Raw genomic sequence first — 55,029 nt, forward strand, 5'->3', positions numbered from 1 at the left:
GATGTGTATAAGAGACAGGTACGCAAGCCCGCCGACATCGTCGACCGCATCCTCGAGGTGAGTTCGACCCGTGGTGCGGTCCTGCTCGGCGATGGCCGGCTCACGGCCGGCGCCGCGGACCTGATCAGTGCCCAAAGCTCAGAGGGCCCAACGGTCGTGATCACCGCCGGTGACTGTGCGGCGCAGGACTCGGCGTCCGGCGCCTCGGCCACCGCCGACGTCACCCCGCGGCGAGTGTCCCCACAGTTGGTGTCGGTGCCGTACGACCCCGCCGTCGGCGCCGCGCTGGCGGCGATGGGCACCGATCCGGTCGCACCCAGCTACCAGGACACCTCGCTGGCGGTCCGGCTTCGCCACGACTCCGCGCTGGCCCGTCGCCAGGACGCCCTGGGCTCGATGCTGTGGCGCGGACTGGAATTCCCGGAGAGCCCCCGCGCGCCACGCGACGAGATCCTGATGCCGCCGGCGTACTGGAAGCCCCGCGCCGACGACGCGCAGGCCGTGTTGACCACCTTGGCCACCGCGCTGCGCTCCGGGCTGGCCGTGCCCCGGCCGCTGACCGCGGTGCTCGCCGAAGCGCGCGACGTGACAGTCCCGCCCGAGCATCCGCTGCCGACCCAACAACTGGCGGGCGGCTTCAGCCCGGATGTCATCGGCGCGGTGGCCAACGACATCGGCCGGCTGACGGGCCTGACCGCGGCGTTGACCACCGACGTCCGCACCGGCCTGACCGGTGACCAGTACACCGCGCCGCTCGCCGAGGGCATGCTGCGCGCACTGACCCAGTCCGAGCCGGTCGATGTCCGCAACGGCCTGGCGACGCAGCGCCTGGCGATCATCGGCGACACCGTCAACGACCTGATTGGCGCGGTCACCATCGTCAACCCCGCCGACTCCTACACGCTGGCCACCGAGCACAGCCCGCTGCCGCTGGCGCTGCGCAACGACCTGGCGGTCCCGATCCGGGTGCGGCTACACGTCGACGCCCCACCGGGGATGACGGTGACCGATGTCGGGGAATTGGAGCTGCCGCCGGGGTTCCTACCGCTGCGGGTCCCGGTCGAGGTGCGGGTCAACCAGCACTTCGTCGTCGACGCCGCGCTGCAGACGCCGGACGGTCTGCCGCTGGGTGAGTCCGTCCGCTTGTCGGTGCACTCCAACGCCTACGGCATGGTGCTGTTCTTGATCACCATGACCGCGGCGGCGGCACTGACGGTGCTGACCGGGCGCCGGCTCTGGCACCGCTTCCGCGGCCAGCCCGACCGCGCCGACCTGCCCGCTCCCCCATCCAGTCCGGGCGGAGAGCGGTGAGCACGCCGGCCCGGCAACCCGCACGCCCCGAGCTGACCGACGCCGCAGTGGTGTCGCGCTCCTGGGGGATGGCGTTGGCGACCCTGGTAAGCCGCATCACCGGGTTCATCCGGGTGGTGCTCTTGGCGGCGATCCTGGGGGCCGCCCTGTCGAGCGCCTTCTCGGTGGCCAACCAGCTGCCGAACCAGATCGCCGCCCTGGTGCTGGAGGCGACGTTCACCGCGATCTTCGTGCCGGTGCTGGCCCGCGCCGAACGCGACGACGCCGACGGCGGTGCCGCGTTCGTACGTCGGCTGGTCACGCTGGCCACCGCCCTGCTGCTGGCCACCACCGTCATCTCGGTGGCGGCGGCACCGATGCTGGTGCGGTTGATGTTGGGCGGCGACCCGCAGGTCAACGAACCGCTGACCATCGCGTTCGCCTATCTGCTGCTGCCCCAGGTGATCTGCTACGGGCTGTCCTCGGTGTTCATGGCAATCCTGAACACCCGCAACATCTTCGGGGCCCCGGCCTGGGCGCCGGTGGTCAACAACGTCGTCGCGATCACCACGCTGGTGGCCTACCTGCTGGTGCCGGGGGAACTGTCGGTTGACCCGGTGCGGATGGGCAACGCCAAGCTGCTGGTACTGGGCCTGGGCACCACGGCCGGCGTGGTCGCCCAGACCGCCGTCCTGCTGGTGGCGATCCGGCGGGAACGGATCAGCCTGCGCCCGCTGTGGGGAATCGATGACCGGCTCAAGCGTTTCGGCACGATGGCCTCGGCGATGGTGCTCTACGTCTTGATCAGCCAGGTGGGCCTGGTGGTGACCAATCAGATCGCCAGCACCGCTGCCGCGTCCGGCCCGGCGATCTACTACTACACCTGGCTGCTACTGCAGCTGCCGTTCGGCATGATCGGCGTAACGGTGCTGACCGTGGTGATGCCCCGGCTCAGCCGCAACGCCGCCGCCGGCGACGACCCCGCGGTGCTGGCCGATCTGTCCCTGGCCACCCGGCTGATGATGATCACCCTCATTCCGATCGTCGCACTGATGACCCTCGGCGGCCCGGCGATCGGCAGCGCGCTGTTCGCCTACGGCAACTTCGGCAACGTCGACGCGGGATTCCTCGGCGCTGCGGTCGCGATGTCGGCTTTCACGTTGATTCCCTACGCCCTGGTGCTGCTGCAGCTGCGGGTGTTCTACGCCCGGGAACAACCTTGGACGCCCATCGCCATCATCGTGGTGATCACGGCGGTCAAGATCGTCGCCTCGCTGGCAGCCCCGCACCTGACCGACAACCCCGATCTGGTGGCGGCCTACCTCGGTCTGGCCAACGGCTTGGGCTTTCTCGCTGGCGCGATCGTCGGGCACGTGCTGCTGCGGCGCTCACTGCGCCCGGTAGGCGGGCTGGTGGGGCCGGACGTGATCCGCACCGTGCTGGTGACGTTGACGGCGTCGCTGCTGGCCGGGCTGGTCGCCGAGGTGCTGGATCGAGTGCTGGGCCTGGGCATGCTGACCGACCGCGGTGCGGCGGGATCGATGCTGCGCCTGCTAGTGATGACGCTGGTGATGCTGCCGATCATCGGGGCGGTCATGGTGCGCGCCGAGGTGCCCGAGGCGGTTGCCGCGCTGGCCGCGGTGCGTCGAAGAATCGGTGCCGGAGAAGCCCCGATCGGCGTGGCGAACCCGCCTTCTCCCGATACGAGCGTCCCGTACGCTGAGCACAACCGTTTGCCCACAGACGGCGGGGACGTCCCGAACGATCCCGCCGCGCACACGCCGCCGGAGCACATCACCGGTGGCTGGACACCGAAAGGCGCGGAGGTGGCCAACATTCCTTCCGAAGGCACCGGGCCTCGCGCCGCGTCGCGGACCGTTGCTCCGCAGCCGTCTCCGCGGGCGACCGACGCCCCCGAGTCGGCCGGCAACCAGAGCTTGCTGACGCCCGGCCTGAGCATCGCCGGCGGCCGCTACCGGCTGCTGGTACGCCACGGCGGCACCCCGGTGCTGCAGTTCTGGCAGGCGCTGGACACCGCACTGGACCGCCAAGTCGCGTTGACGTTCGTCGATCCGAACCAGACCCTGGCCGATGACCAGCTCACCGGCGTGCTGTCGCGCACCCAGCGGCTCAGCCAGATCAGCCTGCCCGGAATCGCCCGGGTGCTCGACGTGGTGCGTGTCGGTGCGGGCGGCCTGGTGGTCTCTGAATGGGTGCGTGGCGCCTCGCTGCAGGAGGTGGCCGGCACCGCGCCCTCGCCGATCGGTGCCGCCCGCGCGATCCGGTCGTTGGCCACCGCGGCCGAGTCCGCCCACCAAAGTGGCGTGGCGCTATCGATCGACCATCCGGCCCGGGTCCGGGTCAGCATCGACGGCGACGTCACCCTGGCCTTCCCCGCCACGCTGCCGGATACCAAGCCCGAGGACGACATCCGCGGGATCGGCGCCACCTTGTATGCGCTGCTGGTCAACCGGTGGCCGTTGGCCGATGCCGGGGCCGACGTGGGGCTGGAGCCCGCGGACCGCGACGAGGCCGGCAACCCGGTCAAACCCGACGCGATCAACCCGGACATCCCGTTCCAGATCGCCGCGGCGGCCAGCCACGCGATCCAGCCAGACGGCGGGATCCGCGGCGCGTCGACGCTGTCGAACCTGCTGCAGCAGGCCACGGCCCTGCACGAGCAGACCGAGCTGTTGGGGACGGTCGGCGCCGAGGCGCCCGCGCCCCGTCCGGCCCCGGCACCACCGGACGACGAGACGCGGGCCGAGCGGCGCCGCCGGGTGCTGATCGGCCTGGGCATCGGCGGGGCCGTCATCTTGGTCGCGCTGCTGGTGCTGGCTTCGGTGCTGAACCGGATCTTCGGGGACGTCAACGGGCTCGACAAGACCGAGCTGGGGTTGAGCAGTCCTTCGGCGTCGTCGCAGCCGGGCACCACCGGACCCAGCGGCATCGTGAAGCCGGTCCAGGCGACGGTCTTCTCGCCCGGGGGCGAGGCGGACCGGCCGCAGGACGCCGGCCTGGCTATCGACGGCAATCCGGCCACCGCCTGGTCGACGGACACCTACTCCGATCCGGTGCCGTTCCCGAACTTCAAGAACGGCGTCGGGCTGATGCTGCAACTGCCCAAGCCCACGGTGATCGGCACCGTCACCCTCAACGTGTCCAGCACCGGCACCCGGGTGGAGCTGCGCTCTTCTTCGACGCCGAAGCCGTCGCGGCTCGAAGACACCACCTTGCTGGCCCCGGCGAAGTCGCTTCAGCCCGGTTCGAACAAGATCAGCGCCGACTCGGCGGCTCCGACTTCGAACCTGCTGGTGTGGATCTCCACGATGGGCAACACCGCGGGCGAGAGCCGCACCCAGATCTCCGAGATCACCGTGCAGGCGGCTTCCTAGGCGGGTCGCCGTGCCGGCGCAGCGGGCCTGTGCACAGCTCGGTCGGGTGAAGTGCCCACGGGGCCGCCGCTGGTTACTGTCCGCCCATGGGGCACCCGGACCGCAGCGACGCCGAGCTGTTGGCCGCGCACGTCGCCGGTGACCGCTTCGCCTTCGGCGAGCTCTACGGCCGCCACCACCGCCGGCTACACCGGTTGGCCCGGCTCACCACCGGGTGTCCGGAAGACGCCGAGGACGCGCTGCAGGAGGCGATGTTGTCGGCGCATCGGGCGGCGGGATCGTTTCGTTACAACGCCGCGGTCGGCAGCTGGCTGCACCGGATCGTACTCAATGCCTGCTTGGATCGCCTGCGCCGCAACAAGATCTCCTACACCGAACTGCACGTCACGCACGCCGTTGTCGATGATCACACCGCCGCGGTAGAGACGGCGCTGGAAGTGCGCGCCGCGTTGTCCCGGTTGCCCGCCGACCAACGGGCTGCGGTGGTCGCCGTCGACATGCAGGGCTATTCGGTCGCTGATGCCGCCCACGCCTTCGGCGTGGCACCGGGCACCGTCAAGAGTCGCTGCGCCCGCGGTCGCGCTCGGCTGGCCGTCCTGCTCAGACCAGCCGACCACCGGACGCCCGGCGCCGCGGGTGCGCCGGCCGGCGGCCGGATAGCCTTGGCGCCGAAGGGCGGGTTTCCAGGTCGGATCGACGACTGCGCGTGACGACACCAGAGCGAGCGGAAGCGGCAGCATGCCAAGCGATGAAGGCGGCGCACAGTCCCGGGCCCGCACCAGGCCACCGGCGCACTCGAGCCGTCCCCTGCCCCCGTTGCGCCGGATCGCCGCCTGGGCCGGAGGCGCCGCCGCGTTGATCGCTATCGGGGTCGGTACCGCCGCGCTGATCCGGTTCCCCGGCGACACCCCCAGCGGCCCGCGCTCCCTGGACGCCATAACGGTGGCTTCCGCTCCCACCGCGGTGCTGCCGCTGACCGAGCCGGAGATCCTCGAGCTCTTGGACCGTCGCCCCGATTACGGCCCGCTGACCGATCCGGCCCGCCGGACCGGCTGCCTGGCCGGACTGGGCTACCCCGCCTCGACACAGGTGCTCGGCGCCCGCGAGGTCACCATCAACGGTCACCGCGGCGTGGTGCTGCTGCTGCCGGGCACGCCAGAGGGCACGATCATCGCGTTGGCGGTGGCTCCGCACTGCAGTTCCGCCGACACCGGGCTGCTGGCCGACACCACTGTGCGGCGCCCCTAGCCGCCGGCCGGACCCGGCAGTAGCGAACCGGGGAACATCGCCGCCTACGCTGACGTTGCTAGCCCAGTAACCAGATCTCCCGCGCGGAAAGGCCCTCGATGTCTGAGACACCATCCACCCACGATGTGATCATCATCGGTTCCGGCCCGGCCGGGTACACCGCCGCGATCTACGCCGCCCGGGCACAACTGGCCCCGCTGGTCTTCGAGGGGACCGCCTTCGGCGGCGCGCTGATGACCACCACCGAGGTGGAGAACTTCCCCGGCTTCCGCAACGGCATCATGGGCCCTGAGCTGATGGACGAGATGCGCGAGCAGGCGCTGCGCTTCGGCGCTGACCTGCGCATGGAGGACATCGAATCGGTGGAGCTGGACGGGCCGGTCAAGACCGTCGTCACCGCCGACGGCGAGACGCACCGGGCCCGTGCGGTCATCTTGGCCATGGGTGCTGCCGCCCGCTACCTGAACATCCCCGGTGAGCAGGAACTGCTCGGCCGCGGGGTGAGCTCGTGTGCCACCTGCGACGGATTCTTCTTCCGCGACCAGGACATCGCGGTGATCGGCGGCGGCGACTCCGCGATGGAAGAGGCCACCTTCTTGACCCGCTTCGCCCGCAGCGTGACCCTGGTACACCGCCGCGAAGAGTTCCGCGCCTCGAAGATCATGCTCAACCGGGCCCGCGAGAACGACAAGATCCGGTTCCTCACCAACAGCGTGCCGGTGGCCGTGGAGGGTGAGACGACCGTGACCGGGCTGCGGGTGCGCGACACCGAGACCGGCACGGAAACCACCCTGCCGGTGACCGGCGTGTTCGTCGCGATCGGCCACGACCCCCGCTCGGCGCTGGTGCGTGGCGCCGTCGACCTGGACCCGGACGGCTACGTGCTGGTCCAGCAACCGGGGTCACGCACTTCCTTGGAGGGGGTGTTCGCCGCCGGCGACCTGGTGGACCGCACCTACCGGCAGGCGATCACCGCGGCCGGAACCGGCTGCGCGGCCGCCATCGACGCCGAACGCTGGCTGGCAGAATCCGAAGAAGCGGCCGATACCGCCGAAGCCCACGACACCGGTACCCAAACCCTGATGGGAGCACCCCGATGACCGAGCACGCCACCGTGAACGTCTCCGATGCCACCTTCGCCGCCGACGTATTGGCCAGCAGCAAGCCCGTGCTGGTGGACTTCTGGGCGACCTGGTGCGGCCCCTGCAAGATGGTGGCCCCGGTCCTCGAGGAGATCGCCGCCGAGCAGGCTGACCAGCTCACCGTCGCCAAGCTCGACGTGGATGCCAACCCGGACACCGCCCGGGACTTCAACGTGGTGTCGATCCCCACCTTGATCCTGTTCAAGGACGGCCAGCCGGTGAAGCGGATCGTCGGCGCCAAGGGCAAAGCGGCGCTGTTGCGGGAGCTCGCAGACGCGACCTAGCGATTCCGGGCACTGTCCGACGCGCTTGTGAGCCTCGGCTCTCAGGTGCCTTTTATTGCCTCGCCGTTTTCGAAAATTGGCCGGGGATCTGAGACAATTCTGGCTAATCTGCTGGCAACCACCAGCACGGTTCCACTGCCAACAGCGACAACCGGAGGGGCTCAGTAATGTCGGGTCGGCATCGCGGCACCGAGCAGGGCCTGCGTCGTGGCGACCGCAGTGGTGCCGTGGTGGAGATCCGGGCAGCGCTGGCTGCGCTGGGGCTGGTGGACAGCCCAGACGCGGATCTGAGCACTGGCAAACACGTCGCCCTGGACGTCTTCGACGAGGACTTGGACCAGGCGGTGCGGGCCTTTCAGCAGCAGCGGGGCCTACTCGTCGACGGCGTGATCGGCGAGGCCACCTACCGTGCGCTCAAGGAGGCCTCCTACCGACTGGGCGCCCGTATTCTCAACCACCAGTTCGGGGCGCCGATGTACGGCGACGACGTCGCCACCCTGCAGGCGCGCCTGCAGGATCTGGGTTTCTACACCGGTCTGGTCGACGGCTACTTCGGCATCCAGACGCACAACGCGTTGGCGTCCTATCAGCGTGAGTACGGTTTGTACGCCGATGGTATCTGCGGGCCGGAAACGTTGCGCTCCTTGAACTTCCTGGCCTCACGGGTGACCGGCGGTTCGCCGCACGCGATCCGCGAGGAGGAACTGGTACGGCGCTCGGGACCCCGCCTCTCCGGCAAGCGGATCGTCATCGACCCGGGCCGCGGGGGCCGCGACCACGGCCTGATCCTCCAGACTCCGTCGGGACCGATCAGCGAAGCAGACATCTTGTGGGACTTGGCAAGTCGTTTGGAAGGCCGGATGACGGCCATCGGGATGGACACTTTCCTGTCCCGTCCCAGCGGTCGCAGCCCGTCGGACGCCGAGCGCGCCGCGACCGCAAACGCCGTGGGCGCCGACCTGATGATCAGTCTGCGCTGTGCCACCCACGTCAGCCCGGCAGCCAACGGCGTGGCGTCCTTCCACTTCGGCAACTCGCATGGCTCGGTGTCCACCATCGGCCGCAACCTTGCCGACTTTATTCAGCGAGAGATAGTGGCGCGCACCGGATTACAGGACTGTCGGGCGCACGGCCGAACCTGGGATCTGCTGCGGCTGACCCGCATGCCCACCGTCGAGGTCGACGTCGGCTACATCACCAGCCCGCGTGATCGCGGGATGCTGGCCTCTCCCGCCAATCGCGACGCCATCGCCGAAGGAATGCTCGCCGCGGTCAAACGGCTCTATCTGCTCGGCAAGAACGACCGGCCCACCGGGACCTTCACGTTCGCCGAACTGCTGGCCCACGAGCTTTCGGTCGAGCGAACCGGCCATCTCGGCGGCTCCTGACCGCCGGCGGTTCAGCAAGACTCGACGCAGGAGAGACGCCGCTGGGACCGCCGCAAAGACCCGGCGGTTCAGCAAGACTCGACGCAGGAGAGACGCCGCTGGGACGCGGTCGCAGCGCCGGACACCGCGGGGGCGCCCACCCCTATCGGTTGCTCCAACCGCGAGCTCTCCAGCAGGCGCTCTAGTGCGGCCTCCACCTCTGCCTTCCACCCCAGGCCCTTGTCGAGTTCCAGGCGCAGCCGCGGGAAATACTGGTGCGGCGCCACCACGGTGAACCCGACGTCGGTCAGGAAATCTGCGGCGATGATGCAATGCTCGACCGAGCAGTCGCCGACCGCCTCCAACACCGGTGCGACGTCAGGCGGGACGGTGCCGAGATCGAGTAGTTCGGAGACCGCAGTCGTGCGGCCGAAGGCCTCGAGCGCGCGTACGCCGCGCCGCATCAGTTCTTCGACTACCCGCGAGATCAGTTCCCGTGGCAGACCGTCGGCCATCGGAGCCGGATCGACCCCGATCGAAGTCAGCAGCACAGCGTCGGCCGAGACCGGCCCGGTGGGAAACCGGTGGGCCCGCGGCACGGCTCGCGGGGGTGCGTAGAGCACATAGCCGAGGCACTGTGGATCCCCGACTCCTCGCGCGGCGGCCGACGGGGTGGCGACCTGGCCGCAGGTCCCCCACTCCAGCATCACCATCGACAGCCAAGCTTCCTTTTCGAACTCCGGGTCCGAGAGGTGATCGTCGCCGCCGAGGGTGGCTGGATCGACCTCCCAGAAGACACAGCGGCGCGCGTGCTTGGGAAGCTGCTCGAAGCCCTCGAGCTTCAGGGGTGCGATTCGGACAGACACTGGACTCCCGGTCTCAACCCGTGCTGCCGCCGACGACGGCCCCTTAAGAATAGGAGGGTCGAGGCGCCGGATGCCACCCTCGGTCCCATTCGGTGGGTCGGTTCCTCCGAAAAATGAAAGCTGCTGTTAATCAACATGTTTCAGCACTCCCGCCGGGGCCGGGTCACCGTACCGTCACAGTGACGTAACGGCCGTGTGGCCCTGGACCTGGGCGAACAACGCCTCAGGAGGTTGTCGAGTCCATCATCGCGACGATGCGCTGCAAATCGTCGACAGAGCCGAACTCGACCACGATCTTGCCTTTGCGCTTGCCGAGACTGACCGTCACGCGGGTGTCGAAGGTGGTCGACAACCGCTCTGCGACGTCCTGCAGACCGGGCATCTGGATCGGCTTACGCCGCGGCGCGACCGGTGTCGGGGTGCCCCCTCGGTTGGCCAGGGTGACCGCTTCCTCGGTGGCTCGCACCGACAGTCCCTCGGCCACGATCCGCGCCGCCAGCTCCTCCTGGGCCTCCGATCCGGCCTCCAGCGACAGCAGGGCACGGGCATGGCCGGCCGATAACACGCCGGCGGCGACCCTGCGCTGCACGGCAATCGGCAGGCGCAGCAACCGGATCATGTTGGTCACCAATGGACGAGAGCGACCGATGCGGGTGGCCAGTTCGTCGTGGGTCACCCCGAACTCGTCCAGCAGTTGCTGGTAGGCGGCCGCCTCTTCCAACGGGTTCAGCTGTACCCGGTGGATGTTCTCCAGCAGCGCATCGCGCAACAGGTTGTCGTCCTCGGTCTCCCGCACGATCGCCGGGATGGTCTCCAGGCCGGCCTGCTGGGAAGCCCGCCAACGCCGCTCCCCCATGACCAACTGGTATCGCGACGAACCGGGTACGGCACGCACCACGATGGGCTGCATGAGCCCGAACTCCCGGATCGAGTGCACCAGCTCGGCCAGCGCCTCGTCGTCGAAAACCTGCCGGGGCTGGCGCGGGTTGGGATCGATGTCGGCCGGCCTGATCTCCCGGTACACCGCGCCCACGTCGGCGGTGGGCGCAGGGGCGGCCGCGCTGCTACCGCCACCGAGAACGACATCCGCAGCGGCATCCCCCATGCGCGGGCCCAAGCCGGCACGACGGTCACCCGGGCCCTCGTTCCCCTCGCCGGGTCCCGTCGGGATCAGCGAGGCCAGGCCGCGGCCCAAGCCGCCCTTCTTACGCGACGGTCCGGTCATCTGGGGCGCTCCTGTTCTTCTCCGGGTCGTCGTACATCGGCGGTCACTGCTGTCCCCCACCGTCGGCCAGGTCTCGCTCGACGAGCTCCCGGCTGGCATCGAGGTAGCTCATCGCCCCGCGTGAACCTGGGTCGTAGTCGATGATCGTCATGCTGTAGCCAGGCGCCTCCGACACCTTGACGCTGCGCGGGATCACCGTCCGCAGTACCCGGTCACCGAAGTAGCGCCGGACCTCGTCGGCGACTTGATCGGCCAGCTTGGTGCGCCCGTCATACATCGTCAGCAGCACCGTGGTGACCTCCAGCCGCGGGTTGAGGTGCGCCTTGACCATCTCGATGTTGCGCATCAACTGGGACACGCCCTCCAGGGCGTAGTACTCGCACTGGATCGGAATCAGCACCTCCGGTGCGGCAACCAACGCGTTGACCGTCAGCAGTCCGAGTGAGGGCGGGCAGTCGATGAAGACGTAGTCGAAGTCGAAGTCGTCCAAGTCTGCCAGCGCATTACGCAGCCGGTTCTCCCGCGCCACCATGCTCACCAATTCGATCTCGGCGCCGGCCAGATCGATGGTGGCGGGAATGCAGTACAGCCGTTCGTTGTGCGGGCTCTGCTGTAGCGCTTCGGTCACCGGGATCGCCCCGATCAACACTTCGTACGACGACGGGGTGCCCGATTTGCGGTCGGCGATACCTAAGGCGGTGCTCGCGTTGCCCTGCGGATCGAGATCGATCACCAGGGTCTTGATGCCCTGCACCGCGAGGGCGGCGGCGAGGTTGACCGCGGTGGTGGTCTTGCCGACGCCGCCCTTCTGATTGGCCACGGTGAAGACGCGGCGGCGGGTGGGGCGGGGCAACCGGTTGTTGGTGTGCAGCACTTGCATTGCGCGCTCGGCCGCCGCTCCGATCGGGGTGTCGACAAAGTCCGACGATGTTTCACGTGAAACCGAGCCCGACGATGTTTCACGTGAAACAGCCGCAGCGGACGCTGCGGACTTCGCGGCCGACGACCGTGACGTAACGCCCGGGGGGACTGCTCTACTCATGCCTGCCTCCTGCTCGACCGTCGTGCCGTGCTGCTCGCCGCCCGAGCGCGTACGCGCTTCACCGCGGGGTCTCCCCGCAGCGCCAGCACCACGGTCGCGGGCGGGGTCAAATAGTCCACGCCACATCTCACCACCCTTACCTCGTTGGCGCCTAGTCTGGCCATCACAGCGCGATGCTCATCAACCTCGGCCTGCGCCCGCTCCCCCTTCATCGCCAGCATCCGGCCGCCCGTTCGTAGCAGCGGCAGGCTCCACCGGCCGATCTTGTCCAGGCTTGCCACGGCACGCGACGTGACGGCATCGCAGCCGCCGGCCGTGTCCCGCACGACAGCATCTTCGGCACGGCCACGCACCACCTCCACCCCCGCGAGGCCCAGTTCCGCGACCGCCTCATGCAGGAACTCGCTGCGGCGCAGCAGTGGCTCGACGAGGATCATCGATACATCCGGGCGGACGATCGCCACGGGTATTCCCGGCAGGCCGGCCCCACTACCGATGTCCGCCACCCGCTCCCCGGGCTCCAGCAGTTCCGCGACTGCAGCACAGTTGAGCAGGTGCCGCTCCCAGAGCCGTTCGACTTCTCGGGGGCCGATCAGGCCACGCTCTACACCGGGTCCGGCCAACAAGGCCGCGTAGCAGCGAGCCATGGGAAGGCGGTCGCCGAATACTTCCGTCGCCTCCGGGGGTGGCTCGGGTGCCGGTGCTCCCTCGACATGTTTCACGTGAAACATTCCTCCGGCTTCCCGGGAACGGACCGTGGCGAGGAATCACACTGTTGTGATTCCCCCCGCTGAGTCTTGGTCAGTCCCGCCGTACCACTACGCGGCGTGACGGCTCGACGCCCTGGCTCTCACTGTGCACACCGGCGACGGCGGCCACCGCATCGTGGACGATCTTACGTTCGAACGGGCTCATCGGGGCCAGTTCCTCGTCGGCACCGCTTTCCAGCACCCGCCGGGCCACCTCGTCGCCCAGCGCGGTCAAGTCGTCGCGCCGCCGACGGCGCCACCCGGCGATGTCGAGCATCAACCGGCTGCGTTCGCCTGTCTTCTGGTGCACCGCCAAACGGGTCAGCTCCTGCAGCGCATCGAGCACCTCGCCCTTGCGGCCGACCAGCTTGGACAGGTCCGTGCCGCCGTCGATGCTCACCACCGCGCGGCGGCCCTCGACATCGAGGTCGATGTCGCCGTCGAAGTCCAGCAGGTCGAGCAACTCCTCCAAGTAGTCGCCGGCGATCTCGCCTTCGGCAACCAGTCGGTCTTCCAGGTCCACCGTGGGGGCGGCTTGGCCCTCCTGGGCCTCGCCCTCGGAGGCCACGGACTCGCGCTCCGTGGTCCCGGCGTCGTTCATGTCAGTCGTGTCGGTCATGTCGTCTCCCTCCGTGCCCGGCGGCTCGCGCGCCGGTTGGCTTGTCGCGGTTTACGTCACCGCTTACGTTTCTTCGGCTTCGCCCCGGCCCCCGGCCGGCCGCCGCGGGCAGCCGGCCGATTCGGGCTCCGCTTGGCGGCCTCAGGGTTCCCGGCCTCACCGGCCTCCGCCTCGATCGCGCCCGGCTCCTCGGCGGGGTCATCGGAATCCCCGGCTGCATCGGTTGCGACCGCTCGGCTACCCCGCTTGGGCTTAACCCCGGGGGCTGGCGCATTGGCCGCGCGGCGCCGCAGCGCCTCTTCCTTCTTGTCCTCTTCCTCCTTGGCGATCAGCCCAAACACGTAGTGCTGCTGGCCGAAGGTCCAGATGTTGTTGGAGAACCAGTACAAGATGATCGCCAGCGGCAGGAACGGCCCACCGACCACCACGCCCAGCGGGAAGACATAGAGCGCCAGCTTGTTCATCATCGCGGTCTGCGGGTTGGCGGCGGCCTCAGGGCTCTGCCGCGCGACCGACGCCCGGCTGTTGAAGTACGTCGCGATACCGGCCGCGATCATGATCGGCACGCCGACCACGATCACCGACAGCCGGTTGAACTCGGTGAAGGCGTCCAGCCCGGTGCGTTGGATCATGGTCGCGCCCAGCGGGGCACCGAACAGATTCGCGTCCAGGAAGTTTCCGACGTCGGCCGCGCTGAAGAAGTAGTTGCCCAGCTGCCGGTTCAGATCGGGCGACAGGCCAAGCTGACCGATCCCGGTACTGGTCCGGTTGAACGACCGAAGCACGTGGAACAGCCCCAGGAAGACGGGAACCTGCGCGAGCATCGGCAAACACCCCAGGATCGGGTTGAAGCCGTGTTCCCGCTGGAGCTTCTGCATCTCCAGCGCCATCTTCTGGCGGTCCTTGCCGTACTTCTTCTGCAGCGCCTTGATCTGCGGCTGCAGCTCCTGCATCTGCCGGGTGGTCCGGATCTGCTTAACGAACGGCTTGTACAGCAGCGCCCGCAGGGTGAACACCAGGAACACCACCGACAGCGCCCAGGTGAAGAAGCTCGCGGGTCCCAGGAGGAGGCCAAAAGCCTTGTACCACAACCACATAATGCCCGACACCGGGTAGTACACGTAGTCCAGGCTGCCCGGATCAAAGGACACGGTATTCACCCTCCGCTCGATTGCCCGAGTTGTTCTCGGACGGGCAGCCGCAGTCAGCAGCCCCCTGGGACCGTTCGGGAATCGGGTCCCATCCGCCTTGATGCCACGGTCCGCACTTGGCCAGCCGTAGCGCCGCCAACCAGCTGCCGCGAATCAACCCGTACTCGGTCAATGCCTCGACCGCGTACTGACTACAGGTCGGCATGAAGCGGCAGCTGGGCAGACGCAGTGGCGAGATCATGTTCCGATAGAGCTCGATGACGAAGATCAACCCGCGTACCGGTGCTACCGCGACCGCGTGCATCAGCGCACCGCCCCCGCACCCCGGCGGATCGACCGCAGTCCTGTCCGCAACTGAGCGCTGAGCTTGTCCGAGCTCGCGCCGTTGCTGCCGGGCAGCGCCCGAATCACGAGTTGCTCTCGCGGTTCCAGGTCGGCCAACACTCCACGGGCCACATGGCGCAGTCGCCGAGCCACCCGATGTCGGTCGACAGCCGTACCGACCGACTTGGCAATGATCAGACCTATCGTCGGCGGAGTTCCCGCCGCGCCGTCCGACGCCGACTCCTCAGACGAGTCCGTCCATTGGTCGACTACGACCCGGCTGTACACGATGACGTCCGGCTGCACCGCCCTTCGGCCATGCTTGACCGTTGCACCGAAGTCGGCCGATCGTCTCATCCGGTATTGAGCCGGGAGCACCGCCGAGCTGCCTGTGCTCAGGCGGTCAGCGAGCGTCGGCCCTTGCTGCGCCGGGCGGTGACGATGGCACGGCCGGCACGGGTACGCATCCGCAGCCGGAACCCGTGCACGCGGGCCCGACGACGGTTGTTGGGCTGGAAGGTCCGCTTGCCCTTGGCCACGGCACACTCTCCTTATTGCATCTTGCGTCGCATAAGCCCGACACACCGGAAGCCCGTTGTGCCTGTCGCACGCGACGCACTCGGTAAGCTCGGTGAACTTCTGCGTCTTGCTGTCTTGCTCGTAACCGGCGCGGGCTCCGGCCTTTAGGCCGGTCGCAGCCGTATCGCCAACGTTCGGGCGACTGTTCGAGGGTACTGATGCACGTTCGCCGGGTCAAACCCCGGTGTAGTCGCCGCACTGCACGCTGCCCATCGGCCTACGAAATCGACCCACTATTCACACTGTTCACACCCGTATCGGTCCCGCTAACGACCTTCGTTTTCATTCGCTTCATCTCGCTGAAATGAGTAGTCGTCTAGGCAGAAACCTGTTAGCTTCCTTGCCAGCGCCGTTTCGGAACCGGAGCGGTTTCTCGACCACGAACCGAAGATCACGAAGCGGCTGGCGCTTCAGATATGGCGTCTTTTGTCTGGAGTATCCGTTGCTGAGCACCCGGCCCGGAGGGCCTCATCGCGGAATGCGCACCTCATCCACATCTGTGGATAAGTGTGTGGATAGCATGTCCCCTGACGGCACGCGTGCGCTGCGGTGCCAGGCCGGACGGCGTCGAACCAGGGGGATGGGGCTGTGAATGAGGACCCCGGCACTCCGTTCCTCGGTCTCTGGGACGAGGTAGTCGCCGAACTCAACGGCGAATCCGCGGGAGCCAACGGCGACGCGCCAGCCCTGACTCCCCAGCAGAAGGCCTGGCTCAAGCTAGTCCACCCGCTGGCCATCGTCGAGGGCTTCGCGCTCTTGGCGGTCCCGAGCAGTTTCGTCCAGAACGAGATCGAACGGCATCTGCGGACCCAGATCACCGATGCACTCAGCCGGCGCCTCGGCCACGCCATCGAACTCGGTGTTCGCATCTCACCGCAGGTCGCTGAAGACCCGCCCACCACTTCCAGCACCGACCCCGGTGTAGAGGTGCGCGTCGAGGACGAAGACGACGAGACCACCGACGTCGAATACGACTGGCCCAACTACTTCACCGAGCGGCCCAGTGAGGACTCGCCGACCGCCGACGGTGCAAGCCTCAACCGGCGCTACACCTTTGACACCTTCGTCATCGGCACCTCCAACCGGTTCGCCCACGCCGCCGCACTGGCCATCGCCGAAGCACCGGCTCGCGCTTACAACCCGCTCTTTATATGGGGTGAGTCCGGTCTGGGTAAGACCCACCTGCTGCATGCGGCCGGCAACTACACCCAGCGGCTCTTCCCCGGGATGCGCGTCAAGTACGTCTCCACTGAAGAGTTCACCAACGACTTCATCAACTCTCTTCGCGACGACCGCAAGGTGGCGTTCAAGCGGAGCTATCGCGACATCGATGTGCTACTGGTCGATGACATCCAGTTCATCGAGGGTAAGGAAGGTATCCAGGAAGAGTTCTTCCATACCTTCAACACGCTGCACAACGCCAACAAGCAGATCGTGATCACTTCCGATCGGTCGCCGAAACAGCTTGCCACCCTTGAGGATCGGCTTCGAACTCGTTTCGAGTGGGGCTTGATCACCGATGTTCAGCCGCCGGATCTAGAGACCAGGATCGCCATTCTGCGCAAGAAGGCGCAGATGGAACGCCTCGATGTGCCGGCCGATGTGCTGGAGCTCATCGCCACCAGCATCGAACGCAACATCCGCGAACTCGAGGGCGCGCTCATCCGCGTAACCGCATTCGCCTCACTCAACAAGACCCCGATCGACCGGGCGTTGGCCGAGATCGTGCTGCGTGACCTGATCGCCGACGCCAGCACTATGCAGATCAGCGCCGCGATCATCATGGCGGTCATCGCCGAATACTTCGACACCTCCGTCGAGGAACTACGCGGGCCCGGCAAGACACGGCCGCTGGCGCAGTCCCGCCAGATCGCCATGTATCTGTGCCGGGAGCTGACCGACCTGTCGCTGCCCAAGATCGGCCAGGCATTCGGTCGCGACCACACCACGGTGATGTATGCCGAGCGCAAGATCCGCGGCGAGATGGCCGAACGTCGCGAGGTCTTCGATCAAGTCAAAGAGCTCACCACCCGGATCCGGCAGCGCGCCAAGCGCTGATTCCCGGCTCGGAAGTCCGTCCTTCTTGCAAAAAACTTTGGACCCACTCGTACCACCCGTCACGGCTGGACCCTGTGGATACCGCTGCGGACAACCTGTCCACGATCCGGTGGCGAATCGTCAGTCGATCCACACCACCTGCTTCATACACAGCCGCGCCGGCCGGTCCGGGCGTGTCATGCACTGTTCTTCCCCAGCCCCGTGCCCCCGCTCAGCAGCGACGATGCCACGTTGTGCCCAGCATCCACAGGACTTACTACTAATACTGGGAGTTATCCCTCGATTCTTTTTAAAAGCAGGTCGTTGGGGATTCGGGTCAACCGAGCCTGTTCACAACCGGCCTGCCTGGTCCCCGTCCAAGGCCATGTGGGGCCGCTCGGTGTTGAGGTTTAACTTTCAAGAAGGCCGTCCAGGCTCTACGGTTGGTGACCGACCGCTCCTACACTTCGGCGTGGGGCGTTACACGGCCGCGGGTGGGGAGGTTCACCAGTCGCCGCAGGGTAGAGCTCGATATCGGGGTGACGAGAGGACGTTATGGACGCGGCGACCACGAACGCGGGTCTGACCGACTTGAAGTTCCGCCTGGACCGGGACGACTTCGCTGACGCGGTGGCGTGGGTGGCCAAGTCGCTGCCGGCCCGGCCCACGGTGCCCCTGTTGGCCGGAGTGCTGCTGACGGGTTCCGACAACGGTCTGACCGTGTCCGGATTCGATTACGAAGTCTCCGCCGAGGTTCAGCTTGCTGCTGAGATCGCTTCTCCGGGAAGCGTTTTGGTATCCGGTCGACTGCTCTCGGATATTACCCGGGCATTGCCGGCCAAGCCGGTCGAAGTCCAGGTCGAATCCACTCGGGTCTCGTTGACCTGTGGGAATTCACGATTCTCGCTGCCGACCATGACGGTCGAGGATTACCCCACTCTGCCGACTCTGCCCGACGAAACTGGCGTGCTGTCCTCGGATGTGTTCGCCGAGGCCATCAGCCAGGTGGCGGTGGCCGCCGGCCGTGACGACACGCTGCCCATGTTGACCGGCATACGTGTCGAAATCTCGGGTAACACAGTGGTTTTGGCTGCCACAGATCGTTTCCGCCTGGCTGTCCGAGAGCTGAGTTGGTCTGCCGCACCAGGTACCGAAGCTGCGGTATTGGTCCCGGCGAAGACCCTCGCTGAAGCGGCCAAGGCCAGCAGCGACGGCAACGAGGTGCATCTGGCTCTGGGCGCTGGGGCTTCAGTCGGCAATGAGGGCCTGCTGGGCATCACCAGCGCTGGAAAGCGCAGCACCACTCGACTGTTGGATGCCGAATTCCCGAAATTCCGGCAACTGCTGCCCAGCGAGCATCTTGCCGTCGCCACGATCGGTGTCGCTGAGCTCACCGAGGCGATCAAACGTGTGGCATTGGTGGCCGACCGGGGCGCCCAGGTGCGCATGGAGTTGTCCGAGGGCACTCTGCGACTGTCGGCCGGTGCCGAAGACGTCGGTCGTGCCGAGGAGGATCTGCCGATCGACTTCGTCGGGGAGCCGTTGACCATCGCGTTCAACCCGACCTACCTCACGGATGGGTTGGGATCGCTGCACAGCGAGAAGGTGTCGATGGGTTTCACCGATCCGAAGAAGCCGGCGGTGCTGCGCCCCGCCAGCGCAGAAGACCCGGCGCTGATCGGTGATGGTCCGTTCCCGGCGGTGCCGTCGGATTACGTCTACCTGTTGATGCCGGTTCGCCTGCCCGGCTAAATCGGCGCAGCAGCGACGACGGGAGGGGTTGGTTTCTCGGTGTATGTCCGCCACGTGGGCCTGCGGGATTTCCGGTCCTGGGCGCACGTCGATCTGGAACTGGAGCCCGGCGCGACGGTGCTGGTCGGACCGAACGGCTTCGGTAAAACCAATCTTGTTGAGGCACTGTGGTATTCGTCCACTTTGGGATCACACCGGGTGGCCACGGACGCGCCACTTATTCGCTCGGGTGCCACCCGCGCCGTGGTTTCGACAATCGTGGTCAATGAGGGCCGCGAACTCGCCGTCGATCTGGAGATCGCCGCAGGCCGGGCCAACAAGGTGCGCCTGAACCGCGCACCGGTGCGGCACGCCCGCGAAGTCGTAGGGGTACTGCGTGCGGTGTTGTTCGCCCCCGAAGACCTGGCGCTGGTGCGCGGTGATCCCGGCGAGCGCCGCCGTTACCTCGACGAATTGGCCAGTGTGCGCCGTCCGCGGATCGCGGGCGTGCGCGCCGACTACGCTCACGTGCTGCGACAGCGCACAGCGCTGCTCAAAAGTGCCCCGGGCGCACTGCACCGCGGTGACCGTTCGGTGCTCGACACCCTCGATGTGTGGGATTCCCAATTGGCGTTGCACGGCGCCGAGCTGATGGCCGCCCGTATCGACCTGGTCAATCAGTTGGCGCCGGAAGTCGAGAAGGCTTATCAACTGCTGGCGCCGGGCACCAGAACCGCCGCCGTGGCCTATCGACCGAAACTCGAGATCCCCGCCGGTATCGAGAACCAGGGCGCGGCCGAACTTCAAGAAGCCCTGATTGCGGAGTTGACCCGCCGCCGCGGTGCGGAATTGGACCGCGGGATATGCCTGGTCGGCCCGCACCGCGACGAGTTGGAGTTGCAGCTCGGCGACCGGCCGGTGAAAGGGTTTGCCAGCCACGGCGAGTCATGGTCGATGGCGCTGGCGCTGCGACTGGCTTCCTATGAACTGCTCCGCAGCGAAGGCGCCGAGCCTGTGCTGTTGCTCGACGACGTCTTCGCTGAACTGGACGCCGCCCGGCGCCGGGCGCTGGCCGGCGTCGCGGCGTCCGCCGAGCAGGTCTTGATCACCGCCGCCGTGCCCGACGACATCCCCGCCGACTGGCAGGCCCGCCACATTCGTATCGCGGTCACCGAAGGTGACGAGGGCAGGGTGTCGGAATTGATGGACGATGCCTCGTGACCGACTTCGAGGACTCGCACGACGAACCGGTGCTGCAGCCACCGGCGCACCTGGCCGGCCTGGCCGGCATGGACCTCGTCCGCCGCACCCTGGCCGAAGCGCGCGAAGCCGCTCGCAGCCAGGGCAAGGACGTCGGGCAAGGCCGCCGGGCGCCGTTGCGCCGCCGTACCCCGGGCACCGGCGGCGGTCGCCGCAGCTGGTCGGGGCCGGGACCGGATCGTCGCGATCCCCAGAGCCTGGGCGCGGCAACCCGCGACCTGGCGCAGTCTCGGGGCTGGTCTGCCCAGGTGGCCGAGGGCACGGTGCTGGGTCAATGGCGCTCGGTGGTCGGTGACGACATCGCCTCGCACGCAACACCGACCCGGCTCTCCGACGGGGTGCTCAGCGTGGCGGCTGAATCGACCGCCTGGGCCACCCAGTTACGCCTGGTCCAAGCCCAATTGCTGGCCAAGATCGCCGCCGCCGTCGGTGACGGCGTGGTCAAGACGCTGAAGATCACCGGCCCGACGGCCCCGTCCTGGCGCAAAGGGCCGTTACACGTCTCCGGTCGGGGCCCGCGCGATACCTACGGTTGAGTCGCCGCCGGAATCCGGCGCCTGTGTGGCGCTACGAGCAGGAAAATCGTTCCGGCCAGCGGCCGGACACGAGGCAAACCGCGATATCGACGCCACGGCGCAATCAGGTAGGCAGAAACACCACAAGAAAATGCTCGCCGTCGGGGCCTCAAGGTAGACTGGCTCAGTATCCCGCGCATGCACCCGAGTGCTGCGTCGAATGCTGACTTGCGAACCTGAGGAGAGCTCCCCGACCGTGGCTGCCCAAAACAAATATGGTGCCGATTCGATCAAGGTTCTCGAAGGCCTCGAAGCAGTCCGTAAAAGACCCGGTATGTACATCGGCTCCACCGGTGAACGCGGTCTCCACCACCTGATCTGGGAGGTTGTCGACAACGCGGTCGACGAGGCCATGGCCGGGTTCGCCTCGCAGGTGACCGTGCGCATCCTCGAAGACGGTGGCGTCGAGGTGACCGACGACGGTCGAGGTATCCCGGTCGCCATGCACGCCACCGGCATCCCGACCGTCGATGTGGTCATGACCGTGCTGCACGCCGGCGGAAAGTTCGAAGAGGGCGCCTACAGCGTCTCCGGCGGTCTGCACGGCGTCGGCGTCTCGGTGGTCAACGCGCTGTCCACCCGACTGGAGGCCGACATCTGCGTCGACGGCTACCAGTGGTTCCAGTCCTACGACAAATCCGTTCCCGGGACCCTGCGCAAGGGCGAGAAGACCAAGAAGACCGGCACCACCATCCGGTTCTGGGCCGACCCGGACATCTTCGAAACCACCACCTATGACTTCGAGACTGTGGCGCGGCGCCTGCAGGAGATGGCATTCCTCAACAAGGGCCTGACCATCGACCTCACCGATGAGCGGGTGCGCGTCGAAGAGGTCGTCGACGAGGTTGTCAGCGACACCGCCGAAGCACCCAAGACCGCGGAGGAACAGGCCGCCGAGGCCGTAGCTCCACACAAGGTCAAGCACCGCGTCTTCTGCTACCCCGGCGGTCTGCGCGATTTCGTCGCGCACATCAACCGCAGCAAGACCGCGATCCACCCGACCATCGTCGACTTCGACGGCAAGGGAACCGGACATGAAGTCGAGATTGCCATGCAGTGGAACGGCGGATACTCCGAGTCGGTGCACACCTTCGCCAACACCATCAACACCGCCGAGGGCGGCACTCACGAAGAGGGTTTCCGGTCGGCATTGACCAGCGTGGTCAACAAATACGCCAAGGACAAGAAGCTGCTCAAGGACAAGGACCCAAACCTCACCGGTGACGACATCCGCGAGGGCTTGGCCGCGGTCATCTCCGTGAAGGTGTCCCAGCCGCAGTTCGAGGGCCAGACCAAGACCAAGCTGGGCAACACCGAGGTCAAGTCGTTCGTGCAGAAAGTCTGCAATGAGCAGCTGGGCCACTGGTTCGAGGCCAACCCCGCCGAAGCCAAGACCATCATCAACAAGGCGGTCTCTTCGGCGCAGGCCCGCATGGCCGCCCGCAAAGCCCGAGAATTGGTGCGGCGCAAGAGCGCAACGGATCTGGGCGGCCTGCCCGGAAAGCTGGCCGACTGCCGCTCGAATGACCCGAGTAAGTCCGAACTGTATGTGGTGGAGGGTGATTCGGCCGGCGGCTCGGCGAAGAGCGGCCGCGACTCGATGTTCCAGGCGATCCTGCCGCTGCGCGGCAAGATCATCAACGTCGAGAAGGCGCGCATCGATCGCGTCCTGAAGAACAACGAGGTCCAGGCCATTATCACCGCACTGGGCACCGGTATTCACGACGAATTCGACATCTCCAAACTGCGCTACCACAAGATCGTGCTGATGGCCGACGCCGACGTCGACGGCCAGCACATCTCAACGCTGCTGCTCACCCTGTTGTTCCGTTTCATGCGGCCGCTGGTGGAGCACGGGCACGTGTTCTTGGCGCAGCCACCGCTGTACAAGCTCAAGTGGCAGCGCGGTAACGACGCCGAATTCGCCTACTCCGACCGCGAACGTGATGGCCTGCTGGAAGCCGGCAAGGCCGCCGGCAAGAAGATCAACATCGATGACGGCATTCAGCGGTACAAGGGCCTCGGTGAGATGGATGCCAAGGAGCTGTGGGAGACCACGATGGATCCCAGTGTGCGGGTGCTGCGCCAGATCACGCTCGACGACGCGGCCGCCGCGGACGAGTTGTTCTCGATCCTGATGGGCGAGGACGTTGAGGCCCGCCGCAGCTTCATCACGCGCAACGCGAAAGACGTTCGCTTCTTGGACGTTTAGAGATGTATTGCGACGTCGAACCGACCTTGACGTGACATCGCGACATCTGACCGGACGGACTTCTTCACAGAACGAGGAATAGATGACAGACACCACGCTGCCACCCGGGGACGACTCGGTGGACCGGATCGAACCGGTCGATATCCAGCAGGAGATGCAGCGCAGCTACATCGACTACGCCATGAGCGTGATCGTGGGCCGTGCACTGCCCGAGGTGCGTGACGGTCTCAAGCCGGTGCACCGCCGCGTGCTCTACGCGATGTATGACTCCGGGTTCCGTCCGGACCGCAGCCACGCGAAGTCCGCACGGTCGGTCGCCGAGACGATGGGCAACTACCACCCGCACGGCGACGCCTCGATCTACGACACCCTGGTCCGGATGGCTCAGCCGTGGTCGTTGCGCTACCCGCTGGTCGACGGCCAGGGCAACTTCGGTTCGCCGGGCAACGACCCCGCGGCCGCCATGCGTTACACCGAGGCCCGGCTGACTCCGCTGGCCATGGAGATGCTGCGCGAAATCGACGAGGAAACAGTCGATTTCGTCCCGAACTACGACGGCCGGGTACAAGAGCCGACGGTGCTGCCGAGCCGGTTCCCGAACCTGCTGGCCAACGGTTCCGGCGGTATCGCGGTCGGTATGGCGACCAACATCCCGCCGCACAACCTGCGCGAACTCGCCGAAGCGGTGTTCTGGTGCCTGGATAACCACGAGGCCGACGAAGAAACCACCCTGGAAGCGGTCATGGAGCGGGTCAAGGGCCCGGACTTCCCCACCTCCGGCCTGATCGTCGGTTCGCAGGGCATCAACGACGCCTACCGAACCGGGCGCGGCTCCATCCGGATGCGCGGCGTTGTCGAGATCGAGGAGGACTCGCGCGGGCGGGCCCTGCTGGTCATCACCGAGCTGCCCTATCAGGTCAACCACGACAACTTCATCACGTCGATCGCCGAGCAGGTGCGCGACGGGAAGTTGGTGGGAATCGCCAACATTGAAGACCAGAGCAGTGACCGGGTGGGACTGCGCATCGTCGTCGAGATCAAGCGCGACGCGGTTGCCAAGGTGGTGCTGAACAACCTTTACAAGCACACCCAGCTGCAGACCAGCTTCGGCGCCAACATGCTCTCGATCGTTGACGGAGTGCCGCGCACCCTCCGGCTGGATCAGATGATCCGCTACTACGTGGCTCATCAGTTGGACGTCATCGTTCGGCGCACCCGCTACCGGCTACGCAAAGCCGAAGAGCGGGCCCACATCCTGCGCGGTCTGGTCAAAGCACTCGATGCCCTCGATGAGGTGATCGCCCTGATCCGGGCATCGCAGACCGTCGACATCGCCCGCCAGGGCCTGATCGAGCTGCTCGACATCGATGACATTCAGGCGCAAGCGATTTTGGACATGCAGCTGCGCCGGCTGGCCGCGCTGGAACGCCAGAAGATCATCGATGAATTGGCCAAGATCGAAGCCGAGATCGCAGACCTCAAGGACATTCTGGAAAAGCCGGAACGGCAGCGTGCGATCGTGCATGACGAACTGGCTGAGCTCATCGAGAAGTACGGCGACGACCGCCGCACCCGGATCATCCCCGCCGACGGCGACGTCGCCGACGAGGATCTGATCGCCCGCGAGGACGTCGTCGTCACCATCACCGAGACCGGCTACGCCAAGCGCACCAAGACCGACCTGTACCGCAGCCAGAAGCGGGGCGGTAAGGGCGTACAGGGCGCCGGTCTCAAGCAGGACGACATCGTCGCGCACTTCTTCGTGTGCTCGACTCATGACTGGATCCTGTTCTTCACCACCCAGGGCCGGGTGTACCGAGCCAAGGCCTACGACCTGCCGGAGGCGTTGCGCACCGCACGCGGTCAGCACGTCGCCAACCTGCTGGCCTTCCAGCCCGAGGAGCGCATCGCTCAGGTCATCCAGATCAAGAGTTACGAAGACGCGCCGTATCTGGTGTTGGCCACCCGCAACGGTCTGGTCAAGAAGTCCAAGCTGACCGACTTCGACTCGAACCGATCCGGCGGCATCGTCGCGATCAACCTGCGCGACGGGGACGAACTGGTGGGCGCGGTGCTGTGCTCGGCCGAGGAAGACCTGCTGCTGGTGTCGGCGAACGGTCAGTCCATCCGGTTCTCGGCCACCGACGAAGCGCTACGGCCGATGGGCCGCGCCACCTCCGGTGTGCAGGGCATGCGATTCAACGCCGACGACCGGCTGCTGTCGCTCAATGTGGTCCGCGAGGACACCTATCTGCTGGTGGCCACCGCCGGCGGGTACGCCAAACGCACGGCGATCGAGGAGTACACCGCGCAGGGTCGCGGCGGCAAGGGAATCTTGACCATTCAGTACGATTCGCGGCGAGGCCGGCTGGTCGGGGCACTGATCGTCGACGATGACAGTGAGCTCTACGCGATCACCTCCGGTGGCGGTGTGATTCGCACCGCGGCACGGCAGGTTCGTAAGGCCGGACGTCAGACCAAGGGCGTTCGCTTGATGAACTTGGGCGAGGGCGACACACTGATAGCGATTGCGCGGAACGCCGATGAAGAGGCGGTCGACGAGGACTCGGGTAGCTGAACCCGACGCCAGACCCGGCCGCGGCGCGGTGGGGACACGCAGGTAAGGAGTCGTGGGTGAGCGCACCGAACGAGCCGGGGCACCCGGGCAACGGGGGCAAGGCGGACTCGGCCGGCAACGGTCCGGGCGAGCCGGGTCAGCGGCCCGCGGGCCGTCCCGGCCGGATCACCGAGACCGGGGAAGCCCCGCCGTGGCAGCGCGGCGGTCAGGCCCGCCCGGCCGCACCGGCCCGGCCCGCAGACGGCGGGGCGCACTCCCCCGGCGTTGACGAGCGGATACGCCGTTTCGTGTCCGGGACGGCTGCCCCGACAGCGCCTCCCGCGCCCGGCGCGCCGCAGCAGGCCCCGGCCAAGCCCCCGGCGGCGACCAAGCCGCCCGCTCAGCCTGCCAAGCCGCCGGGTCAACCGGCCAAGCCGGCCGCCAAGCCCGCGCCGCCGGTGAAGCCCGCCCAACCCGACGACGCCTACGTCAGCGAGTTGCCGGATCTGTCCGAACCGGCGCAGCGGCGGTCTCCGGCCCGCCGCCCGCAGGTGTCGGCGGGCCCGCGCGGGCCGCTGCGGGCAAGCATGCAGATTCGCCGGATCGACCCCTGGAGCGCGCTCAAGGTGTCCTTGCTGCTGTCGACGGCGCTGTTCTTCGTCTGGATGATCGCGGTGGCAGTGCTGTACGTCGCTTTGGGCGCAATGGGCGTCTGGAACAAGCTGAACAGCAACGTGGGCGACCTGTTGACCAACAACAGTGCCGCCGAACTGGTTTCCGCCGGTTCGATTTTCGGCGGCGCTGCGCTGATCGGGCTGGTGAATATCGTGGTGCTGACCGCGATGGCCACCCTTGGCGTGGTGATCTACAACCTCAGCACCGACGTCGTCGGCGGCGTAGAGGTAACCCTGGCTGACCGGGACTGACGGGCCGGGCGCTCACGGCATTTTGGTGAGCGGGCACCCAGTGCGGTAATCTCGCTCGGTCGCAGACGACTACGGGCCTATAGCTCAGGCGGTTAGAGCGCTTCGCTGATAACGAAGAGGTCGGAGGTTCGAGTCCTCCTAGGCCCACGAGTCCCACCAGGGGCCTTAGCTCAGTTGGTAGAGCGCTGCCTTTGCAAGGCAGATGTCAGGAGTTCGAATCTCCTAGGCTCCACAATGCGAACGCGCAGGCGTCGCCCCGGTGCGCTAAATCTTGTGCTGTGCGTCCACGCTCGGTGGGCGCGGCGACGACTCCTGCGGCCGGTTCGAGCGGCGGATCAACACCGCCACCACCCCGCCCGCCAGCAGTGCCGCACCGGCGGCCGCCGCGAGCACCCAGGACCGGCGAACATGACGGCGAGGGGCACGACCTTCCAACAGCTCCGGGAAGCCGGCGACGGCCTCTTGGGCGGCGGCCAGTTCCCGGGCCGCGGCTTCGGCGGCCTCGGAGACGCGGTCGGACAGTTGGCTGTCCCGATAGCGCCGGCGTAATTCGACCGCCCCGCGGCGCACAGCGGCGCCGCTGAGACCCGCGGCGCCAAGCGCCACGTCCACCGGCCCGGCAGCGGTGTGGGCGAGACCGCGAGTCAGGCGCTCTCGGTGGGTCAGCGGGGTCTCGGTCGCCAGGCGCATGGGCACAACGCTACCCGTGACGCAGCCCACCACGGCGCGAATGGCAGACTGTGATCCCATGACCTCCAGCTCCATTGCCACCGCAACTGCCACGCTGCACACCAACCGCGGCGACATCAAGATCGCGCTGTTCGGCAACCACGCTCCCAAGACCGTGGCCAACTTCGTCGGCCTGGCCCAGGGCACCAAGGAGTACTCGACCACCAACGCCTCCGGCGGCTCCTCGGGGCCGTTCTACGACGGCGCGGTGTTCCACCGGGTGATCGGCGGATTCATGATCCAGGGCGGCGACCCGACCGGTACCGGTCGCGGCGGCCCCGGCTACAAGTTCGAGGACGAGTTCCACCCGGAGCTGGTGTTCGACAAGCCCTACCTGCTGGCGATGGCCAACGCCGGACCGGGCACCAACGGCTCGCAGTTCTTCATCACCGTGGGCCAGACCCCGCACCTGAACCGCAGGCACACCATCTTCGGTGAGGTCGTGGACGCGGACTCGCAGGCGGTTGTGGACGCCATCGCCACCACCGCGACCGACCGTGCCGACCGGCCCACCGAGCCGGTCGTCATCGAGTCCATCACGGTCGCCTAGCGGCGACGCGTGGCCGTGGTCAGCGGCCGGTGTAGCCGGCCGTTGACAGTACTTCGAACACCTCGCGCGGGTCGGTTCCCAAATCCCACCGCGACAGGATCAGTAACTCGTCATCGACGGTTTCGATCTCCAGTAGCCGATGCTTGCGCCCGATGCGCTGGTACTCGGTGACACGAAGCCGGGTGAGGCTGTCCGGGGTGAGCACTTTGGTGCGCCACCAACCCCGCACCGCGAGGCCGTCGAACGTCAGCGCGAGCTTGGGCCGGGCCCGCCAGGACAACCCGGAGAACACCAGCAATCCCAGTCCGGCAACGCTGCCCAGCACCCGTCCGGGGGTATCGGTGGCGATCGTCGTAGCGCTGATGGCCAACGCGGCCCCGACAAGCGCGCACGCAACGATTCCGCCGGCCGGTGGCGACCACTCCGTCTGCGCATGCCCGGGCTGACTCACGTCGACCTGCACGTTTCGAGGTTATCTACAGGAGTTGTCCACAGTGGGGATAAATCACATCGATGTGATTGACCCAGGACACGGGTGCTGAGCCGGCATCGGCGGCGGTCCGACATAACCGAAATACCGCGTCCGTGCAGCTCAGTGCCAGCGCATGGTGAGTAATAGCCCGGTGATCATGAAGGCAAACGCGATGGCATAGTTCCACGGGCCCAGTTCGGCCATCCAGTTGAGCGCGGCGGGGGCATCCAGCCCGGTGGCCCCCAGCTGATACACCATCAGCCACACCAGTCCGAGGAGCATCAGCCCCAGGAACAGTGCGACGAACCATGTGCTCGATGGGCCGCCTTTGACCTTGACCGGGGTACGGCTCACCGACGAAGGGGTGAAGCTGGTGGTCTTCTTGCGAACCTTGGACTTGGGCATCGGTACCTCGGGAAAGTGCGGCGTGAAGCTGCGAGTATGGGTCGGTACGAGATTAGCCCAGCAGGCTAGTCCAGCCGAGAACGGGAGAGCCGATGGCGCAGATGGGACTGCCGTCCTCCGGCCGCCGTTCCCCGTGGCGGATCGGAGTTCCGCTGGTCTGCCTGCTGGCGGGCCTGCTGCTGGCGGCCACTCACGGGGTCTCCGGCGGTAAGGAGATCCGGCGTGGCGACGCCCCCCGACTGGTCGATCTGGTCCGCGCGACCCAGGCCACGGTGGAAGAACTCACCGCGCAGCGTGACACGCTGGCAGCCGGTGTGGGTTCAGTCCACGGCCGAAGCTCCGGCATCGCCCTGTCGGCGATGCGCAAACGCAGCGAGCAACTCGCATCGACCGGCGGGCTGGAGGCGATGTACGGGCCGGGCCTGGTCGTGACGCTCGCCGACGCCCAGCGTGATGCCAACGGCCGGTTCCCACGCGACGCCTCCCCCGACGACCTGGTGGTGCACCAACAGGACATCTCCGCCGTGCTCAACGTTTTGTGGAGCGCCGGCGCCGAAGCTGTGCAGATGCAGGACCAGCGGATCACCGCGGAATCGGCGCCGCGGTGCGTGGGTAACACTCTGCTGCTGGACGGCCGGACCTACAGCCCACCGTACGTGGTGACCGCGATCGGTGACCCGGCCGCGATGCAGGCCGCGCTGGCCGACGATCCCCTGATCACTCTCTACAAGCAGTACGTGATCCGGTTCGGCCTGGGTTACAGCGAGCAGGTCAGTGCGGACCTGGAGGTCGTCGAGACACCGGCCGTCGCCCGGATGCGCTACGCCGTGCCGGTCGGCCCGGTCGACTACTGATTGGGCGCAGCGGGCCGTCGCCGTCAACGCGGCGGTAGCCTGTTGGTCGTGCGGATCCTCGTCGTCGACAATTACGACAGCTTTGTGTTCAACCTGGTCCAGTATCTGGGCCAGTTGGGTGTGCAGGCTGCCGTCTGGCGTAACGACGACGCGCGCCTGAGCGACCCGGCCGCTGCGGTGGCCGACTTCGACGGGGTGTTGCTGAGCCCCGGACCGGGCACGCCCGAACGCGCCGGCGCCTCGATCGCCCTGGTCGGGGCGTGCGCGGCTGCCGGAATCCCGGTGCTGGGGGTCTGCCTGGGGCACCAGGCGATCGGCGTCGCCTTCGGCGGCACCGTGGGCCGGGCGCCGGAGTTGCTGCACGGCAAGACCAGCACGGTCTTTCACTCCGGTGCGGGGGTGCTCAAGGGTTTGCCGGATCCGTTCACGGCCACCCGCTACCACTCGTTGACGATCCTGCCCGAGACGCTGCCGCCCGTTCTGGAGGCGACGGCGCGCACCCGCGGCGGAGTGATCATGGCGGTGCGGCACACGGAGCTGCCCATCCACGGGGTGCAGTTTCACCCGGAGTCCATCCTCACCGAGGGCGGTCACCGGATGCTGGCCAACTGGCTGGGCTATTGCGGCTACAGCTGCGACCCGGATGACCTCGAAGCCTTGGTGCGCCGGCTGGAGGAGGAGATCGCCGCGACGGTCCAGACCGCCCGGCCGCCCGCCCCTGTTCCGTAGCCGTTCGCCAGCGCCGCGTTACTGACCGAAGCGCAGCGTGATGTTGCCATCGGTGTTCACACCCTGTCCGGCCGCCGGGCTCTGGTAGAGCACCCGGTTGTGCCCGGATCCGCCGGCATCGACGTCGGCGCCCTTGACCAGCATCCCGGTCCAGCCCAGGGCCCGCAGCTGCGGTTCGGCGTCGGTCCAGAACATGCCGGCCAGATCCGGCATCACAAACTGGTTGCCCCGCGACACCCGCAGCTCGATCACCGCGTCGACGGGCACCGTCTCACCGCTGGGCGGGCTGGTGGCGATCACCTCGCCGGCGGGTCGCGGACTGTCCACCGCCACCTCGGTGATCTTGGTGAAGCCGTAGACGGTCAGGTTCTTCTGCGCCAGATCCACGGTCTGGCCGGTGACGTCAGGAACGGGCTTGGTGGCCGGGCCGCTGCCGATCACGATGATGATCTCGTTGGTGACAGCCGTGGTCTGATTCGCCGGCGGGTTGGTGCCGACCACCTTGTCCTTGAGTTCCGGGGTGGACGGCGAGTTGACCTGCTTGAACTTGCCGAACCCGGCGGCGGTCAGCTTCTTGACCGCGTCGGCGTAGCTCAGGGTCGCGACATCGGGAAGCTGACGCTGCTCCGGCCCGTAGGACACGTCAACGGTGATCTTGTCGCCCTTGTTCGCCGGGGAGCCGGCGGGCGGGTCGGTGCCGATCACATGGTCGGGCGGGACGTGGGAATCGGAGCGCTGCTCGGTGCGGGTCTTGAAGCCCTTGTTCTGCAGTTCGGCGATCGCGTCGACCGACGCACGGCCGCTGACGTCGGGCACCTGGATCTGGTGGGTGCGGCCGCCGAACGTGTTGATCGACACCGTGACGATGACGGTCAGCACGGCGAGCACGATCGCGGCGATCAGCCAGCGGCCCACCGAGCCCGGCCGCTCGTGGCCGAAGTCGAGTTCCTGGCGGGGCAGCGGGTCGGTCTGTGCACCGGTGTGGTCACCGGCCCGCGGCGTCATGATCGAGGCACGATCGGCCGCGGTGAGCACCCGGGGGGCTTCGGGCGTCTCCCCGTTGTGGACCCGCACCAGATCGGCACGCATCTCGGCGGCGGTCTGGTAGCGGTTGTCCGGATTCTTCGCCAGCGCCTTGAGCACCACGGCGTCCAGATCGGCGGGCAGGCTCGGGAGCCGCTGCGACGGGGGCACCGGATCCTCGCGGACGTGCTGGTAGGCCACCGCAACCGGGGAGTCGCCGACGAAAGGTGGGTCGCCGGTGAGGATTTCGTAAAGCACACAGCCCAGCGAATACACGTCCGAGCGGGCGTCGACGGTGTCGCCGCGAGCCTGCTCGGGTGACAGGTACTGGGCGGTGCCGATCACGGCGGCGGTCTGGGTGACGCTGTTGCCGGCGTCGGCGACGGCACGGGCGATGCCGAAGTCCATGACCTTCACCGCGTTGTGCATGTCGATCATGATGTTGGCCGGCTTGACGTCGCGGTGGATGATGCCGTGCTGGTGGCTGAAGTTCAGCGCTTGGCAGGCGTCCGCGATCACCTCGATGGCGCGGATCGGCGGCATCGGGCCGTCGTTGTGCACGATGTCGCGTAGCGTGACGCCCTCGACGAGCTCCATCACGATGTAGGGCAGCGGACCGGCCGGGGTCTCGGCTTCACCGGTGTCGTAGACCGCGACGATCGCCGGGTGGTTCAGGGCAGCGGCGTTCTGTGCCTCGCGCCGGAAGCGCAGGTAGAAGCTGGGGTCGCGGGCCAGGTCGGCACGCAGCACCTTCACCGCGACCTCGCGGTGCAAGCGGGTGTCGACAGCGCGGTGCACCTCCGACATGCCGCCGAAGCCGAGGATCTCGCCGAGCTCGTAGCGATCGGAGAGCCGTTGCGGCGTGGTCATTGCGACGTCCTGTGCCAGGTCCAACCCGATGATTGCGCGGCCGGAGACGTCGCCGACGACTCAGCGTTCGACGAGCTGGTTAGCGGAGCCCCGGTGTCGGTGACGGTGGCCGGCGCCAGGGAGCCGCCCGGGCTCTTGGCGTTGACCACGATCAGCACCGCGATGATGATCGCCAGCGTGCCGAGCACCCCGGCCGCCCACAGCAGCGCGCGCTGCCCGGCGGTGAAGGTGCGCCGCGGCGGGGGCGTGCGATGGTTGCCGGCGCTGGGCCGGGCCCGGCGCGCCGCGGTGGCCCGCGCGGACACGGGCGGAGCGGCCCGGGTCACGACACCCGACGGGATGGCCGACGGGGCGGCGCGCCCGGCCGGCAGCGCCTGACTGGGCCGCGTGGGACGCCGCCCGGAGCGCACCGCGGCCACGGCATCGGCGAACGGGCCGCCACTGCGGTAGCGCATGGCCGGGTTCTTGGCCAGCGTGATCTCGATCAGTTCGCGCACGTTGGGCGGCAACTCGGCGGGCAGCGGCGGCGGGGGCTCTTTGATGTGCTTCATCGCGACGGTCAGCGCGCCGTCGCCGGTGAACGGCCGCCGCCCGGAGAGCACCTCGTAGCCGACCACCCCCAGCGAGTACACGTCACTGGCAGCGGTGGCGTCCTGGCCCAGCGCCTGCTCCGGGGCGATGTACTGGGCGGTGCCCATCACCATCCCGGTCTGGGTGACCGGGGCGGCGTCGACGGCCTTGGCGATACCGAAGTCGGTGATCTTCACCTGGCCGGTGGGCGTGATCATGATGTTGCCGGGCTTGACGTCACGGTGGACCAGTCCGGTGCTGTGCGCCACCTGCAGGGCGCGCCCGGTCTGCTCCAGCATGTCCAGGGCATGCCGCAGGGACAGCCGCCCGGTCCGCTTGAGCACCGAGTTCAGCGGCTCACCGTTGACCAGTTCCATGACCAGGAACGCGGTGCGGCCCTCCCCGTCCAGGTCGGTCTCGCCGTAGTCGTGCACGCTGGCGATACCCGGATGGTTGAGCATCGCGGTGTTGCGGGCCTCGGCGCGGAACCGCTCGATGAACTCCGGATCCGAGGAGAACTCCGGCTTGAGCACCTTGACCGCGACGCGGCGGCCCAGCCGGTTGTCGACGGCCTCCCACACCTGGCCCATGCCGCCGGTGGCGATGAGCCGCTGCAACCGATAACGCCCGGCCAGTGCCGCGCCGACCTGTGGACTCATGAGCCCCCCTGCAGGGCGGCTTGGATCACGGCGCGTCCGATCGGTGCGGCCAGGGCACCGCCGGTGGCGGCCAAGCGGTCGCCGCCGTCTTCGACCAGGACGGCAACGGCCACTTTCGGGGCGCTGGCCGGGGCAAAGGCGATGTACCACGCGTGCGGCGGGGTGTTCCGCGGATCGGCACCGTGTTCGGCGGTGCCGGTCTTCGACGCGATCTGTACGCCCGGGATGGCCCCCTCCTGCTGGGTCATTCTTTCGGCGTCGATCATTAGTTCAGTTAGCTTAGCCGCGACCTGCGAGGACACTGCACGGCGCTGCTCGCGCGGCTGGGTGGTGGCGATGCCCGCCAGGTCCGGACCCTCCAGGCCGTCGACCAGATACGGCTGCATGGTCAGCCCGCCGTTGGCGATGGTCGCCGCGATGACCGCGTTCTTCAGCGGAGTGACCGCGACATCCTTCTGGCCGATGCTGGTCATCCCGAGCGCGGCCGCGTCGCGGATCCGGCCGACGGTGGACTCCGCGACCTGCAGCGGTATCGGCTCGGGGGTGATATCCAGCCCGAAGCCCTGGGCCGTGCTGCGCAGAGCGTCCACACCGGTACGCATACCCAACTGGACGAAGGCGGTGTTGCAGGAACGCGCGAACGCCACCCGCAGCGGCACGGTCGGCTCGTTGCCGCCATCGCAGGTGCTGCCGCCGTAGTTCTCCAGCGTGACCGTGCTGTCGGGCAGCGCGATGCGCGCCGCGTTGGTCAGGGACTCGTTCTCACTGACGCCTGCCTGCAGCGCCGCCGCCGTCGTGATCACCTTGAACGTCGAGCCCGGCGGGTAGGTCTCGCTGGTGGCGCGGTTGGTCAGTGGTGAGGCCGGGTCGTCGCGCAGCTGTTGCCAGGCCTGGCCCTGTTGGGCCGAATCGTGCGAGGACAGCAGGTTGGGGTCATACGACGGCGCCGACACCATCGCCAGGACCTTGCCGGTGGACGGTTCCAGGGCCACCACCGCACCGCGACAGCCGCCGGTGCAACCGTTGCGCATCGCCTCCCAGCCCGCTTGCTGCACCCGGGGCCGGATGGTGGCTTCCACGGTGCCGCCGCGCGGGTTGCGGCCGGTGAAGAAGTCGGCCAACCGCAGCCCGAACAACCGCGGGTCCGACCCGTTGAGCACGGTGTCCTCGGCACGCTCGAGGCCGCTGCTGGAGTACCGCAGCGAGTAGAACCCGGTGACCGGGGCATAGACGGCCGGGTCGGGGTAGATGCGCTGGTATTTGATGCGGTCGTCGGTGGCGACCGAGTAAGCCAGCAGCTGGCCGGCGGCGGTGATCTGACCGCGTTGCCGGGAGTACTCGTCGAGCAGCACCCGCTGGTTGCGCGGGTCGGCGCGCAGCCCATCGGCGGCGAAGACCTGGGTCAGGGTGGCGTTGCCCAACAGCAGCACGATCAGCGCCATCAGGGTCATCGTGACGCGGCGCAGGGAGGTGTTCATACGCGCTCGATCACCGCCGTGCCGGTGTCGCCGATCGGAGTCGGGCGCACGGGATGGGTGCTCAGCGGCCGGCGGGCGGCGTGCGAGACCCGCAGCACGATCGCCAGCAGCACGTAGTTGGCCAGCAATGACGATCCGCCGTAGGACAGCCACGGGGTGGTGAGCCCGGTCAGCGGAATCAGCTTCGTCACCCCACCGACCACGATGAACAGCTGAATGCCCAGGGTGGCGGCCAAGCCGGCGGCCAACAGCTTGCCGAAGCTGTCCCGCACCGCTATCGCTGTGCGCATCCCACGCACGATCACGATGGTGTAGAGGATGAGCACGCCGGCCAGCCCGACCAGACCCAGTTCCTCGCCGAATGCGGCGATGATGAAGTCCGTCGAGGCCGCGGGCACATATCCGGGCTGTCCGTTGCCCAGTCCGGTGCCGAAGATGCCGCCGGTGGCGAAGCTGAACAGCGACTGCACCATCTGATAGCCGGCGCCCTCCGGGTCGGCGAAGGGGTCCAGCCAGGTTTGTACCCGCACCCGGACGTGGCTGAACAGGAAGTAGGCGGCCACGCTGCCGGCGGCGAACAGCAGCATGCCGATCACCATCCAGCTGAACCGGCGGGTGGCCAGGTACACCACCACCAGGAACGATGCGTACAGCAGCAACGACGTGCCGAGGTCCTTCTCGAACGCCATGACTCCCACCGAGATCACCCAGGCGGCCAGCAGCGGCGCCAGGTCGCGCGGCCGGGGCAGGTTCATGCCCAGCACGTGCTTGCCGGCGCTGGTGAACAACCGGCGTTTGGACACCAGCACCGCGGCGAAGAAAATCAGCAACAAGATCTTGGAGAACTCGGCAGGCTGAATTGTGAAGCCCGGCAACCGAATCCAAATCTTGGCACCCTGACGCTCGGACAACGAGGCCGGCAGCAGGGCGGGGATCACCAGCAGCACCAAGCCGGCCAGGCCGCAGACGTAGCCGCTGCCGGACAGCTGACGGTGGTCTTTGAGGGCCACCAGCACCAGGGCGAAGACGCCGACGCCGACCAGTGTCCACAGCATCTGCGCGCTGGCGCCGGGACGCGCGCCGGCGCCGTCGATCGCGACGCCGAGATCGATGCGGTGGATCATCACCAGCCCGAGGCCGTTGAGCAGCGCCACCACCGGCAGCAGCAGCGGGTCGGCGTACCGTGCCGACCGCCGGATGACCAGGTGCGCGAAGCCGAACAGCACCAGAAACGCCACCCCGTAACCGACCAGGTCCCAGCGCAGGCCCTGCTCGTGACCGGCCTCGACGATCAGCATCGCCACCGCGATGATCATGGTGGCGAAGCACAGCAGCAGCAGTTCGGCGTTACGCCGATCCGGCAGCGCCGGTGTCAGCGTCACCGGCGGCTGCGGCGCGGTGCTCACGTCGCTGTGGTCTCCCCCGCCCGCGGGAGGTGCGCCCCGCTCATCGCCCGCCACCGCGTCGTCGCCGGCGCGGATCATGAGGCTGCCCGGCAGTCGGTCCCCGGTTCTGGAGGGGCCGGCGGCAGGTTGGTCAGGGTGGGCAGACGTGACTTTCCGGACGGGGGCGGCGGGCCGGGCCGCGGACCGGTGGGGACCATCCCGGGAGCGGGGCTGCGCGACGGCGTGGAACTGGAGCCGGTGGTGGTGCCGTGCGGGCACGGCGGCAGCAGTGAGTCGCGGGCCAGATTGCGCAGTTGGGTGATCGCGTCGTCGAGGGTGCCGGCAGGCAGGCCGTTGCTGACCTGTTGGCGGGCCGGCGGACGGAGATCCTGCAGCGTCATCAGCCGGCAGCTCAGCTTGTCGCCGGACTGCTTGAAGCTGATCTGCACCAGCTGGCCCTTGCTGTCCAGACAGCCCAGCAGGTAGGGCTCCTGCAGCGGCACACCCAGGATGGAGCCCTGCACACCGCGCATGATCGCCACCGTGCCGCCGTAGGCGGTGACGTAGTAGTTGGTGCGCACGACTGCGCGTCCGACCAACAGCCCGGCGCCCACCAGCGTCAACAGCAGCGCCGCGGCGATGAACTTGCGTCGCCGGGAGCGGGGCTGCCGGTCCGGCGTTTCGATACGCGGCAGCGCGCGCTTGGCGACCGTCTTGCGCGGGGAGATCGCCGATGCCCGCCCGGCGGCGGTGTTGAGGGCGATCACATGGTCGTCGTCGCTGTCGGAGACCGCCCCGGCCAGGATCGGCTGGGTCTGGCCGTAGTCGACGTCGACGACGTCGGCCACCACCACCGTGACGTTGTCGGGGCCGCCCCCGCGCAACGCCAGCTCGATGAGCCGCAGCGCGCAGTCGTTGACGTCCGGGATCTCCAGCGCCTCGTGGATGGTCTCGGTGCTCACCGGGTCCGACAGTCCGTCGGAGCACAGCAGATAGCGATCACCGGCCTGCGCCTCGCGCATGATCAGCGTCGGCTCCACCTCATGGCCGGTCAGCGCGCGCATGATCAGCGAGCGCTGCGGGTGGCTGTGTGCCTCCTCCAAGGTGATGCGGCCTTCGTCGACCAGGGTCTGTACGAAGGTGTCGTCCTTGGTGATCTGAGTGAGCTCGCCGTCGCGCAGCAGGTAGCCGCGCGAGTCGCCGATGTGGGCCAGCCCCAGCCGGGGGCCGGCGAACAGGATGGCGGTCAGGGTGGTGCCCATGCCCTCAAGCTCGGGGTGCTCTTCGACGTAGGCCGCGATCGCCGAGTTGCCCTCTTGCACGGCGCTTTCCAGCTTCCCCAGCAGGTCACCGCCGGGCTCGTCGTCGTCGAGATGCGCCAGCGCGGCAATCACAAGCTGCGACGCGACTTCACCGGCCGCGTGCCCGCCCATGCCGTCGGCCAACGCCAGCAGCCGGGCTCCGGCGTAGACGGAGTCCTCGTTGTTGGAGCGCACCAGACCGCGGTCGCTGCGGGCGGCGTACCGCAGAACCAGGCTCACCGGCGGAGCTCGATCGCGGTCTTGCCGATTCGTATCGGCGTGCCGACCGGAACCCGTACCGCAGTGGTCACCTTCACCCTGTCAAGGTAGGTCCCGTTGGTCGAACCCAGATCTTCGACATACCATTCCGTCCCCCGCTGAGATAGCCGAGCGTGCCGGGTGGAGGCGTAATCGTCGGTGAGCACCAGCGTGGAGTCGTCGGCGCGGCCCACCAGAACCGGCTGATCGCTGAGCGCGATGCGGGCCCCGGTCAGCGGTCCTTCGGTCACCACCAGATGCCGCGCGGTGGTCCGTTGCTGGCGCGGCGGAAGCAGCACGCCCCGGATCGACAGTCCGCGGCGGACCATCACCGCGCCGGTCGGTGCGTAGATGTCGGTCCGCAAAATCCGCAGCACGGACCAGATGAACAGCCACAACAACGTCAAAAAACCGGCTCGCGTCAGCTGCAGTACCAGTCCCTGCATCCGGCGTCCTCTCCGTTGTCGCGCAGCCCATGGCGTGCTCCCGGCGGCGGAGCACTTCGGCAAAGTCACGATACTTGGGCGCGGGGGGCCGTAGGGCAAAGCGGCAGCGCTTTGCTGGTTGGGTTTGTCGGTCGGGTGGACGCTGCCGCGGTGCCTAGTGGACCCGGACGATGATCTCGGAGTGCCCCAGCCGGATGACATCGCCGTCGGCGAGCTGCCACTCTTGGACCGGAGCGTTGTTCACCGTGGTGCCGTTGGTGGAGTTCAGGTCCGACAGCAGGGCAACCCGGCCGTCCCAGCGGATTTCGAGGTGACGGCGCGACACCCCGGTGTCGGGCAACCGGAACTGGGCGTCCTGACCGCGGCCCACCACGTTGGCGCCTTCGTGCAGCTGGTAGGTACGGCCGCTGCCGTCGTCGAGCTGCAGCGTGACCGAGGCGGGCGCGGAGTAGGCGCGCTGGCCGTAGCCTCCGCCCGGTGCCTCCCCGTATCCGCCCTGAGCCTGCTGGCCGTAGTCGTAGCCGCCCTGAGTGCCTTGACCCTCGCCGTAGCCGCCGGGCGCGGACTGGCCGTAGTCGTAGCCGGCGGGAGCCGGGGGGGCCTCGCCGTAGCCGTAGCCGGGCTGGCCGTAGTCCTGGCGGCCGTAGGACTGGCCGCCCTGGTCATACCCACCCTGGTCGTAGGCGGGGCGCTGCTCGTACTGGCCCTCGGGGTAGGCGTAGTCGTCCTGGCGGGCCGGGGGTGCCTCGCCGTAGCCGTAGCCGGGCTGGCCGCCGCCGGGGTAGGCCGGTGCCGCGGGCTGGTGCTGGGGGTAGCCCTGCTCGTAGCCGGCGGGAGCGCCGTAGCCGCTGGGCGGACGCTGCTCGTACGGCTGGGCCTGCTGGCCGTAGCCACCGCCCTGGCCGTAGCCGCCCTGACCGGGGTAGCCACCCTGCTCGGGGTAGCCACCCTGCTCGGGCCGACGGGGCGGAGCGTAGCCGCCGCCCTGGCCCTGATCGGGATAGCCGCCGCGCTGCTCTTGCTGGTAGTGGTCGCCGTCGGGGCCGTAGCCACGGGCGTCCTGACCGCCGCGAGCATCGTCGGCGGGCCGCCCGTAGCGGGGGTCGTAATACTCGTCGCCGGGACGATCCTGCCCGTGGGCGCCGCGGTAGCTCGGGTTATCGGTCATCGGTGGCACTCCTGATTCTGCGGTAAACGCATGAACTGATTGTGGCGGGCGGGATTCGTTGAGCGTCTCGTGGGGGCGGGCGTCAGGGTTGACGCCGCCCCGTGCGCGGACCTGGCCGGTTCGCAGGCTCGGCGACTGCTGGAACCGGACAACCACATCACCATACGTTTGCCACCCCTGTTCGCCGATGTGCCCAGCCAGATGCCGGGCGAAGGCCTTCGACGTCAGATCCTGGTCGGCGCCCACCTTGTCGTAGTCGTCCATACCGAGGGTAATGACGTATTCGTTGGGCGCCAAAAGTTGATCTCCGGCCAGGGAGCGCACCCCGGCGGCGGCTTCACGGCGTAGCGCAGCCTCGATCTCCTCGGGGAGGACTTCCCCTCCGAAGACCCGGGCCATCGCATCCTCCACAGCGGATTCGAGTTTGCGCTCGATGCGATGAACCAGCCCGCGCTGGCTGTCCAAGCTGCTACCCGCCTTACTCTCCGCCGTCACTAGCCCTATCGGGGACGCTGCTGCGGCGTGTCGCTCAGCTGCATCCGCCCTGGACATGGTATCGACCCGGGGTGCCAGGGCGGCACCCTTCTACGGCGGAGAATCGGATAAGACCAGGTCACGAAGGGGTCACGGCGCCTTGTTCCGGGCCGGGCGATGCGCATTGCGGGGGCCGGAGCCGATTTTTCGGGGAGCAGGGGGCCCGTGATACGCTCCCCCGGTTGCTCGGGCGAGTGGCGGAATGGCAGACGCGCTGGCTTCAGGTGCCAGTGTCCTTCGGGACGTGGGGGTTCAAGTCCCCCTTCGCCCACAGTGTGATCTCTCGGGAGATCCCGGACAGGCCGAACCCTCAGGGTTCGGCCTGTTTTTGGTTGTGGTGCCAGTGTGCGTGGCGGTCTTTGCCTGCTGGTTGGTAGTCGCGGGTTGGGGTCGATGGTGAGTTCTCGGAGTAGTTCGTCAGTGGCGGCGACGACGATGCGGACGTGGACGTTGTGGACGAGCTGGCAGACGGGGAATTGGGTTTAGGCGTTGACGCGCAGGTGGCGCCCTTCCAAGACCCTGACGGATCACAACTTCTGCGGTGGGCCGAGTAGTGCACGGGCGTCTTTGATCAGCAGCAGCAGGTGCAGCGGGTCGGTCGGCGAGGGCTCGAAATCGAAATGTGCGTAGAACGTCCGCGCCTGTTCATGCAACGCGTGCACCAGCAGCGCCCGCACCCCGATGATCTCCGCGGCCGCCACCGCGCGGGTGATTGCGTCCCGTAATAGTGCGGCGCCCAAGCCCTGGCCCTGTTCTTTGCGGTCGATCGCCAGCCGGGACAACAGGATCACCGGCACCGGATCGGGCATGTTGCGCCGCACCCGCCCGGGTGTGCCGGTGCGCTCCACCGCCGCCGAGGCCAGCGCGTAGAACCCGACGACGCGGCCGTCCCGGCACGTCACGAAACACCGGGACGCACCCTCGACGTGGTTGGCCAAGGCGCGTCCCCGCAGGTATTCGTCCAGGCTGGGCTCGCCGCTGTCGAACTCGGCGACCACATCGTGCTCACCGATCGGCCGGGGCGCGCTGTAGCCGCTCACTCGTCGAAGATCGACGGCTCCGCGAACAACTTCTCCAGCCGCGGCTTGTGCGCCACCGGCCGGTCCAGCACCGACACGAACTCCGACCAGGCCGAGGCATCGAGCATGAACAGCCGGCGATCGGCGAGCACGTCACGGGCACGAGCCAGCGTCGCGGTCACCGTGAAGTTGGTCAGGTCGGTCCCCTCCACCTCGGCGGCCCGACGAATCAGCGCGTCCTGCTCGGCAGTAAGACGCACCGCGAACCGCTCTGTCTTCGTGGCCATGCCACCCATTGTGTGCCTATCAGGCAGACAATGCAACGGGGTTTTGATCACGCCTCTGAACAGCGGCGATGCACTTCCTACCTGTAAAACACACGCTGACTCACGGCAAGAAGTACCGGGGCCGGTCGGGTCGCGGTGGGACGGCCACGGTCGTCTCGTCGCTTTCAACCCCTGTGAGGGGGACTGAGGCCGAAAGCGGCCGCCCGTGGCGATGCTGCTGAGCCACTTTCGTCGCTGCTGGCGGAGCGCCCCCCGATCACCAGAGCGGATCACGGCCGTTCCAGGCGATGAGCCGGTCGATGGCGGGGGCGTCGTCGGGGAGGGCGACGGCCTCGGCGAACGGCATGGCCACCTCGTCCAGGCCCATCGCGGCCGAGATCTCGGCATACAGCGCGCGACGGTTCGCCGGCGGCAGGATCCGGTGTGCGGACTGCAGCGCCGCGGCGATCACCGCGTCGTCCCAGTCGGGCTGCTGGCCGGTCGCCACAGCCAGGTCCCAGGTGTGCACGCTGACCTCGGAGAGGTAGGACGCCAGCACGTCGGCACCGCTGCCCTGGATCCACGGCAGCGCCATCGGTTGCTCAAGCACGCCGTCGTCACTCCAGGCCTGCGCAGCTCGTCGGGCTGATTCCTGCCAAGCATCGACCCAGCGACCGTCGGAGATCTGTGGGGCGGCGACGGTGAAGGGATCACCGCCGCTACCCAGGGCGGTGATGCGGTCCAGCACGGCGATGAGGTGGGTCAGCAAGGTCTGCACGTTCATCTCGGTGCAGGGCGTTGGGGCGGTGAGCTGCTCGGGTCGAATGCCGGCGATCACGCTCCCGCCGGTGGCAACGGCACGATCGAGAAGGGGCCGCGGGTCGGTCAGCGGGGCTGCGGGAGAACTCGTAGGTGTAGTCATGGCGCCATTGTGGTGACCATAACCGGTCACCTATTGGCCAGTTTGTGTGGAATTCTGCTGAGGTGCGAGCTGACCGGCTGGTGGCCACCCTTCTGCTGCTGCAGCAGCGCAAGCAGGTGACCGCCGTCGAGGTGGCCCGCGAGCTGGAGGTGTCCGAGCGCACCGCCCGCCGCGACCTCGAAGCCCTCAGTGTCGCCGGGATACCGGTGTACTCGGTGCAGGGCCGCGGGGGCGGGTGGCGCCTGGTGGGCGGCGCGCGCACCGACCTTTCGGGGCTGACCGCGAGCGAGGCTCGGGCGCTGTTTCTGGTGGCCGGACCCGCCTCGACGGCCACCCCGGACGTCAAGGCAGCCCTGCGCAAGCTCGTCCGGGCGTTGCCCGAGCCTTTCCGGGCGCAGGCCGAGGCCGCCGCCACGTCCGTGGTCGTCGATCCACGGCTTTGGGGTGCCAGTCAGGCCGCGCCGCCTCCACCGCGGTTCCTCGATGCGCTGCAGGAGGCCGTGATCAGGGGTGTGCAGGTGCGGCTCGGCTATGTCGACAGCAAAGGCGCCGTGACCGAGCGGACGGTCCACCCGCTGGGCATCGTCGCCAAGGGCCCGACGTGGTACCTGGTGTCGGAAACGGAGGTGGGCCGGCGGACCTTCCGTATCGATCGGGTGTCGTCGGTCGCGTTGACCGACGAGCCCGTGCGGCGGCCCCGGGGATTCGACCTTGCGCAGAGCTGGCGGGAGATCGCCGATGAGGTCGACCGCAAGCGCACCCCGCTGGAGGTCCAGGCGGTGTGCGCGCCCGACGGCCTCGGTCTGCTGCGGGCGATGCTCGGCGGCCGCCTGGAGGTGGGCGGTGCCACGCCCGACGGCCGGATCGGGGTGGTGATCCGGGGCCACAATGAATACGCCCTCGCCGGCCAACTCGCCGGGCTCGTCGAATGGCTCGAGGTCACCGGTCCGCAGGGCGTGCGCGATCACTTGGCCGCCATCGGGACCGCGCTGGCGGCGCGGTACCGATGAGCGCTGGCCCTCAGTACGCCGTCGCCACGTTCTCCTGGGCCCACCGTTTCTCGGCGTCCGATCCCCCCGGGGGCGGAACCAGGCCGTTGATCATCCACAGTTCTTCGCTGGTCTCGTCGACGTGGAACTCCCAGTGCAGGCCGGGGTGCTGATCCAGCGTCGGAGTAAGGATCTGGCTGATCCATTCGGTGATCCGCCGGCGGTTCTGGCTGTCGGCGGCATGCCGGGCGATGTGATCGATCACCACGCGCACCCCGACCCCGGTCGGCTCGCCACCGACGTAGAAGTCCTCCGGCGCGGTCTCCTGAAACAGGGTGACCACGTAGAAGCGCGGCAGCCCCGCCTTCTGGTAGTGGTCGGTGATGCGGGACGCCAGCGCGCGCTTGTCCGGTGCGCTGAAGAGCCCGGGGGAGTGATGAATGGTCCACAGGGGCATGGCGGTTCGGTGCTCCTTGATCCGGCTCAGTGCGACAAGGCGCCGGACAAGTCCTCGACCGGACCGGACAGCGCGGCTTTCACATGCCCGCTGATGTCGTCGGCCAGCACCTCGACGGCACCGGACTCCACGCCGTCGAGGATGCGCCGCGCCACCTCGCCCGGCGTCACCTTGGGGGCGTCCAGCTCGGCGACCATGTCGGTGTCGATCAAGCCGGCGTGGATGCCGACCACCTGTGTGTGCTGCGCCGCCAACTCGATGCGCAGCGAGTTGGTCACCGACCAGGCGGCGGCTTTGGACGCACCGTAGGCACCGTAGCCGGCCATCCAGGACAGCACCGAGTGCATGTTGACCAGCGCCCCTCCCCCGTTGGCCGCCAGGATCGGCGCGAACGCCCGTGCCAGGCGCAGCGGTCCGAAGACGTTGACGTCGAAGGTTTCGGTGATGCGCTCGAAGGAGCCGGTCAGCAGGGCGTCGGGCAGCAGCACGCCCGCGTTGTTGAACACCAGCTCGGCATCGCCGGCCGCTTCGGCCAGGGCCGCCACCGACTCGTCCGACCCGACTTCCAGCGCCAGCGGCACCACCTGCGGGCGCTCATCGGTGAATGTGGTGCGTGCGGTCGAGTAGACCTTGCGGGCTCCGCGCGCCAAAAGCTCGTCGACCAGGGCTGCGCCCAGTCCGCGCCGTCCGCCGGTGACCACCGCGACCTTTCCCTGTACTGCAACCATCTCCGGATCCTCTCTCGCTGACTAACGACTACGTTAGTAAGAGCAAAGCACGCCATGCTAGATAACGCAAGGGTTAGTCACGTAAGCTGGACCACATGCAGTTCGAACCCCGGTTGCGCGACCGATCGCGCTGGTCCACCGGCGATGCGTGTTCGGTGGTCCGGCTGCTCGATGTGCTGAGCACCAAGACGGCGTTCCTGGTGGTGCGGGAATGCTTCTACGGCACCAGCCGCTTCGAGGACTTCATGGCACGCATCGGCGCCTCGGCGCCGGCGGTGTCGCGGGCACTCAAGCAGCTCGAGTCCGCCGGAATCATCACCCGGGTCCCCTACCAGGAGGCCGGGCAGCGGGCCCGAGACGAGTATCGGCTGACACCCGCCGGCGAGGACCTGCTGCCCGTGATGCTGGCGTTGACCCAGTGGGGTGACAAGTACCTCCAGGACGGAAAACCGCCGCTGTCCTTCGTCGACGCCACCACCCAGCGCCGAATCGGGGTACGGGTCACTGACGAGTTGGATGCCCCGGCGCCCGACCCCGACAACATCGAGATCCGCTTGAACGCACCGCGCCGATCACGCTGAACAGCCGCCGAGTGCCGGCTCAGCGGCCCCGGATCACGGTCTCGGCGAACTCGGCAATCGACTCCGGCGGCGCGAAATCAGCGAACCACACGTAGAACCGTTGCGCCCCCTGGCTTTCGAGCCGACCGAAATGCTTGACCAGCGCTGCGGCATCACCGCACACCAGGCCCGATCCCAGCCGGCCGAATCGCCGCTGAGCCGTCTCTGACACCGCCGCCACGTCCTGGTCGAGTCGGGCGAAACCGACCATCTGCTGCACGGACGCGCGCGCAGAACCGATCGACGGCAGCAGCTCGGGCAACTTGTGCACATGCGTCGCCGGCAGGTTCCACCAATCGGCATAGCGGCGTACCAGCTGAAGCATGCGGGGGCCCACCCCGCCGAGCACCAGCGGGATCGGCATGCTCGGAGCGGGAGTCTGAGCCCGCTCCCCCTCGGCGCTCCAGTATTCGCCGAGCGACACCAGCGTCTCCCTCAGCGCGTCGACGCGTTGTCGCGGACCGGCGGTGGTGATTCCGTACTTGACCAGCTCGTCGGGCATCGAGCCGGAACCCAGCCCCAGTTCGAAGCGGCCGCCAGAGGCTTCGGCCAAGGTCGTCGCCTGCTTGGCCAGCACGGCGGGATGGCGGAATCCGTCGCACAACACCACGTGGCCGACCTTGATCCGTTCGGTGTGGGCGGCGACCCAGGTGGCCACGGTCATCGCCTCCCACAGCGGCGCGGTGGGGGCCATCGGGGTGTCCAGGTGGTCGAGGAATGCGACACCGTCGAAACCCGACGCCTCGGCCACCCGGGCGCGCGTCACCAGGTCACCCAGGCCGATTCTGGTCTGCGGCAGGTACAAGAACCACTCGGTCATCGTTTCCCCTTCGGGGCCGCAGTAGTCGGCGCTTGACGCAACCCCGGCAGCACGTAGCGGCGCACATGCTGTCGCACGGCTACGGGATCGTCGGGGTCCATGTGGTGTCCCGGGACGCTGCCGAAACTGATCAACACCCGAGCGACCCATTCACTGGCCTCGGGAATGTCGTTGTCCGGGTCGATGTCTCCGCTCTCGACGGCGGCTTCGACAAAGGGCTGCCAGAATGTCGCGAGATCGGGCACCAGGCCGCGGACGCCCGTGCCGGCGCAGGCGGTGAACTCGTCCGGCTCGGCGGTGCGCAACCGCATCAGCAGCGTGCCGGGATCGTCGTAGGCGCGGCGGCCGATCTGGACGCCGGCCACCAGCTGGTCCTCGAAGTCGGTGAGCGTCGACAGCTCGGCGCGGGTCTGCGCCCAGCTGGTTTCGATCAGCCGAATGATCGCCGCACCGACCAGCGTCGGCTTATCCGGGAAATTGCGGTACAGCCAGGCCCGGGAAACCCCCGCGGCCTGGGCGACGTCGATCATCGTCATTGCCCGAATCCCCTTGTCGGCCAATAGTTTCTCGGTCGCGTCGAGAAGCCGATCGGTCGTCGACGGGGACACGGGTGACGCTGACGCTTCGTTCACGGCCACCTCCTGGGCGGTAAGCCTAGCAAGGAGTAGACACATCGGTAGATCTGTGTACTATAGCGACGCGTCTCGTAGACACTTCTGCAAACCTGTCTACCCCGGATCTCGGAGGTTCCCCATGCCCGTACCCCGCACCGCAATCGTCGGTGCCGGTATCAGTGGCCTGACCGCCGGAAAGATGCTGAGCGACTATGCGATCGACTACAGCTGCTTCGAATCCTCCGACCGGATCGGCGGCAACTGGGCCTTCGGCAACCCGAACGGCCATTCCAGTGCCTACCGGTCGCTGCATATCGACACCTCCAAGCACCAGCTGTCGTTTCGCGACTTCCCCATGCCGGAGCACTACCCCGACTTCCTGCACCACACGCTGGTCAAGGAGTACCTGGAGTCCTATGCGGCGGCGTTTGAGCTCAAGCGCAACATCGAGTTCGACACCGAAGTCACCCATGCGCACCGGTTGCCCGGTGGTGGCTGGGAGCTGGAACTAGCCGGCGGGCAGCGTCGCCGGTTCGACCTGCTGGTCGTCGCCAACGGCCACCACTGGGATCCACGCCTGCCGGACTTCCCGGGCGAATTCAGCGGCGACACATTGCATGCGCACCACTACATCGACCCCAAGACACCGCTGGACTTCAGCGGAAAGCGGATCCTCGTGGTCGGCCTGGGTAACAGTGCCGCCGATATCGCCGTCGAACTGTCGTCGAAGGCGCTGGACAACGAGCTGACGTTGTCCACCCGGTCGGGCGCGTGGATCGTGCCGAAGTATCTGGCCGGAAAGCCCGCCGACAAGTACTTCCGGACCAGCCCGTATCTGCCGTTCTCCTGGCAGCGCAAGGTCGCTCAATGGGCACAGCCGATCATCGCCGGACGCCCCGAGGACCTCGGGCTGCCCACCCCCAACCACAAGTTCTTCGAAGCGCACCCCACCCAATCGGTGGAACTGCCGCTGCGCCTGGGGTCCGGCGACGTCATCCCCAAACCCAACATCAGCCGGCTCGACGGCGACACCGTGCACTTCATCGATGGCACCAACGGCCAATTCGACGTCATCATCTACGCCACCGGCTACAACATCACCTTCCCGTTCTTCGACCCGGAGTTCATCAGCGCACCGGGCAATCGAATCGACCTGTACAAGCGGATGTTCTATCCCGGCATCGACGACTTGGTGTTCGCCGGATTCGCCCAAGCCACCCCGACCCTGTTCCCGTTCGTCGAAGCCCAGGCCCGCCTCATCGGCGCCTACGCTGCCGGTCGCTACCGGCTGCCGTCGGTCGCCGAAATGCGCCGGGTGATCGAGGCCGACCGGCGCAAATACACCGGCCACATGCTCGACACCCCGCGCCACACCCAGCAACTGGACTACTTCCTTTACGAACACGACATGCGCACCGCGGAGATCCCGCGCGGCACCCGGCGCGCCGCTGAACTCGGCGTGCCCGGATGGGCCGGGGTGTGCGAGATGGAGGCATCCGCATGAGCGCGACCATCCGATTCGGCAGCGGCGGCGCCACGTGCGTCGGGCAGTTCTTTCCGGCGGCGCAATATGACGGCGACGGAGCCCCGGTCGTGGTGCTCGGACATGGCCTGGGCGGCACCGTCGACTCCGGCCTGATCCCGTTCGCCGAACGACTCAGCGAAGCCGGGTTCGCCGCCTTCGCCTTCGACTACCGGTACTTCGGCGCTTCAGAAGCACACCCGCGCCAACGGATTTCCATGCAAGAGCAGGTCGACGACTTTCGCTCGGCATGCTCGGCCGCGGCCGAGCAGACCGGTGTGGATGCTCGCCGGATCGTGGTGTGGGGGGTCTCGCTGGGCGGCGGGCATGTCTTCGAGGTGGCCGCCACCACGCCCGGTGTCGCCGCCGCCATCGCGCTGACACCCCTGGTCAGCGGACCGGCCGCTGCGATCGCGGCACTGCCACACCATCGCCCGGCAACAATGCTGCGTTCAACGGCCACGGGGTGGCGCAGTGCGCTGGCCCAACGCTTCGGCGGGTCGCCCGCGACCATCGCCCTGGTGGGCCGCCCCGGTGAGCTGGCCACCCTGACCGCCGACGGCTACCACGCGGCCTACACCGCGATGGCCGGCCCGACCTGGCGCAACGAGATCGACGCCCAGGTCGGTGTACAGCTCGGCGGCTACCGCCCGGCGGCCAAGCACGCCGAGGCCATCGCCTGCCCGATCCTGGTGCAGATAGCCGACTTCGACCGCGGCGCTCCCCCACAGGCAGCCGCCAAGGCGGCTTTCGCCGCCCGCGCCGAAGTGCGGCACTACCCCTGCGATCACTTCGACGTCTTCGCCGGTGGCGACTGGTTCGATCACGTTGTCGAGCACCAGATCTCGTTTTTGACCCGGCACCTGGCCGGCACGACCGCTACGGTCACGGGTTAGGAGGCCTGATGGCAGAGACCATGCAGCAGCTGCTCGCCGAACGCATCGGCGACACCAGCCTGGCGGTGCTCTACAACGACGTCGACGGCGGGCAGATCCGCTGGTCGTGGCGGGAGTACCTCGTCCGGGCGGCCCGCCACGGCGCCGCGGTGCTCGCGCGGGCCGACACCAGGCGGCCGATGCACGTCGGCGCCCTGCTGGGCAATAACCCCGCGATGCTCACCGCGCTCGCCGCCGCCGGGCTGGGGGGTTACGTCCTGTGCGGGGTCAACGACACCCGCCGCGGCTCGGCGCTGGCCGCGGATCTGCGCACCGCCGATGTGCAGATCCTGCTGGTCGACGCCGAACACCGCGCGCTGCTGCGGGGATTGGAGCTGCCCGGCGTCACCATCATCGACGTCGACGACCCGGCCTGGGCCAGCGAGTGCGCCGAAGCCGGGGTACTTCAGCCGCATCGGCATGTCGGGCCGCTGGACCCGTTCATGCTGATCTTCACCTCGGGCACCAGTGGCGACCCGAAAGCCGTTCTGGTCAGCCACTTCATGGTGCTGGTCGCCGGCCAGAGCCTGACCGAGCGATTCGAGCTGGGCGCCAACGACGTCGTCTACCTGTCCATGCCGCTGTTTCATTCCAATGCGATCGCAGCCGGCTTCGGACCCGCGGTGGCCGCCGGTGCGGCGATGGCGCCGGCGAAGTTCTCGGCTTCGCGGTTCCTGGCCGACATCCGCGCCTACGGTGGGACGTATATGAACTACGTCGGTAAACCGTTCGCCTACCTACTGGCGCATCCCGAGCAGCCCGATGACGCCGACAATCCGCTGCGGGTCGCGTTCGGCAACGAGGCCTCGGAGCGCGACATCGGTGAATTCGCCCGCCGGTTCGGTGTGCACGTGGTCGACGCCTTCGGTTCGACCGAGAACGCGGTGACCATCACCCGTGATGAAGGCACCCCGCCCGGTTCGGTGGGGCGTGGGTTCCCCGGCGTCGCCATCTACAACAGCGACACCAAAGCCGAGTGCCCGCCGGCGGTCTTCGACGAGCACGGCGCACTGCTCAACGCCGACGAGGCGATCGGGGAACTGGTCAACACCGCCGGGTCCGGGTTCTTCTCGGGCTATTACAACAACGAGCAGGCGACCGCGGACCGGATGCGCGACGGCATGTACTGGTCAGGCGACCTTGCCTACGCTGATGCCGACGGCTGGATCTACCTGGCCGGGCGCACCGCCGACTGGATGCGGGTCGATGGTGAGAACCTGGCGGCGGCGCCGATCGAGCGGATTCTGATGCGCCACCCCGACATCAACCAGGCCGCGGTGTACGCCGTGCCGGACGGTAACGTCGGCGATCAAGTGATGGCCGCAGTGGTCTTGCGCGACGATGCCCGGTTGACCGAGGGCGCATTGGCTGATTTCCTTGCCGCTCAAGAGGATCTGTCCCCCAAGGCCTGGCCGCGCTATGTCCGGGTGACCGCAGAGCTGCCCGCGACGGCAACCAACAAAGTCCTCAAACGGGTGTTGGCCGCCGACGGTACCGATGTCGGTGATGACACGCTGTGGGAGCGGCCCGGACGAGAGTGCACCTACCGCACCACCACCATGACGGGAGTGGGGCGATGACGGCTCAAAAACCCGTGGCCCTGATAGTCGGCGGCGCTTCGGGAATCGGGTTGGCCACCGCGCACACTCTGGCCGCGCGGGGTGACCATGTGGTGATCGCCGACATCAACGGAGACGCCGCGCACGCCCGCGCAGCCGAAATCGCCGGTTCAGCGAGGCTCGACGGAGGAGCGGCGAAGCTGGGACCGGCGCATGGACCCGGCGGCACGGCCACCGCCGTCGTCGCAGACGTGACCGACGAGGCCAGTGTCGCAGCGGCATTCGTGGCCGCCCGCGAACTCGGGCCGGTCCGCACGGTGGTCAGCTGCGCCGGCCTGTCGATTATCAGTCCGATCGCGGACATCGAGCTGTCCGGCTGGCAGACCACCATCGACGTCTGCCTCACCGGGACCATGCTGGTGATCAAACATGCGGCCCGCACCCTCGAAGACGGCGGCAGCGTGGTCGCCATCTCCTCGCTCAACGGGCGCCAGCCCGGCAGCTCCATGGCCGCATACTGCAGCGCCAAGGCCGGCGTGTTGATGCTGATCCAGGTGGCCGCACTGGAGCTGGGCGCCCGCGGCATCCGGGTCAACGCGGTCTCCCCCGGCCTGGTGGACACTCCCCTGGTCGCCGGCCTGGCGATGGTGCCGGGGCTCACCGACGAGTACATCGAGAACACCCCGCTCGGGCGCTCCGGCATTCCCGACGACATCGCGCAGGCCGTAGAGTTCTTGACCTCCGAACGTGCCGGCTGGATCACCGGATCCGCCTTCGACGTCAACGGTGGGGCGCATCTGAAGCGCTACCCCGACGTGCTCGGCAAAGTACAAGCCCTAGCTGAAGGATCGTGACATGCGCAGTGTCGTCATCGATGGGCCCGGGTCGATCCGAGTCGACACCCGCCCCGACCCCGAGTTGCCGGGAGCCGACGGCGCCGTCGTCGAAGTGACCGCGACCGCGATCTGCGGTTCCGATCTGCACTTCTACGAAGGCGACTACCCGATCGCCGACCCGGTTCCGCTGGGGCACGAGGCGATCGGCACTGTCGTCGAGGTCGGGTCGCAGGTGCACTCCGTGCGGGTCGGTGACCGGGTCATGGTGTCCTCGGTCGCGGGCTGCGGGCGGTGCGCCGGGTGCGGCACCCTCGATCCCATCCGGTGCCATTCGGGCCCGCAGATCTTCGGATCAGGTCTGTTGGGGGGTGCGCAGTCGGAGCTGCTTGCGGTGCCGGGCGCCGACTTTCAGCTTGCCCGTATCCCCGAGGGGATCCTTGACGCCGAAGCGCTGCTGCTCACCGACAACCTCGCCACCGGATGGGCGGCGGCGCTGCGGGCCGACACCCCGGTCGGCGGCACGGTAGCGGTCATCGGGTTGGGCGCGGTCGGTCTGTGTGCGGCACGCAGCGCGCTGTTCCTCGGCGCAGCAACGGTTCTCGGGATCGATCCGGTGCGTCAGCGCCGGGAGCGGGCTGCCCTGATGGGTGTGACCCCGGCAGAGCCGCCGACCACGGCCGCGGCCATGGAGCTCAGCGACGGGCGCGGTGTGGATGCGGTGATCGACGCCGTCGGCTCGGACACCACGATGTCCGACGCGCTGACCGCGGTGCGGCCCGGCGGCACCGTATCGGTGGTCGGAGTGCACGACCTGCAGCCCTTCCCCTTCCCGGCGCTGCCGGCACTACTGCGCAGTGTCACCCTGCGGATGACCACCGCACCCGTGCAACAGACGTGGCCGCAGCTGGTGCCGCTGTTGCAGTCCGGGCGACTGTCGGTGGACGGGATCTTCACCACCGAGATGGCCTTGGACGACGCGGCCGACGCCTACCGTGCCGTGGCGGCCCGGTCCGGCGACGTGGTGAAAGTACTGCTCACGCCGTAGCCTGACGCGACGGCGGGGGACGAGATCGCCAAAGTTCCGCTGAGAGCGCTGCCGCCTACCCGGTGCGCGGACGACGCGGCCGTAACCGCAGCGGTGGCATCATTGGGGCGGGCAGCCGTTGCAGGCGGCCTTGATAGCCGCTGACCTGTCCGAACTGGTCGTCCCCGTCTTGCCAGCGGCGCCGGAACTCGACGATCTCCTCGTGGGTGCGACCGATGAAGTTCCACCACAGCACCAGTTCCTCGCTGAACGGCACCCCGCCCAGCACCAGGATCCGGGCGGGGGAGTCACCGGTGTTGCGCAGCAGCAGTACCGAACGGCCGGGGCCTTGATAGCCGAGCGCCCCGATGTCCAGACCCGTGCCGCCCAGCGTGACTGCGCCCTGGTCGCACAGCACGCCGTGTTCGAATGCGGGATCAACGTCGAGCGCCAGTTCGGTGCGCGGATCCAGGTCGAGCTGAGCGCCCAGCAGGGGAGTGAACGACGGGACGGGGGAGCGGTACCCGGCCAGCTCACCGAGGAACACCAGCGCCGATGCGCCGGCCAGTGAAACGGGTTCGGGGGCAAAGTGGTTGAAGTCGCGGGCGCTATGGCGGGCCGTATCGGGCAGGGCCACCCACAGCTGCACGCCGCGCAGCAGGGGAGCCGACTGCGGCTCAACCGTGACCTCGGAGTGGCAGATTCCGGCGCCGGCGGTCATCAGATTCAACTCGCCGGGGTGCACCACCGCGTGCACGCCGGCGCTGTCGCGGTGCTCGACCCGCCCACTGAACAGCCAGCTCGCCGTCTGCAGACCGGTGTGCGGGTGCGGGGGCACGTCCATCCCGCCGTCGGCGGCGACGTCCTGCGGTCCGTAGTGGTCGACGAAGCACCAGGCGCCGATCAGGGAGCGGTCTCGTTGCGGCAGGGTGCGACGTACCCCGATGGCGCGCGCTCCGCCCAGCGGGACCTCGCGCGGGTGCAGCACCTCGATGTGGTCTTCGGGAGTTGCCGCACAGGCGAATTCAGCCGAGGTGGTCTCCAGGTTGCTCAACGGTTCACCTCCGGGCCGGCTGCCGTGCCACTGGCGCGATCCTACCGACTCGTGCCGTGGACGGGCCTGCTCAGGCCGCCGACCGCGGACCGAGTTGCCCGGCGGGCAGATGAAAAACCGTTGCTGTCACCGGCAGCTGGTCGCGCTCGTGGTGGGTCAGCAGCGTCTGGTTGTCGGGCAGCTCGCGGGCGTTGATCTCGCCGGCGGCGATCGCGCGCAGCAGCGCGTGGGCCCGGGCGAGCTCGGCCCGCTTGCGGTACTGGCCGCCGGGGAGCTTCACGCCGGCCCACACGCCGTACTCCTCGCCGCGTTCCACAGCGAGCGCCGCGCATTGGCGTTGCTGCGCGAGTGGGCAGCGCCGCAGGCATTGCAGCCGCGCCTCGGTGGAGGACTGTTCATAGGCCCGCGCCTTGGCGGCCCCGTCAGCGCCGTCGGCGTCGGGGTAGCCGAACCACAGCTCGGGGTTTGCGGAGCAGGGGGGTGCCATCGGAAGGACCTCCTCGTGGGCAGACCGGATAACGTAGAGAGAAACGTATACGATCGAATACGAAGGACGCAACAGATGGTGATAAAAACATATATGTAAGTAGTGCAGGGCCAGGCTGTGTACTATCCGTCCATGGCCGGGGCGCAACAATGAGCCGCGAAGCGGCGGGCGCGGCCATCCGGGCTCTGCGAGAGGCGCGCGACTGGTCGCTGGCCGACCTCGCCGCGGCCACCGGCGTGAGCATCATGGGGCTGAGCTACCTTGAGCGCGGCGCCCGGAAGCCCCACAAAGGCACAGTTCAGAAGGTTGAGAATGGGCTCGGTCTGCCGCCGGGCACCTATTCGCGGCTCCTGGTCGCCGACGACGCCGAGGCGGAGCTGGCTCAATTGATCGCCGCGACCGGATCGCAGGCGGCGGCCGCCCGTCCCGCCGGAGCCATCGTCGTCGACCGGCACAGCGACACCGAAGTGCTGGAGGGCTACGCGGAGGCGCAGCTGGATGCCCTGCGTTCGGTGATCGCGAGACTGCCGTCGGAAGCATCAGACGAATACGAGACGTATATTCTTTCCGTGATCACGCAGTGCGTGAAGGCGGAGATGCTCGCGGCCAGCTCCTGGCGGGTGGCGGTCAACGCGGGCGCCGATCACGCCGCCCGACTGATGGTGCACCTCCAGGCGCTGGAGGCCATTCGCGCTGACCTGCTGCAACGGATGCCCGGCAGCCTGACCGCTCGCTTCGACCGGGCGTGCGCACAGTCGTCACTGCCCGAACCGGTGATTGCGGCGTTGATCGGCGTCGGCCCCGAAGAGATGTGGGACATCCGCAACAGGGGAGTGATCCCGCCCGGCGCGCTGGCGCGAGTCCGCGCCTTCGCCGACGGGTCCATGGACGCGACAGCTGGTGGCGACGAAGGGGGATAACGGTGAGCAACGGTGAATTGGAGCTACTGACGCGCGCCAATGATCTGTTCGCGGGCAATCCACGGCCCGCGGCACTGGAGTCCGGGCTGGAACGCTACGCCGAGTTGTTGGAGCGCAACGCCAACACCGATACCGGCGCTGGGCATGACCGCTACCGGATGGCAGTGCTTGCGCAACGGGACCTGTTGCTGGCCAACGCACGTACCGATGCGCTGGCCACGACGGTGCTGGCCCTGTCTCTTATACA

General features: G+C 68.0%; 51 protein-coding genes, 3 tRNA genes and 3 pseudogenes. 29 read left to right on the plus strand and 28 right to left on the minus strand.

The window, feature by feature from the left end:
• From LI94_RS03780 to LI94_RS03810, 7 genes and pseudogenes are all read left to right on the plus strand, one after another.
• Positions 1-1,311: pseudogene (locus LI94_RS03780) on the plus strand (hypothetical protein); the annotation flags it as partial.
• Positions 1,308-4,685, plus strand: a complete 3,378-nt coding sequence (gene murJ, locus LI94_RS03785; RefSeq protein ID WP_046300350.1) for a murein biosynthesis integral membrane protein MurJ — start codon at positions 1,308-1,310, stop codon at positions 4,683-4,685. The pseudogene LI94_RS03780 and the gene murJ, both read left to right, overlap by 4 nt.
• Positions 4,686-4,771: 86 nt before the next feature.
• Positions 4,772-5,395: an RNA polymerase sigma factor SigM gene (sigM, locus tag LI94_RS03790; RefSeq protein ID WP_046300351.1), complete on the plus strand. Its 624-nt coding sequence runs from the start codon at positions 4,772-4,774 to the stop codon at positions 5,393-5,395.
• Between the two features lie 28 nt (positions 5,396-5,423).
• Positions 5,424-5,933 carry a hypothetical protein gene (locus tag LI94_RS03795; protein WP_024442081.1) on the plus strand — a complete coding sequence of 170 codons (510 nt, stop codon included), beginning with the start codon at positions 5,424-5,426 and terminating at the stop codon, positions 5,931-5,933.
• A gap of 98 nt (positions 5,934-6,031) precedes the next feature.
• Complete coding sequence (gene trxB / locus LI94_RS03800; RefSeq protein ID WP_024442082.1) at positions 6,032-7,033, plus strand: thioredoxin-disulfide reductase; 1,002 nt, start codon at positions 6,032-6,034, stop codon at positions 7,031-7,033.
• Positions 7,030-7,359: a thioredoxin gene (gene trxA / locus LI94_RS03805; RefSeq protein ID WP_024442083.1), complete on the plus strand. Its 330-nt coding sequence runs from the start codon at positions 7,030-7,032 to the stop codon at positions 7,357-7,359. Before trxB ends, trxA begins: the two co-directional genes overlap by 4 nt.
• Positions 7,360-7,526: 167 nt before the next feature.
• A complete protein-coding gene (locus LI94_RS03810; protein ID WP_024442084.1) occupies positions 7,527-8,747 on the plus strand; it encodes an N-acetylmuramoyl-L-alanine amidase in 1,221 nt (406 codons plus the stop codon).
• A gap of 68 nt (positions 8,748-8,815) precedes the next feature.
• Here the strand turns inward: LI94_RS03810 and LI94_RS03815 are convergent, their stop codons facing one another.
• The 9 genes from LI94_RS03815 to rpmH form a co-directional block, all read right to left on the minus strand.
• Positions 8,816-9,592, minus strand: a complete 777-nt coding sequence (locus tag LI94_RS03815) for a hypothetical protein (RefSeq protein WP_046300352.1) — start codon at positions 9,590-9,592, stop codon at positions 8,816-8,818.
• Between the two features lie 223 nt (positions 9,593-9,815).
• Positions 9,816-10,817, minus strand: a complete 1,002-nt coding sequence (locus tag LI94_RS03820) for a ParB/RepB/Spo0J family partition protein (RefSeq protein ID WP_024442086.1) — start codon at positions 10,815-10,817, stop codon at positions 9,816-9,818.
• A gap of 43 nt (positions 10,818-10,860) precedes the next feature.
• Positions 10,861-11,859, minus strand: coding sequence for a ParA family protein (locus LI94_RS03825; protein ID WP_239651148.1), 999 nt, complete (start codon positions 11,857-11,859; stop codon positions 10,861-10,863).
• Positions 11,856-12,506 carry a 16S rRNA (guanine(527)-N(7))-methyltransferase RsmG gene (rsmG, locus tag LI94_RS03830; protein ID WP_239651150.1) on the minus strand — a complete coding sequence of 217 codons (651 nt, stop codon included), beginning with the start codon at positions 12,504-12,506 and terminating at the stop codon, positions 11,856-11,858. Before rsmG ends, LI94_RS03825 begins: the two co-directional genes overlap by 4 nt.
• A 154-nt stretch (positions 12,507-12,660) precedes the next feature.
• Positions 12,661-13,209: a R3H domain-containing nucleic acid-binding protein gene (locus tag LI94_RS03835; protein WP_164517946.1), complete on the minus strand. Its 549-nt coding sequence runs from the start codon at positions 13,207-13,209 to the stop codon at positions 12,661-12,663.
• 74 nt (positions 13,210-13,283) lie between these two features.
• Positions 13,284-14,387, minus strand: a complete 1,104-nt coding sequence (gene yidC, locus LI94_RS03840) for a membrane protein insertase YidC (protein ID WP_255351878.1) — start codon at positions 14,385-14,387, stop codon at positions 13,284-13,286.
• Positions 14,368-14,682, minus strand: a complete 315-nt coding sequence (gene yidD / locus LI94_RS03845) for a membrane protein insertion efficiency factor YidD (RefSeq protein WP_036457680.1) — start codon at positions 14,680-14,682, stop codon at positions 14,368-14,370. The genes yidC and yidD overlap by 20 nt, the downstream gene beginning before the upstream one ends.
• Entirely contained in the window at positions 14,682-15,080 is a 399-nt protein-coding gene (gene rnpA / locus LI94_RS03850; protein WP_052739860.1) for a ribonuclease P protein component, read from the minus strand. The genes yidD and rnpA overlap by 1 nt, the downstream gene beginning before the upstream one ends.
• Positions 15,081-15,097: 17 nt before the next feature.
• Complete coding sequence (gene rpmH, locus LI94_RS03855; protein WP_024442093.1) at positions 15,098-15,241, minus strand: 50S ribosomal protein L34; 144 nt, start codon at positions 15,239-15,241, stop codon at positions 15,098-15,100.
• A gap of 628 nt (positions 15,242-15,869) precedes the next feature.
• Between rpmH and dnaA the strand changes: the two genes are divergently transcribed.
• From dnaA to LI94_RS03900, 9 genes are all read left to right on the plus strand, one after another.
• A complete protein-coding gene (dnaA, locus tag LI94_RS03860; RefSeq protein ID WP_046300356.1) occupies positions 15,870-17,339 on the plus strand; it encodes a chromosomal replication initiator protein DnaA in 1,470 nt (489 codons plus the stop codon).
• Between the two features lie 534 nt (positions 17,340-17,873).
• A complete protein-coding gene (gene dnaN / locus LI94_RS03865; RefSeq protein WP_024442095.1) occupies positions 17,874-19,070 on the plus strand; it encodes a DNA polymerase III subunit beta in 1,197 nt (398 codons plus the stop codon).
• A 39-nt stretch (positions 19,071-19,109) separates the two neighbouring features.
• On the plus strand, positions 19,110-20,270 hold the full coding sequence (recF, locus tag LI94_RS03870; RefSeq protein ID WP_024442096.1) for a DNA replication/repair protein RecF: 1,161 nt from the start codon (positions 19,110-19,112) through the stop codon (positions 20,268-20,270).
• Complete coding sequence (locus LI94_RS03875; protein WP_024442097.1) at positions 20,267-20,845, plus strand: DUF721 family protein; 579 nt, start codon at positions 20,267-20,269, stop codon at positions 20,843-20,845. Before recF ends, LI94_RS03875 begins: the two co-directional genes overlap by 4 nt.
• A gap of 199 nt (positions 20,846-21,044) precedes the next feature.
• Positions 21,045-23,096, plus strand: a complete 2,052-nt coding sequence (gene gyrB / locus LI94_RS03880) for a DNA topoisomerase (ATP-hydrolyzing) subunit B (protein ID WP_152664746.1) — start codon at positions 21,045-21,047, stop codon at positions 23,094-23,096.
• 82 nt (positions 23,097-23,178) lie between these two features.
• Positions 23,179-25,674 carry a DNA gyrase subunit A gene (gyrA, locus tag LI94_RS03885; RefSeq protein ID WP_024442099.1) on the plus strand — a complete coding sequence of 832 codons (2,496 nt, stop codon included), beginning with the start codon at positions 23,179-23,181 and terminating at the stop codon, positions 25,672-25,674.
• Positions 25,675-25,730: 56 nt separating this feature from the next.
• Entirely contained in the window at positions 25,731-26,579 is an 849-nt protein-coding gene (locus tag LI94_RS03890) for a DUF3566 domain-containing protein (RefSeq protein ID WP_024442100.1), read from the plus strand.
• 73 nt (positions 26,580-26,652) lie between these two features.
• Positions 26,653-26,726 (plus strand) — tRNA-Ile (locus LI94_RS03895).
• 12 nt (positions 26,727-26,738) lie between these two features.
• Positions 26,739-26,811: transfer RNA gene (locus LI94_RS03900), tRNA-Ala, on the plus strand.
• Positions 26,812-26,843: 32 nt separating this feature from the next.
• On the opposite strand, the gene cwsA is transcribed toward LI94_RS03900, so the two are convergent.
• The gene (cwsA, locus tag LI94_RS03905; RefSeq protein ID WP_024442101.1) at positions 26,844-27,269 is read right to left on the minus strand and encodes a cell wall synthesis protein CwsA; all 426 of its coding nucleotides are present in this window, start codon (positions 27,267-27,269) and stop codon (positions 26,844-26,846) included.
• Positions 27,270-27,309: 40 nt separating this feature from the next.
• On the opposite strand from cwsA, the gene LI94_RS03910 reads away from it, so the two are divergent.
• Positions 27,310-27,858: a peptidylprolyl isomerase gene (locus LI94_RS03910; protein WP_081654534.1), complete on the plus strand. Its 549-nt coding sequence runs from the start codon at positions 27,310-27,312 to the stop codon at positions 27,856-27,858.
• Positions 27,859-27,877: 19 nt separating this feature from the next.
• On the opposite strand, the gene LI94_RS03915 is transcribed toward LI94_RS03910, so the two are convergent.
• Both LI94_RS03915 and crgA read right to left on the minus strand, forming a co-directional pair.
• Positions 27,878-28,321 (minus strand): PH domain-containing protein, encoded by a 444-nt coding sequence (locus tag LI94_RS03915; RefSeq protein WP_239651149.1) that lies wholly within the window; start codon positions 28,319-28,321, stop codon positions 27,878-27,880.
• A 129-nt stretch (positions 28,322-28,450) separates the two neighbouring features.
• Positions 28,451-28,735, minus strand: coding sequence for a cell division protein CrgA (gene crgA, locus LI94_RS03920; protein WP_024442104.1), 285 nt, complete (start codon positions 28,733-28,735; stop codon positions 28,451-28,453).
• Between the two features lie 101 nt (positions 28,736-28,836).
• On the opposite strand from crgA, the gene LI94_RS03925 reads away from it, so the two are divergent.
• Together LI94_RS03925 and LI94_RS03930 are read left to right on the plus strand one after the other, a co-directional pair.
• Complete coding sequence (locus LI94_RS03925; protein ID WP_046300358.1) at positions 28,837-29,589, plus strand: DUF881 domain-containing protein; 753 nt, start codon at positions 28,837-28,839, stop codon at positions 29,587-29,589.
• 48 nt (positions 29,590-29,637) lie between these two features.
• A complete protein-coding gene (locus LI94_RS03930; RefSeq protein ID WP_024442106.1) occupies positions 29,638-30,318 on the plus strand; it encodes an aminodeoxychorismate/anthranilate synthase component II in 681 nt (226 codons plus the stop codon).
• A gap of 18 nt (positions 30,319-30,336) precedes the next feature.
• Here LI94_RS03930 and pknB read toward each other — a convergent pair whose 3' ends face one another.
• The 7 genes from pknB to LI94_RS03965 all read right to left on the minus strand — a co-directional run bounded on the left by pknB (position 30,337) and on the right by LI94_RS03965 (position 39,941).
• Positions 30,337-32,211, minus strand: a complete 1,875-nt coding sequence (gene pknB, locus LI94_RS03935; RefSeq protein ID WP_024442107.1) for a Stk1 family PASTA domain-containing Ser/Thr kinase — start codon at positions 32,209-32,211, stop codon at positions 30,337-30,339.
• Positions 32,208-33,440, minus strand: a complete 1,233-nt coding sequence (locus LI94_RS03940; RefSeq protein WP_024442108.1) for a protein kinase — start codon at positions 33,438-33,440, stop codon at positions 32,208-32,210. Before LI94_RS03940 ends, pknB begins: the two co-directional genes overlap by 4 nt.
• On the minus strand, positions 33,437-34,918 hold the full coding sequence (pbpA, locus tag LI94_RS03945; protein WP_046300359.1) for a D,D-transpeptidase PbpA: 1,482 nt from the start codon (positions 34,916-34,918) through the stop codon (positions 33,437-33,439). Before pbpA ends, LI94_RS03940 begins: the two co-directional genes overlap by 4 nt.
• Positions 34,915-36,324: an FtsW/RodA/SpoVE family cell cycle protein gene (locus tag LI94_RS03950; protein ID WP_024442110.1), complete on the minus strand. Its 1,410-nt coding sequence runs from the start codon at positions 36,322-36,324 to the stop codon at positions 34,915-34,917. Before LI94_RS03950 ends, pbpA begins: the two co-directional genes overlap by 4 nt.
• 74 nt (positions 36,325-36,398) lie before the next feature.
• Entirely contained in the window at positions 36,399-37,844 is a 1,446-nt protein-coding gene (locus LI94_RS03955) for a protein phosphatase 2C domain-containing protein (RefSeq protein ID WP_046300360.1), read from the minus strand.
• Positions 37,841-38,308 carry an FHA domain-containing protein gene (locus LI94_RS03960; protein ID WP_024442112.1) on the minus strand — a complete coding sequence of 156 codons (468 nt, stop codon included), beginning with the start codon at positions 38,306-38,308 and terminating at the stop codon, positions 37,841-37,843. The genes LI94_RS03955 and LI94_RS03960 overlap by 4 nt, the downstream gene beginning before the upstream one ends.
• 154 nt (positions 38,309-38,462) lie before the next feature.
• Positions 38,463-39,941, minus strand: coding sequence for a DUF3662 and FHA domain-containing protein (locus LI94_RS03965; RefSeq protein WP_024442113.1), 1,479 nt, complete (start codon positions 39,939-39,941; stop codon positions 38,463-38,465).
• Positions 39,942-40,198: 257 nt separating this feature from the next.
• Here LI94_RS03965 and LI94_RS03970 point away from each other — a divergent pair.
• Positions 40,199-40,281, plus strand: a tRNA-Leu gene (locus tag LI94_RS03970).
• A 256-nt stretch (positions 40,282-40,537) separates the two neighbouring features.
• On the opposite strand, the gene LI94_RS03975 is transcribed toward LI94_RS03970, so the two are convergent.
• From LI94_RS03975 to LI94_RS03985, 3 genes and pseudogenes are all read right to left on the minus strand, one after another.
• A complete protein-coding gene (locus LI94_RS03975) occupies positions 40,538-41,050 on the minus strand; it encodes a GNAT family N-acetyltransferase (protein ID WP_046300361.1) in 513 nt (170 codons plus the stop codon).
• A pseudogene (locus LI94_RS03980) lies at positions 41,047-41,352 on the minus strand (DUF1778 domain-containing protein); the annotation flags it as partial. The gene LI94_RS03975 and the pseudogene LI94_RS03980, both read right to left, overlap by 4 nt.
• Before the next feature lie 220 nt (positions 41,353-41,572).
• A complete protein-coding gene (locus LI94_RS03985) occupies positions 41,573-42,217 on the minus strand; it encodes a TIGR03086 family metal-binding protein (RefSeq protein ID WP_036457683.1) in 645 nt (214 codons plus the stop codon).
• Between the two features lie 62 nt (positions 42,218-42,279).
• On the opposite strand from LI94_RS03985, the gene LI94_RS03990 reads away from it, so the two are divergent.
• Positions 42,280-43,227 carry a WYL domain-containing protein gene (locus tag LI94_RS03990; protein ID WP_046300362.1) on the plus strand — a complete coding sequence of 316 codons (948 nt, stop codon included), beginning with the start codon at positions 42,280-42,282 and terminating at the stop codon, positions 43,225-43,227.
• 10 nt (positions 43,228-43,237) lie between these two features.
• Here the strand turns inward: LI94_RS03990 and LI94_RS03995 are convergent, their stop codons facing one another.
• Both LI94_RS03995 and LI94_RS04000 read right to left on the minus strand, forming a co-directional pair.
• Positions 43,238-43,663 carry a tautomerase family protein gene (locus tag LI94_RS03995; RefSeq protein WP_024442118.1) on the minus strand — a complete coding sequence of 142 codons (426 nt, stop codon included), beginning with the start codon at positions 43,661-43,663 and terminating at the stop codon, positions 43,238-43,240.
• A gap of 26 nt (positions 43,664-43,689) precedes the next feature.
• Entirely contained in the window at positions 43,690-44,391 is a 702-nt protein-coding gene (locus LI94_RS04000) for an SDR family oxidoreductase (protein WP_046300363.1), read from the minus strand.
• A gap of 95 nt (positions 44,392-44,486) precedes the next feature.
• Between LI94_RS04000 and LI94_RS04005 the strand changes: the two genes are divergently transcribed.
• The gene (locus LI94_RS04005) at positions 44,487-44,972 is read left to right on the plus strand and encodes a helix-turn-helix domain-containing protein (RefSeq protein ID WP_046300364.1); all 486 of its coding nucleotides are present in this window, start codon (positions 44,487-44,489) and stop codon (positions 44,970-44,972) included.
• A gap of 19 nt (positions 44,973-44,991) precedes the next feature.
• Here the strand turns inward: LI94_RS04005 and LI94_RS04010 are convergent, their stop codons facing one another.
• Both LI94_RS04010 and LI94_RS04015 read right to left on the minus strand, forming a co-directional pair.
• Positions 44,992-45,831, minus strand: a complete 840-nt coding sequence (locus LI94_RS04010; protein WP_024442121.1) for an LLM class flavin-dependent oxidoreductase — start codon at positions 45,829-45,831, stop codon at positions 44,992-44,994.
• Entirely contained in the window at positions 45,828-46,505 is a 678-nt protein-coding gene (locus LI94_RS04015) for a TetR/AcrR family transcriptional regulator (protein ID WP_046300365.1), read from the minus strand. The genes LI94_RS04010 and LI94_RS04015 overlap by 4 nt, the downstream gene beginning before the upstream one ends.
• Positions 46,506-46,584: 79 nt before the next feature.
• Here LI94_RS04015 and LI94_RS04020 point away from each other — a divergent pair, with 79 nt between their 5' ends.
• Genes LI94_RS04020 through LI94_RS04040 form a run of 5 tightly spaced genes read left to right on the plus strand, consistent with a single transcriptional unit; the run spans position 46,585 to position 52,342 of the window.
• A complete protein-coding gene (locus tag LI94_RS04020; protein ID WP_024442123.1) occupies positions 46,585-47,949 on the plus strand; it encodes an NAD(P)-binding domain-containing protein in 1,365 nt (454 codons plus the stop codon).
• Positions 47,946-48,863 (plus strand): alpha/beta fold hydrolase, encoded by a 918-nt coding sequence (locus LI94_RS04025; protein WP_024442124.1) that lies wholly within the window; start codon positions 47,946-47,948, stop codon positions 48,861-48,863. Before LI94_RS04020 ends, LI94_RS04025 begins: the two co-directional genes overlap by 4 nt.
• 8 nt (positions 48,864-48,871) lie before the next feature.
• Positions 48,872-50,482, plus strand: coding sequence for a fatty-acid--CoA ligase FadD1 (fadD1, locus tag LI94_RS04030; protein WP_046300366.1), 1,611 nt, complete (start codon positions 48,872-48,874; stop codon positions 50,480-50,482).
• Complete coding sequence (locus LI94_RS04035; RefSeq protein WP_024442126.1) at positions 50,479-51,315, plus strand: SDR family NAD(P)-dependent oxidoreductase; 837 nt, start codon at positions 50,479-50,481, stop codon at positions 51,313-51,315. Before fadD1 ends, LI94_RS04035 begins: the two co-directional genes overlap by 4 nt.
• Before the next feature lies 1 nt (position 51,316).
• Positions 51,317-52,342, plus strand: a complete 1,026-nt coding sequence (locus LI94_RS04040) for an alcohol dehydrogenase catalytic domain-containing protein (protein WP_024442127.1) — start codon at positions 51,317-51,319, stop codon at positions 52,340-52,342.
• A gap of 55 nt (positions 52,343-52,397) precedes the next feature.
• Here LI94_RS04040 and LI94_RS04045 read toward each other — a convergent pair whose 3' ends face one another.
• Positions 52,398-53,375, minus strand: a complete 978-nt coding sequence (locus LI94_RS04045; RefSeq protein ID WP_046300367.1) for a pirin family protein — start codon at positions 53,373-53,375, stop codon at positions 52,398-52,400.
• A 70-nt stretch (positions 53,376-53,445) separates the two neighbouring features.
• Positions 53,446-53,862: a WhiB family transcriptional regulator gene (locus tag LI94_RS04050; RefSeq protein WP_024442129.1), complete on the minus strand. Its 417-nt coding sequence runs from the start codon at positions 53,860-53,862 to the stop codon at positions 53,446-53,448.
• A 149-nt stretch (positions 53,863-54,011) separates the two neighbouring features.
• Between LI94_RS04050 and LI94_RS04055 the strand changes: the two genes are divergently transcribed.
• Together LI94_RS04055 and LI94_RS04060 are read left to right on the plus strand one after the other, a co-directional pair.
• A complete protein-coding gene (locus tag LI94_RS04055) occupies positions 54,012-54,782 on the plus strand; it encodes a helix-turn-helix domain-containing protein (RefSeq protein ID WP_036457684.1) in 771 nt (256 codons plus the stop codon).
• 2 nt (positions 54,783-54,784) lie between these two features.
• Positions 54,785-55,029, plus strand: a pseudogene (locus LI94_RS04060) (NlpC/P60 family protein); the annotation flags it as partial.

Origin of the sequence: Mycobacterium sp. UM_Kg27 (assembly GCF_000972905.1) — a bacterium.
GTDB lineage: Bacteria > Actinomycetota > Actinomycetes > Mycobacteriales > Mycobacteriaceae > Mycobacterium.

Excerpts from the sequence above, each read along its gene's own strand:
- sigM (WP_046300351.1), top strand. The coding sequence starts at position 4,772 with ATGGGGCACCCGGACCGCAGCGACGCCGAGCTGTTGGCCGCGCACGTC.
- LI94_RS03795 (WP_024442081.1), top strand. The coding sequence starts at position 5,424 with ATGCCAAGCGATGAAGGCGGCGCACAGTCCCGGGCCCGCACCAGGCCA.
- trxB (WP_024442082.1), top strand. The coding sequence starts at position 6,032 with ATGTCTGAGACACCATCCACCCACGATGTGATCATCATCGGTTCCGGC.
- trxA (WP_024442083.1), top strand. The coding sequence starts at position 7,030 with ATGACCGAGCACGCCACCGTGAACGTCTCCGATGCCACCTTCGCCGCC.
- LI94_RS03810 (WP_024442084.1), top strand. The coding sequence starts at position 7,527 with ATGTCGGGTCGGCATCGCGGCACCGAGCAGGGCCTGCGTCGTGGCGAC.
- LI94_RS03820 (WP_024442086.1), bottom strand. The coding sequence starts at position 10,817 with ATGACCGGACCGTCGCGTAAGAAGGGCGGCTTGGGCCGCGGCCTGGCC.
- LI94_RS03825 (WP_239651148.1), bottom strand. The coding sequence starts at position 11,859 with ATGAGTAGAGCAGTCCCCCCGGGCGTTACGTCACGGTCGTCGGCCGCG.
- rsmG (WP_239651150.1), bottom strand. The coding sequence starts at position 12,506 with ATGGCTCGCTGCTACGCGGCCTTGTTGGCCGGACCCGGTGTAGAGCGT.
- LI94_RS03835 (WP_164517946.1), bottom strand. The coding sequence starts at position 13,209 with ATGAACGACGCCGGGACCACGGAGCGCGAGTCCGTGGCCTCCGAGGGC.
- yidD (WP_036457680.1), bottom strand. The coding sequence starts at position 14,682 with ATGCACGCGGTCGCGGTAGCACCGGTACGCGGGTTGATCTTCGTCATC.
- dnaN (WP_024442095.1), top strand. The coding sequence starts at position 17,874 with ATGGACGCGGCGACCACGAACGCGGGTCTGACCGACTTGAAGTTCCGC.
- gyrB (WP_152664746.1), top strand. The coding sequence starts at position 21,045 with ATGCTGACTTGCGAACCTGAGGAGAGCTCCCCGACCGTGGCTGCCCAA.
- gyrA (WP_024442099.1), top strand. The coding sequence starts at position 23,179 with ATGACAGACACCACGCTGCCACCCGGGGACGACTCGGTGGACCGGATC.
- cwsA (WP_024442101.1), bottom strand. The coding sequence starts at position 27,269 with ATGCGCCTGGCGACCGAGACCCCGCTGACCCACCGAGAGCGCCTGACT.
- LI94_RS03910 (WP_081654534.1), top strand. The coding sequence starts at position 27,310 with ATGGCAGACTGTGATCCCATGACCTCCAGCTCCATTGCCACCGCAACT.
- crgA (WP_024442104.1), bottom strand. The coding sequence starts at position 28,735 with ATGCCCAAGTCCAAGGTTCGCAAGAAGACCACCAGCTTCACCCCTTCG.
- LI94_RS03925 (WP_046300358.1), top strand. The coding sequence starts at position 28,837 with ATGGGACTGCCGTCCTCCGGCCGCCGTTCCCCGTGGCGGATCGGAGTT.
- pknB (WP_024442107.1), bottom strand. The coding sequence starts at position 32,211 with ATGACCACGCCGCAACGGCTCTCCGATCGCTACGAGCTCGGCGAGATC.
- LI94_RS03940 (WP_024442108.1), bottom strand. The coding sequence starts at position 33,440 with ATGAGTCCACAGGTCGGCGCGGCACTGGCCGGGCGTTATCGGTTGCAG.
- pbpA (WP_046300359.1), bottom strand. The coding sequence starts at position 34,918 with ATGAACACCTCCCTGCGCCGCGTCACGATGACCCTGATGGCGCTGATC.
- LI94_RS03960 (WP_024442112.1), bottom strand. The coding sequence starts at position 38,308 with ATGCAGGGACTGGTACTGCAGCTGACGCGAGCCGGTTTTTTGACGTTG.
- LI94_RS03985 (WP_036457683.1), bottom strand. The coding sequence starts at position 42,217 with ATGACTACACCTACGAGTTCTCCCGCAGCCCCGCTGACCGACCCGCGG.
- LI94_RS03995 (WP_024442118.1), bottom strand. The coding sequence starts at position 43,663 with ATGCCCCTGTGGACCATTCATCACTCCCCCGGGCTCTTCAGCGCACCG.
- LI94_RS04000 (WP_046300363.1), bottom strand. The coding sequence starts at position 44,391 with ATGGTTGCAGTACAGGGAAAGGTCGCGGTGGTCACCGGCGGACGGCGC.
- LI94_RS04005 (WP_046300364.1), top strand. The coding sequence starts at position 44,487 with ATGCAGTTCGAACCCCGGTTGCGCGACCGATCGCGCTGGTCCACCGGC.
- LI94_RS04010 (WP_024442121.1), bottom strand. The coding sequence starts at position 45,831 with ATGACCGAGTGGTTCTTGTACCTGCCGCAGACCAGAATCGGCCTGGGT.
- LI94_RS04015 (WP_046300365.1), bottom strand. The coding sequence starts at position 46,505 with ATGTGTCTACTCCTTGCTAGGCTTACCGCCCAGGAGGTGGCCGTGAAC.
- LI94_RS04020 (WP_024442123.1), top strand. The coding sequence starts at position 46,585 with ATGCCCGTACCCCGCACCGCAATCGTCGGTGCCGGTATCAGTGGCCTG.
- LI94_RS04025 (WP_024442124.1), top strand. The coding sequence starts at position 47,946 with ATGAGCGCGACCATCCGATTCGGCAGCGGCGGCGCCACGTGCGTCGGG.
- fadD1 (WP_046300366.1), top strand. The coding sequence starts at position 48,872 with ATGGCAGAGACCATGCAGCAGCTGCTCGCCGAACGCATCGGCGACACC.
- LI94_RS04035 (WP_024442126.1), top strand. The coding sequence starts at position 50,479 with ATGACGGCTCAAAAACCCGTGGCCCTGATAGTCGGCGGCGCTTCGGGA.
- LI94_RS04040 (WP_024442127.1), top strand. The coding sequence starts at position 51,317 with ATGCGCAGTGTCGTCATCGATGGGCCCGGGTCGATCCGAGTCGACACC.
- LI94_RS04050 (WP_024442129.1), bottom strand. The coding sequence starts at position 53,862 with ATGGCACCCCCCTGCTCCGCAAACCCCGAGCTGTGGTTCGGCTACCCC.
- LI94_RS04055 (WP_036457684.1), top strand. The coding sequence starts at position 54,012 with ATGAGCCGCGAAGCGGCGGGCGCGGCCATCCGGGCTCTGCGAGAGGCG.